The 56406-nt window shown below is 66.7% G+C and carries 50 protein-coding genes (2 of these 50 only partly in view); 35 read left to right on the plus strand and 15 right to left on the minus strand.

From position 1 onward, the window contains the following. Positions 1-527, minus strand: partial view of a deoxyribose-phosphate aldolase gene (deoC, locus tag ACFOHJ_RS10075; protein WP_378220370.1) — the 5' portion only. The gene continues 472 nt to the left of window position 1, outside the view; the window shows 527 of its 999 coding nt (coding positions 1-527); its start codon is at positions 525-527; the stop codon falls past the left edge of the window. Positions 528-926: 399 nt separating this feature from the next. On the opposite strand from deoC, the gene ACFOHJ_RS10080 reads away from it, so the two are divergent. After that, positions 927-1655, plus strand: a complete 729-nt coding sequence (locus tag ACFOHJ_RS10080) for a GntR family transcriptional regulator (RefSeq protein WP_378220371.1) — start codon at positions 927-929, stop codon at positions 1653-1655. Positions 1656-1711: 56 nt separating this feature from the next. Here ACFOHJ_RS10080 and ACFOHJ_RS10085 read toward each other — a convergent pair whose 3' ends face one another. After that, complete coding sequence (locus tag ACFOHJ_RS10085; RefSeq protein ID WP_378221522.1) at positions 1712-2689, minus strand: sugar ABC transporter substrate-binding protein; 978 nt, start codon at positions 2687-2689, stop codon at positions 1712-1714. Between the two features lie 429 nt (positions 2690-3118). Between ACFOHJ_RS10085 and tkt the strand changes: the two genes are divergently transcribed. The 4 genes from tkt (at position 3119) to ACFOHJ_RS10105 (ending at position 9281) form a co-directional block, all read left to right on the plus strand. Continuing rightward, positions 3119-5122, plus strand: a complete 2004-nt coding sequence (gene tkt, locus ACFOHJ_RS10090; protein ID WP_378220372.1) for a transketolase — start codon at positions 3119-3121, stop codon at positions 5120-5122. Positions 5123-5150: 28 nt separating this feature from the next. Beyond that, complete coding sequence (locus ACFOHJ_RS10095; RefSeq protein WP_378220373.1) at positions 5151-6590, plus strand: xylulokinase; 1440 nt, start codon at positions 5151-5153, stop codon at positions 6588-6590. Between the two features lie 167 nt (positions 6591-6757). Then, positions 6758-7972, plus strand: coding sequence for a GNAT family N-acetyltransferase (locus ACFOHJ_RS10100; protein WP_378220374.1), 1215 nt, complete (start codon positions 6758-6760; stop codon positions 7970-7972). 10 nt (positions 7973-7982) lie between these two features. After that, positions 7983-9281 carry a glycosyltransferase family 4 protein gene (locus ACFOHJ_RS10105; RefSeq protein ID WP_378220375.1) on the plus strand — a complete coding sequence of 433 codons (1299 nt, stop codon included), beginning with the start codon at positions 7983-7985 and terminating at the stop codon, positions 9279-9281. Here the strand turns inward: ACFOHJ_RS10105 and ACFOHJ_RS10110 are convergent. Next, positions 9278-10549: a glycoside hydrolase family 5 protein gene (locus ACFOHJ_RS10110; RefSeq protein ID WP_378220376.1), complete on the minus strand. Its 1272-nt coding sequence runs from the start codon at positions 10547-10549 to the stop codon at positions 9278-9280. The two genes, ACFOHJ_RS10105 and ACFOHJ_RS10110, sit on opposite strands and share 4 nt — an antisense overlap. Before the next feature lie 369 nt (positions 10550-10918). Here ACFOHJ_RS10110 and ACFOHJ_RS10115 point away from each other — a divergent pair, with 369 nt between their 5' ends. From ACFOHJ_RS10115 to asnB, 3 genes are read left to right on the plus strand one after another with little or no spacing between them, the layout of a single operon-like run. Then, positions 10919-12232, plus strand: coding sequence for a UDP-glucose dehydrogenase family protein (locus tag ACFOHJ_RS10115; RefSeq protein ID WP_378220377.1), 1314 nt, complete (start codon positions 10919-10921; stop codon positions 12230-12232). Then, positions 12213-13475 carry a glycosyltransferase family 4 protein gene (locus tag ACFOHJ_RS10120; RefSeq protein WP_378220378.1) on the plus strand — a complete coding sequence of 421 codons (1263 nt, stop codon included), beginning with the start codon at positions 12213-12215 and terminating at the stop codon, positions 13473-13475. The genes ACFOHJ_RS10115 and ACFOHJ_RS10120 overlap by 20 nt, the downstream gene beginning before the upstream one ends. A gap of 4 nt (positions 13476-13479) precedes the next feature. Continuing rightward, complete coding sequence (gene asnB, locus ACFOHJ_RS10125) at positions 13480-15414, plus strand: asparagine synthase (glutamine-hydrolyzing) (protein ID WP_378220379.1); 1935 nt, start codon at positions 13480-13482, stop codon at positions 15412-15414. Here asnB and ACFOHJ_RS10130 read toward each other — a convergent pair. The 3 genes from ACFOHJ_RS10130 to ACFOHJ_RS10140 form a co-directional block, all read right to left on the minus strand. Next, the gene (locus tag ACFOHJ_RS10130) at positions 15390-16532 is read right to left on the minus strand and encodes a glycosyltransferase family 4 protein (RefSeq protein ID WP_378220380.1); all 1143 of its coding nucleotides are present in this window, start codon (positions 16530-16532) and stop codon (positions 15390-15392) included. The genes asnB and ACFOHJ_RS10130 overlap by 25 nt on opposite strands. Further along, on the minus strand, positions 16487-17977 hold the full coding sequence (locus ACFOHJ_RS10135; RefSeq protein WP_378220381.1) for a glucosamine inositolphosphorylceramide transferase family protein: 1491 nt from the start codon (positions 17975-17977) through the stop codon (positions 16487-16489). The genes ACFOHJ_RS10130 and ACFOHJ_RS10135 overlap by 46 nt, the downstream gene beginning before the upstream one ends. Before the next feature lie 126 nt (positions 17978-18103). Next, positions 18104-19459 (minus strand): VpsF family polysaccharide biosynthesis protein, encoded by a 1356-nt coding sequence (locus ACFOHJ_RS10140; protein ID WP_378220382.1) that lies wholly within the window; start codon positions 19457-19459, stop codon positions 18104-18106. 163 nt (positions 19460-19622) lie between these two features. Between ACFOHJ_RS10140 and ACFOHJ_RS10145 the strand changes: the two genes are divergently transcribed. After that, the gene (locus ACFOHJ_RS10145; protein ID WP_378220383.1) at positions 19623-20948 is read left to right on the plus strand and encodes an oligosaccharide flippase family protein; all 1326 of its coding nucleotides are present in this window, start codon (positions 19623-19625) and stop codon (positions 20946-20948) included. Between the two features lie 125 nt (positions 20949-21073). After that, positions 21074-23056 carry an acyltransferase family protein gene (locus ACFOHJ_RS10150; protein WP_378220384.1) on the plus strand — a complete coding sequence of 661 codons (1983 nt, stop codon included), beginning with the start codon at positions 21074-21076 and terminating at the stop codon, positions 23054-23056. A 16-nt stretch (positions 23057-23072) separates the two neighbouring features. On the opposite strand, the gene ACFOHJ_RS10155 is transcribed toward ACFOHJ_RS10150, so the two are convergent. Both ACFOHJ_RS10155 and ACFOHJ_RS10160 read right to left on the minus strand, forming a co-directional pair. Continuing rightward, on the minus strand, positions 23073-25016 hold the full coding sequence (locus ACFOHJ_RS10155; protein WP_378220385.1) for a GumC family protein: 1944 nt from the start codon (positions 25014-25016) through the stop codon (positions 23073-23075). 146 nt (positions 25017-25162) lie between these two features. After that, a complete protein-coding gene (locus ACFOHJ_RS10160; RefSeq protein WP_378220386.1) occupies positions 25163-25507 on the minus strand; it encodes a VanZ family protein in 345 nt (114 codons plus the stop codon). 222 nt (positions 25508-25729) lie between these two features. Here ACFOHJ_RS10160 and ACFOHJ_RS10165 point away from each other — a divergent pair, with 222 nt between their 5' ends. The 6 genes from ACFOHJ_RS10165 to ACFOHJ_RS10190 are packed head-to-tail and all read left to right on the plus strand — an operon-like array spanning position 25730 to position 33349. Beyond that, complete coding sequence (locus ACFOHJ_RS10165) at positions 25730-25975, plus strand: acyl carrier protein (protein WP_378220387.1); 246 nt, start codon at positions 25730-25732, stop codon at positions 25973-25975. A 4-nt stretch (positions 25976-25979) separates the two neighbouring features. Then, positions 25980-27185 (plus strand): acyl-CoA dehydrogenase family protein, encoded by a 1206-nt coding sequence (locus tag ACFOHJ_RS10170; protein ID WP_378220388.1) that lies wholly within the window; start codon positions 25980-25982, stop codon positions 27183-27185. Positions 27186-27188: 3 nt separating this feature from the next. After that, positions 27189-28112 carry an amino acid--[acyl-carrier-protein] ligase gene (locus ACFOHJ_RS10175; protein ID WP_378220389.1) on the plus strand — a complete coding sequence of 308 codons (924 nt, stop codon included), beginning with the start codon at positions 27189-27191 and terminating at the stop codon, positions 28110-28112. Position 28113: 1 nt separating this feature from the next. Beyond that, on the plus strand, positions 28114-29109 hold the full coding sequence (locus ACFOHJ_RS10180; protein WP_378220390.1) for a DUF1839 family protein: 996 nt from the start codon (positions 28114-28116) through the stop codon (positions 29107-29109). 32 nt (positions 29110-29141) lie between these two features. Continuing rightward, on the plus strand, positions 29142-31607 hold the full coding sequence (locus tag ACFOHJ_RS10185) for a glycoside hydrolase family 2 protein (protein WP_378220391.1): 2466 nt from the start codon (positions 29142-29144) through the stop codon (positions 31605-31607). Further along, positions 31604-33349: an alpha/beta fold hydrolase gene (locus ACFOHJ_RS10190; RefSeq protein ID WP_378220392.1), complete on the plus strand. Its 1746-nt coding sequence runs from the start codon at positions 31604-31606 to the stop codon at positions 33347-33349. The genes ACFOHJ_RS10185 and ACFOHJ_RS10190 overlap by 4 nt, the downstream gene beginning before the upstream one ends. Before the next feature lie 90 nt (positions 33350-33439). Here ACFOHJ_RS10190 and ACFOHJ_RS10195 read toward each other — a convergent pair whose 3' ends face one another. Then, a complete protein-coding gene (locus ACFOHJ_RS10195; RefSeq protein WP_378220393.1) occupies positions 33440-34333 on the minus strand; it encodes an outer membrane protein in 894 nt (297 codons plus the stop codon). A 307-nt stretch (positions 34334-34640) separates the two neighbouring features. Here ACFOHJ_RS10195 and ACFOHJ_RS10200 point away from each other — a divergent pair, with 307 nt between their 5' ends. From ACFOHJ_RS10200 to ACFOHJ_RS10230, 7 genes are all read left to right on the plus strand, one after another. After that, a complete protein-coding gene (locus ACFOHJ_RS10200; protein ID WP_378220394.1) occupies positions 34641-35021 on the plus strand; it encodes a c-type cytochrome in 381 nt (126 codons plus the stop codon). A 311-nt stretch (positions 35022-35332) separates the two neighbouring features. Continuing rightward, positions 35333-35542, plus strand: coding sequence for a hypothetical protein (locus ACFOHJ_RS10205; RefSeq protein ID WP_378220395.1), 210 nt, complete (start codon positions 35333-35335; stop codon positions 35540-35542). Next, positions 35509-36543, plus strand: coding sequence for an ABC transporter substrate-binding protein (locus ACFOHJ_RS10210; protein WP_378220396.1), 1035 nt, complete (start codon positions 35509-35511; stop codon positions 36541-36543). Before ACFOHJ_RS10205 ends, ACFOHJ_RS10210 begins: the two co-directional genes overlap by 34 nt. Further along, positions 36540-37355, plus strand: a complete 816-nt coding sequence (locus ACFOHJ_RS10215) for an ABC transporter permease (protein WP_378220397.1) — start codon at positions 36540-36542, stop codon at positions 37353-37355. Before ACFOHJ_RS10210 ends, ACFOHJ_RS10215 begins: the two co-directional genes overlap by 4 nt. Beyond that, positions 37324-38070, plus strand: coding sequence for an ABC transporter ATP-binding protein (locus tag ACFOHJ_RS10220; protein WP_378221524.1), 747 nt, complete (start codon positions 37324-37326; stop codon positions 38068-38070). Before ACFOHJ_RS10215 ends, ACFOHJ_RS10220 begins: the two co-directional genes overlap by 32 nt. Then, entirely contained in the window at positions 38067-39047 is a 981-nt protein-coding gene (locus tag ACFOHJ_RS10225) for a quinoprotein relay system zinc metallohydrolase 2 (RefSeq protein WP_378220398.1), read from the plus strand. Before ACFOHJ_RS10220 ends, ACFOHJ_RS10225 begins: the two co-directional genes overlap by 4 nt. A 94-nt stretch (positions 39048-39141) precedes the next feature. After that, complete coding sequence (locus tag ACFOHJ_RS10230; protein WP_378220399.1) at positions 39142-39993, plus strand: quinoprotein dehydrogenase-associated SoxYZ-like carrier; 852 nt, start codon at positions 39142-39144, stop codon at positions 39991-39993. Positions 39994-40029: 36 nt separating this feature from the next. Here the strand turns inward: ACFOHJ_RS10230 and ACFOHJ_RS10235 are convergent, their stop codons facing one another. Next, positions 40030-40383 carry a hypothetical protein gene (locus ACFOHJ_RS10235; protein WP_378220400.1) on the minus strand — a complete coding sequence of 118 codons (354 nt, stop codon included), beginning with the start codon at positions 40381-40383 and terminating at the stop codon, positions 40030-40032. Positions 40384-41076: 693 nt separating this feature from the next. Between ACFOHJ_RS10235 and ACFOHJ_RS10240 the strand changes: the two genes are divergently transcribed. From ACFOHJ_RS10240 to pqqE, 9 genes are all read left to right on the plus strand, one after another. After that, positions 41077-42996, plus strand: coding sequence for a methanol/ethanol family PQQ-dependent dehydrogenase (locus ACFOHJ_RS10240; protein ID WP_378220401.1), 1920 nt, complete (start codon positions 41077-41079; stop codon positions 42994-42996). Between the two features lie 176 nt (positions 42997-43172). Continuing rightward, positions 43173-43697: a c-type cytochrome, methanol metabolism-related gene (locus ACFOHJ_RS10245; protein WP_378220402.1), complete on the plus strand. Its 525-nt coding sequence runs from the start codon at positions 43173-43175 to the stop codon at positions 43695-43697. A 4-nt stretch (positions 43698-43701) separates the two neighbouring features. Then, positions 43702-44595 carry a substrate-binding domain-containing protein gene (locus ACFOHJ_RS10250; RefSeq protein ID WP_378221525.1) on the plus strand — a complete coding sequence of 298 codons (894 nt, stop codon included), beginning with the start codon at positions 43702-43704 and terminating at the stop codon, positions 44593-44595. A 35-nt stretch (positions 44596-44630) separates the two neighbouring features. Next, positions 44631-45221, plus strand: a complete 591-nt coding sequence (locus ACFOHJ_RS10255) for a PQQ-dependent catabolism-associated CXXCW motif protein (RefSeq protein WP_378220403.1) — start codon at positions 44631-44633, stop codon at positions 45219-45221. A gap of 182 nt (positions 45222-45403) precedes the next feature. Then, the gene (locus ACFOHJ_RS10260) at positions 45404-45499 is read left to right on the plus strand and encodes a pyrroloquinoline quinone precursor peptide PqqA (protein ID WP_378220404.1); all 96 of its coding nucleotides are present in this window, start codon (positions 45404-45406) and stop codon (positions 45497-45499) included. A 111-nt stretch (positions 45500-45610) separates the two neighbouring features. Continuing rightward, the gene (gene pqqB, locus ACFOHJ_RS10265; RefSeq protein ID WP_378220405.1) at positions 45611-46552 is read left to right on the plus strand and encodes a pyrroloquinoline quinone biosynthesis protein PqqB; all 942 of its coding nucleotides are present in this window, start codon (positions 45611-45613) and stop codon (positions 46550-46552) included. After that, positions 46549-47310, plus strand: a complete 762-nt coding sequence (gene pqqC, locus ACFOHJ_RS10270; protein WP_378220406.1) for a pyrroloquinoline-quinone synthase PqqC — start codon at positions 46549-46551, stop codon at positions 47308-47310. Before pqqB ends, pqqC begins: the two co-directional genes overlap by 4 nt. Further along, a complete protein-coding gene (gene pqqD / locus ACFOHJ_RS10275) occupies positions 47307-47603 on the plus strand; it encodes a pyrroloquinoline quinone biosynthesis peptide chaperone PqqD (protein ID WP_378220407.1) in 297 nt (98 codons plus the stop codon). The genes pqqC and pqqD overlap by 4 nt, the downstream gene beginning before the upstream one ends. Further along, complete coding sequence (gene pqqE, locus ACFOHJ_RS10280) at positions 47573-48730, plus strand: pyrroloquinoline quinone biosynthesis protein PqqE (protein WP_378220408.1); 1158 nt, start codon at positions 47573-47575, stop codon at positions 48728-48730. Before pqqD ends, pqqE begins: the two co-directional genes overlap by 31 nt. Positions 48731-48845: 115 nt before the next feature. On the opposite strand, the gene ACFOHJ_RS10285 is transcribed toward pqqE, so the two are convergent. From ACFOHJ_RS10285 to ACFOHJ_RS10305, 5 genes are all read right to left on the minus strand, one after another. Next, entirely contained in the window at positions 48846-49658 is an 813-nt protein-coding gene (locus ACFOHJ_RS10285) for a formylmethanofuran dehydrogenase subunit C (protein WP_378220409.1), read from the minus strand. Continuing rightward, on the minus strand, positions 49655-50566 hold the full coding sequence (fhcD, locus tag ACFOHJ_RS10290) for a formylmethanofuran--tetrahydromethanopterin N-formyltransferase (protein ID WP_378220410.1): 912 nt from the start codon (positions 50564-50566) through the stop codon (positions 49655-49657). Before fhcD ends, ACFOHJ_RS10285 begins: the two co-directional genes overlap by 4 nt. Further along, entirely contained in the window at positions 50554-52185 is a 1632-nt protein-coding gene (locus ACFOHJ_RS10295) for a formylmethanofuran dehydrogenase subunit A (RefSeq protein WP_378220411.1), read from the minus strand. Before ACFOHJ_RS10295 ends, fhcD begins: the two co-directional genes overlap by 13 nt. Next, positions 52179-53249, minus strand: coding sequence for a tungsten formylmethanofuran dehydrogenase (locus ACFOHJ_RS10300; protein WP_378220412.1), 1071 nt, complete (start codon positions 53247-53249; stop codon positions 52179-52181). Before ACFOHJ_RS10300 ends, ACFOHJ_RS10295 begins: the two co-directional genes overlap by 7 nt. 91 nt (positions 53250-53340) lie before the next feature. After that, positions 53341-53721, minus strand: a complete 381-nt coding sequence (locus ACFOHJ_RS10305; RefSeq protein WP_378220413.1) for a 4a-hydroxytetrahydrobiopterin dehydratase — start codon at positions 53719-53721, stop codon at positions 53341-53343. A gap of 98 nt (positions 53722-53819) precedes the next feature. On the opposite strand from ACFOHJ_RS10305, the gene ACFOHJ_RS10310 reads away from it, so the two are divergent. The 3 genes in view from ACFOHJ_RS10310 to ACFOHJ_RS10320 are tightly spaced (at most 39 nt apart) and all read left to right on the plus strand, a layout consistent with a single transcriptional unit that may run on beyond the window. Beyond that, the gene (locus tag ACFOHJ_RS10310; RefSeq protein WP_378220414.1) at positions 53820-54788 is read left to right on the plus strand and encodes a beta-ribofuranosylaminobenzene 5'-phosphate synthase family protein; all 969 of its coding nucleotides are present in this window, start codon (positions 53820-53822) and stop codon (positions 54786-54788) included. A 39-nt stretch (positions 54789-54827) separates the two neighbouring features. Further along, positions 54828-55721, plus strand: coding sequence for an NAD(P)-dependent methylenetetrahydromethanopterin dehydrogenase (locus ACFOHJ_RS10315; RefSeq protein WP_378220415.1), 894 nt, complete (start codon positions 54828-54830; stop codon positions 55719-55721). After that, on the plus strand, positions 55699-56406 hold the 5' portion of the coding sequence (locus tag ACFOHJ_RS10320) for an ATP-grasp domain-containing protein (RefSeq protein WP_378220416.1). 450 nt of this gene lie beyond the right edge of the window; only the first 708 of its 1158 coding nucleotides appear in the window; the start codon lies at positions 55699-55701; the stop codon falls past the right edge of the window. Before ACFOHJ_RS10315 ends, ACFOHJ_RS10320 begins: the two co-directional genes overlap by 23 nt.

Genomic DNA, 56406 nt, shown 5'->3' on the forward strand with positions numbered 1-56406 from the left:
TGCTCGCGGGTAATGACGATGTCGATCTCGCCGGCACCTTCGCCGACGGCGTAGCGGATTTCCGCCAGCCGCTGCGGCAGCGGCGTCAGGCCGGTGGGGAAGCCGGTGGCGACGGAGGCGACCGGGATGCCCGAGCCTTCGAGCGCCTTCACGGCATGGCCGACAATGGTCGGATAGACGCAGACGGCGCCGGTGGTGATGTTGGCGTCGGAGAGGCCGAGCGCCTCGAGGATGTCGTCGCGAATGGGCTTGCGCGCTTTGGCGCAGAGCCGACGGACGCGGCCGGCGGTATCGTCGCCGGCAAGCGTGGTCAAGTCGATGCAGGTGATGGCCTTGACCAGCCAGGCCGCCTGATAGGCCTTCTTGACGGTGCGGCGGGTGGTCAGCGTCGAGGCGCGCCGCTCGGTCGCCGAACGGTTGACCGCAATGTCCTCGAACCAGTCCGGCAGGAGCTTTGTGCCGGCGTTGCGGGGCCGGTGGGAAGCCGAGCCGCTCTCCGAACCGGTGGCCGCAGTCGTGATATCCATGCCCGTCACCTTCCGTTCAGGACCAGACGCGGCCGGACGCGGCCGCGATCATGCCATCTTACCCGCTTGCCCGCGCCTTGTATGCCTGCCCGCGACGATTGTCATGGACGGGCGCCCTGCCTCACCACGGGCGAAGGCCGGCAACGCGCGCTCCTTGTTTCATACCGCCAATCGGCCTGCGACGCCTATCAAGCGATACGGTTGTACGTACAGCATATCAAGACGAGGTTTCAGGTCAAGCCGCGTTGGCCGCGCAGAGGAAAGATTCCGCTGAATTTCCCGGTGCGGGCCGATCTTGCCGCAGGTGCGGCCGGCGTCGCCCCCGACATGGCGTTGAACGGCCCGGGATGTTAAGCTTAGTATGACATACGTACATGATGCTTGCTTTAAGGAATCGATGTGATTGATCGATCGACCCCCATCCCGCTTTACTTCCAGCTTGCGGGCATCCTGAAGGAGCAGATCCGCTCGGGCCAGCGGGCGGTCGGCGCCAAGCTGCCTTCCGAGCATGAGTTGTGCGAGGAATACGACGTGTCACGCAGCGTGGTGCGTCAGGCGCTGCTGTCGCTCGCGCAGGACGGGCTGATCGAGACCGAGCGCGGTCGCGGCGCCTTCGTTCGCGAGCGCAAGGTGCCGATCACGCTCATCCAGCAGCTCGACCCGTTGCAGGAAGGCATGGCGAAGGCCGGTTTCAAGCTGACCACCCGGGTCCTGCAGCAGCGCCTGATCGACGCGCCGGCGCATGTCGCCGAGCGGATCGGCGAGCAGAAGGCGATCTTCCTGGAGCGGCTGCGCCTTGCCGACGGCGAGGTGCTGCTGCTGGTGCAGAACTACCTGCCCTACAGCCGGGTACCGGAACTGCTGCATTATGACGGGCTGGAGACGACGTCGCTCTACAACTACCTGAGCAGCGAACACGGCATCGTCGTCACGACCGGCAAGCGCTTCATCGAGATCGGCAAGGTCGACGCCCATGTCGCGGCGCTGCTGGAACTGGAAGCAGGCGCGCAGGCGCTGTTCAACCGCGAGATAACGTTCGACGCGGACGGGGCCGCCGTCGAGTATTACGAATCCTGGCACCACCCCGACCGCACGCGCCTGACGATCGACCTCTACCGCAACATCTGAAGCAGCCATGAAAAAGGGCGCCCCGCGGCGCCCTTTTGCCTTCCGTCAGATGCCGGTCAGCCCCAGCACTTGGCCGCGCCTTCCTTGGTGTCGATGGACTTGACGCCGGGGACGGGCTTGTCGGTCACCAGCGAAACGCCGGTGTCGAAGAAGTTCTTGCCCTCGGTCGGCTTGGGCTTCTCGCCGCTGTCGGCAAACTTCTTGATCGCCTCGATGCCGAGCGAGGCCATCAGCATCGGATACTGCTGTGACGTGGCGCCGATGATGCCTTCGGCGACGTTCTTGACGCCGGGGCAGCCGCCGTCGACGGAGACGATCAGTACGTCCTTGTCACGGCCGACCGCCTTCAGCGACTGATAGGCGCCCGCCGCCGCCGGTTCGTTGATGGTGTAGACGAGGTTGATGCCCGGGTCCTTCTGGAGAAGGTTCTCCATCGCCGTGCGGCCGCCCTCTTCGGTGCCGGCCGTCACGTCATGGCCGACGATGCGCGGATCGTCCTCGTCGCCGATCACGTTGACGTTCTTCGTATCGATGCCGAAGCCGGTCATGAAGCCCTGGTCGCGCAGGACGCCGACGGTCGGCTCCTGGGGCGCGATGTCCAGAAAGGCGATCCTGGCGTCCTTGGCGTTGTCGCCGAGGGTTCCCTTCGCCCATTCACCGATGAGCGTGCCGGCGACGAAATTGTCAGTGGCGAAGGTGGCGTCCGCCGCGTCGATCGGATCGAGCGGGGTGTCGAGCGCAATGACGACGATGCCGGCGTCCTGGGCCTTCTTTACCGTGGGAACGATGCCGGCCGTATCGGACGGGGTGAGCAGGATGCCCTTGGCGCCGTCGGCGATGCAGGATTCGATGGCCGCTACCTGGCTTTCGCTGTCGCCGTCGATCTTGCCGGCATAGGCCTTGAGCGTGATGCCGAGTTCCTTGGCCTTCGCCTGCGCGCCTTCCTTCATCTTGACGTAGAACGGGTTGGTGTCCGTCTTGGTGATGAGGCAGGCGGTGATGTCGGCCGCCGAAGCCTGGCCGGCGCTCACCATGCCCAGCGCCAAAGCCGCCGAACCGAGCAGAACCGCCCGAGCGGCCTTGGACGTGATGAGATTCAGACTGGAATTCATGTACCCCGCCTCCTTCAGAGTGATGTTATCCTGTAATTACAGGATAACGCGACTTCGCCCCCAGTCAACATACTTTATCCGCCGGCCGACGATAAAATCGACGGCCCGTCGGCTAGGCCGCCGAGCGCTGTTTTGGTTCGGAAAGGCCATGGCCCGCAGGTCACATCGCTCTCCTTCCCTCCGTGAAACTCTCCCGGCCTGAGCACCGACTTCAGGCCTTTTTGAGGGCCGACGCCCGCTCAAGCCTCACCCCCCGCGCTCGCCGAAACGGTTGACAATTCCCTCTCGAACGTATTGTACAGTTGTCAGTACAAGATGATAAGTAAAGCCATCGACCGACAGGAAGCGACCATGACCCGACCCAGCCGCCGCGATCTCGCCAACGCCATTCGCTTCCTCACCGCGGATGTCGTCCAGCAGGCCAATTCCGGCCACCCCGGCACGGCGATGGGCATGGCAGACATCGCGGAAGTGCTGTGGAACGATTTCCTCAAGCACAACCCGGCCAATCCGAAATGGAGCAACCGCGACCGCTTCGTACAGTCCAACGGCCATGGGTCGATGCTGACCTATTCGCTGCTTCACCTCGCCGGCTACGGCCTGACGGTGCAGGACCTCAAGGATCACCGCAAGCTGCACTCCAAGACGCCGGGCCATCCGGAATACGGTATCACCGCCGGCGTCGAGACGACCACCGGCCCGCTCGGCCAGGGCTTCGCCAACGCTGTCGGCATGGCGCTGGCCGAAAGGAAGCTCGCCGCCGAGTTCAACCGCGAGGGTTTTCCCGTCGTCGACCACTTCACCTATGTCTTCGTCGGCGACGGCTGCCTGATGGAAGGCGTGGCGCAGGAAGCGGCCTCGCTGGCCGGCGCGCTCGGGCTCGGCAAGCTCATCGCCGTCTATGACGACAACAACATCTCCATCGACGGCGAAGTCGGCGCGTGGTTCGCCGACGACACCGCTGCGCGTTTCCGCGCGCTCGGCTGGAACGTCATTGCGGGCGTCGACGGCCACGACAGCGACGCCGTCGCCAGGGCGTTCGCCGAGGCCCGGCAGCCCGGCGACAAGCCGACCATGATCTGCTGCAAGACGATCATCGGCTTCGGCTCCCCCAACAAGCAGGGCAAGGAAGAAGCGCACGGTGCGCCGCTCGGCGTGGAGGAAGTGGAGGCTACGCGGAAGAATCTCGGCTGGCCGCACCCCGCCTTCTTCGTGCCGGCGGAAATCATACAGGCGTGGGACGGCCGCGCGCGCGGCGCCGCCGCCGAGGCCGATTGGAACCGACTGTTTGCCGGCTATGCCGAGAGGCACCCCGCGCTGGCAGCCGAGTTCCGCCGCCGCATGGCAGGCGAATTGCCGAAAGGTTTCGATGCGGTGATCGCCGGTGAAGCCGACCGGATCCTTTCCGCCGGCGCGGTGAAGCAGCCGGTACGCAAGGGATCGAGCCGGCTCGCCGGCAAGCTGGTCGAGGCGCTGCCGGAAATCATCGGCGGCTCCGCCGACGTGTCGCTGTCCACCCTTGCCTGGACTTCGGCCTCGCGCTCGATCGACAGGGCCGATTTCAGCGGCAATTTCGTCCACTACGGCGTGCGCGAGTTCGGCATGTCGGCGATGATGAACGGCATGGCCGCCCATGGCGCGCTCATCCCCTACGGCGCCTGCTACCTGGTGTTCAGCGACTACAGCCGCAACGCCGTGCGCCTGTCCTCGCTGATGAAGCTGCGCAGCATCTTCCTCTATACGCATGATTCGATCGGCGTCGGCGAGGACGGCCCGACGCACCAGCCCTGCGAGCAGATGCTGGCGCTGCGCGCCATCCCTGGCATCTCGCTGTGGCGACCGGGCAGCGAACTGGAAGCGCTGTGCGCCTGGGAAGCCGCGCTCAGGCGCAAGGGGCCGACCGTCATCGTCGCCGCCCGCCAGGACGGCGCCGTGTTCGCGCATAAGCCCGAACACCTCGACGGCATCCGCAAGGGCGGCTACGTGCTCAGCCAGTCGGCGGCGGGCAAGCCCGACATCGTGCTGGCGGCAACCGGGACGGAGCTTGGCCAGATCATCGCCGCCGGCGAGAAGCTGGCGCAGGCGGGCAAGTCGGTGCGGCTGGTGTCGATCCCGAACGGCAACATTTTTGCCGCGCAGGACAAGGCCTACCAGGACGAGGTGCTGTCCTTCGGCACCCCCGCCGTCTTTGTCGAGGCCGCCTCGCCGCTCTACTGGTATCAGTTCCTGAAAGGTCCGGGTACGGTCGTCGGCGTGGAAAGCTTCGGTGAATCCGCACCGGGGACGGAAGTCTACCGGCACTTGAACGTCACCGCCGAGCGCGTCGTGGCCGAGGCCGAAAACCTGCTCGGCTGATCCCGCGCCAACCAACGGAACGCAGGCCATGTTTCTCGGCATCGATCTTGGGACGAGTTCGGTCAAGGCAGCGCTGATCGACGAGGCGGGCAAGACCCTTGCCGAAGCGAGCCGGCCTTATCCGGTTCGCTCGCCGCGTCCGGGCCATGCCGAGACAACCGTGGAAGAATGGTGGGAAAGCACCGTTGCGGCGGTGCGCGAATGCACGGCCGGACGCGGCGGTGCCGTCAGGGGCATCGGCTTTTCCGGGCAGGCGCACGGCGTCGTCGCCCTCGACCAGCACCATCGGCCGCTCAGGCCGGCGATCCTGTGGGCGGACCAGCGCACGACGGCGCAGGTGAGCGAAGTGCTTGCGCTGCCGGCCGCACTTCGGCTGCCGCTCGCCAATCCGGCCGCCACCGGCATGGCCGGCCTGTCGCTGATGTGGCTGCGCGACAACGAGCCCGCCACCTATGCCGCGACCCGCCGCGCGCTATCGCCCAAGGACTGGCTGCGCTTCGCCATGACCGGCGAGGTCGCGACCGAGCCCAGCGACGCCTCGATGACCCTGCTCTACGATGTCGTCGCCGACCGCTGGTCGACGGAACTGATCGAGGCGCTCGGGCTCGACGCGGCCATGCTGGCGCCGATCGTCGATTCCAGCGCCGTCGCCGGCCGGCTGACGCGCGCGGCGGCGCAGGCGCTCGGCCTGCCGCCCGGCATCCCGGTCGCCGCCGGGCTGGCCGACACCGCCGCCTGCCTGCTCGGCATGGGCCAGGTCCGGCCGCGCGCGACGGTCCTGCAGGTGGGCTCGGGCATCCAGACCATGACCGTGGTCGAACGCGTCGAGCCAAAACTCCAGCCCTTCTACAACACCTATCGCGGCGTCGGCGGCAGCCTCTACGTGATGGCCGCCGTGCAGAACGGCGGCACGGTGTTCGAATGGGCGCGCGGCGTGCTGGGAGCGTCGTGGCTGGAGATGTACGAGGGCGCGTTCGAGTCCGGCGAAGGCAATGGCGGCGTCGTGTTCCTGCCTTACGCCACCGGAGAACGGGCACCGCTGCTCGACCCCGACGCCACCGCGTCATGGACCAACATGCGGCTCGGCTGCAGCCGCAATCAGGTCATCCGCTCGGTCTTCGAGGGCGTGGCGCTGGCGGTCCGGGACAGTTGGGACGCGCTGCAGCGGGAAGGGGTCACGGCATCGCACATGCTGCTTACCGGCGGCGGCAGCGCCGACCCGCGCTGGCGCCAGCTTCTCGCCGACATCCTTCGCATGCCGCTGATGCCCGCGCTCGACATGGGCAACGCGACGCTGGGCGCGGCCTATCTCGGCGGCCTGGCGGCGGGCCACTGGGCAAGCCCCGACGACATCCCGTTCGCGAGCGCCACCGAAGCCACGATCGACCCCCGGCCGGTCGACGGGCTCGACGAATACCTGGCGCGCTTTCGCGCCACCTATCGCGGCCTGAAGCAGGCCAACGGCTGAAATCCGGCCAGCGAGAGACGGCTGTCTGCCGAACATGGATTCAATTTTAGCCGGATCGCTAGAACTTTCGTTAAACCCTGGACGCTATACCCTGAAGCAGCCAGACACGCCCGATGCGGCCTGTCGACTTGATCCGTTCCGGCCTACCGGTTCAGGGAGTTTTGCTGATGACGGCACAGGCCGGTAAGTTTTCCAGCGCAAGCGCACAACCCGTGCCGCTTGCCCGGGCAGGGGCATTCCCCTTCACGGTGGAAACCCACGCCGACCTGTCCTCCATCGAGGCGCTGTGGCGCCGCTTCGAATCGAGCGGCATCTCCACCATCTTCCAGCGCTACGACTGGGTCGACGCCTATGTCCGCCACGTGCTGCCGCACGAGAAGGCACGGCCCGCGATCGTGCTCGGCCGGCTTGAGGGCAAGCCTGCCTTCGTCCTGCCACTGGCTATCGCAAGAAAGGGGCCAGTGCGCGTCGCCTCCTGGATAGGCGGCAAGCATTCCAGCTACAATTTCGGCCTGTGGAGCCCGGAAGCGGCGGCGACCATCGCCCGCCTGCCGGTCGGTACGATCGACAAGATGCTCGGCGGGGCGCTCGACGCCGACTGCGCGGTGCTGGCCAGGACGCCGAAGTCGCATCAGGACGTGCCGCAGCCGTTTGCCGGCCTGCCGTCCAGCCCTTCGCCTACCGAAGGTTATTCGTTCGCCCTCGACGGCGGCTTCGAGGCGGTGCTGAAGCGGACCGACGGCGCGGGACGGCGGCGCCGGGTCCGGACCAAGGAGCGCCGGATGGCCGAAATCGGGCCGATGCATTACGGCAAGGCGCACGACCTCACGCAGGCGCTCGCGGCGCTCGATTTCTTCTTCGAGCAGAAGGCGTTGCGGCTTGCCGAGCAGGGCAAGCCCAACAGCTTTTCCGAGCCGGGGGTCAAGGATTTTTATCGCGACCTGCTCGCGCAATCCCAGGCCATGGACGAGCCACTATTGGAAATGACGCATCTGTGCGTCGACGGCAGGCTGCGTGCGGTGCGCGGCGCCGGCATTCATCAGGGCAGGCTGAACGGCTATTTCATGACTTTCGCCCGCGACGATGTCGTTACCCACAGTCCTGGCCATGTGCTCCTGTTCAGGCATATCGAGGAATGCTGCGAACGCGGGCTCAACGCCTACGACCTCGGCGTCGGCTACGAGGAATACAAGACACACTGGTGCGACGTCATCCATGAACTGGACGATGTCTACGCCGCCTTCACCCCGCTCGGTTCGGCCATGATCGCCGCGATCCAGGCCGGCAATGCGGTGAAGGCCCACATTCGCCGGCACAAGGCGCTATGGCAGCGCCTGAAGCTGGTGCAGGCCTATCTGTCGCGTCATGGCGCCTCCGAATGAGGATCGCATCGTGAACCTGGCTACCAAGGTCGCCGAGGCGGGCTCCCCGATCCCCTCCGCGCCGGAAAAATCGCTGGCGGGCGTACGCATGCTGTTCGTGGCGCCGGACGACTATCCGGCCTTCCGCGTCGATCTCGTCGAACTGTTTTCCAACCACCTCGTCTCGCGCGGGCTGGAGATCGACTGGAGCCTGCGCCCGAACGGGGACGGACCGGCACGGGTGGACGAGCGCGGCGCCGAGCGGTTTCACGTCGCGCGCCGGCAGATGTCGGAGAGATTCGGCGGACTGCGCTACCGGATGCGGGAAAACTGGCTGCGGCTGAAACTTGCCTGGCAGGCGGCGCGCGGCCACTACGACCTGATCCAGATCCGCGACCAGCCGCTATGGGCCATCACCTACGCGCTCGCCGGCAAGGTCTCCGGGACGCCCTGCCTGTTCTGGATGAGCTATCCGGTGCTCGAGGGGCGGCTGCGTGATGCCCTCAAAGGCCTGATCCCCATGAGCTGGCCGTCCCGGCTGCTCCGTATCGTCTATGCCATCACCGGCAGTTTCCTGTTCTACAGGCTGTCGCTGCCCCTGTGCGACCATGCCATCGTCCAGTCGAAGCGGATGCGCGAGCGCGTCGGCTTCCGCGGCATCGCCATGGAAAAGCTGACGCCGATCCCGATGGGGGTGACGACCGAGCGCTACAACGCCGCCTCGATCCGCCTGGCCGACGACCCGCGTCTGGCCGGCAAGAAGGCCATGACCTATCTGTGCGCGAACGTGCTCAGCAACCAGACGGACGTTCCGATCGACGCGCTGGCGAACCTGGTTGCCGAAGGATACGACGCCGTCCTGGTTCTGATCGGCGCGGTGTCTCCCCTGGAGCGTGAAAAACACACCGCCCGGTTGGCCGAACTCGGCCTGTCGGAGCGCGTGGTCTTTACCGGGCGGGTGCCGCTGCCCGAAGCGCTCGGCTGGGTAAAACGGGCGGACGTATGCCTTTCTCCTTTCATGATGGACCCGGCCCAGCAGGTCGCTACCCCGACGAAACTGGTCGAGTACCTCGCCATGGGCCGCCCGGTGGTCGCAACCGTCCATTACGACCAGAACGAGGTGATCGGCGAAAGCGGCACCGGCTTCATCACCGCCTTTTCCGGCAAGGCCATGGCCCAAGGGGTGGCGCGGCTGTTCGACGACCCGGAAAAGGCTGAAGCCATGGGCGCCAGAGGCCCGGCATGGGTCAAGGCCCACCGCGACTACGCCAGCCTGGCCGACCAGGTTGAAAAGGTCTATCACGACCTGCTGGGCGGTCGCGCCCGCTAGAGCGGGTCGGATATCGCCAGTGCTGCAATCAAGTCCTGATCGAGCCGATTCTCGTCGTCGCTTCGGCTGATGCCCATGTCAGCGCTGTTGATGTCCCACAGCGCCCAACGAAAGCCACCGGCCTGCGCCAGATGCGTCACGTCCGACATCCAGCGCCTGCGGTAAAAATCGTCGACCCCGGTTAATCTACCGAAGCTGCGCGTGGTGCCGAATTCGCCCAGAATGATCCTGTGGCGCGCCGCGCCGTTGCGGTCGGCCCATGACTCGACCTCGGCAAAGTCGCTCTCGATGCGTCCACGGTTCCAGGCATCGGAAAGGAACCCCTTGAGGATGCGCTGGGCATGTTCGCGCTCGGCGGTCTTGCGGGCCTCGTCCAACGCGGCGTCGCCAGCGATGCGCGCTTCTATCCCCGCCTCGATCTCCTGTGCCGGAACGGCGTCGTAGGGATAGGGCAGGCCGACAGCATAGGGCGAGGTCGGCGCGTCGGCCGTTTTGAAGTCGACGCCCTGATGGGTAAAGGTGATCGGCATGTAGTAATGGAATGAAAACAGCGTGTTGCTGTCGATGAACGGTGACGGGTCAAGGTCGCGCAGGCCGCCAAGGCCGCCGTAGTCGGCCCCAGTCAGCACGAGGAGGAGGTCGCCGGCCGCTCGCCGGGCGGTATCGTGCAGGACCAGTTGCGCCGCGTTCCAGACCATGACCTGCGTGCGGCGGCTGGCGTTGCGCATGACCGGTTCGTTCATGAGTTCCAGCGCCACGTGTCCGGAAGTGACGCCGGAGAGCAGGGTAGCAAGCCGGCCGATCATGGCCGTGTAGCCGGCAAAGAGCGGCCCTTCCAGATCCTCGAGGATCGCCTGGGGCGAATAGGCCGGCACCTGCTCCACCGGATGGCAGTCGACGATGACCGACAGCCCGCGATCATGAAACAGGCGGATGTTATGCATTAGACTGTCTTCCAGCGCCTCCTTGTCCGCACCCTGCAATTGCATGAACGGGCCGACATCCAGCGTCAGGCGGATGAAATCGAAGCCCGCGCGCGCGAAATCCTCCACCAGTCCGGCGGGAAAGGCATTGCGCGGCATGTCGAACGGGCGCGGCAGGTAGCGCGTGCGATCGTCCTCCCGCAGCGCGCCCCAGTTCATCATCGTGTGGATGGAACCGCCGCGATGGAAAAGGCGGCCGGGGCCGGCGGCGGCCCGCCCCCGCGCAGGCAGCGCCGCCAGCGCGGCGGTTGCAGTCGACAGGAATTCACGGCGCGTCAGCGGCATTTTGCAAGCCCAGCCCTTCCGATGCGGACAAATTCGTACCGCCGAGCATAAGGCGTGCGCGAGGTCGCCGCGAGACGACCGGGGCAAAGATTCCGATTAAGGTTAGCGTCGGTACCCGCATGGCGACCGGGGCCGAACAGATGGAGAGGCATCTCGCATGAAGGCTATTTCGAGCGCTTCGGCGTCCTCGAAGCGGCCGCCACCGTCGTCTTCAGCGCTCCTGCCTCCGCGGAGGAATGGCGAACTTCAATACTAATCAATCCGCTAACCTGAACTTTACCTGTAGCGGCTAGACCCTTGTCTCAAGGGAGACGCCGGGAGCTATCAATTACCTGGCGCGAAAAAGACAAAGAAAGCGTCAGGTAAGCAATGAAAGTTTCCGTATTCGGGCTGGGCTATGTCGGCACGGTCTGCGCGGCCTGTCTGGCCGAGCGAGGCCATGAGGTGATCGGCTGCGACGTCAGCGAAGCGAAGGTCGACCTCGTCAATGCGGGCCAGAGCCCGATCATCGAAAAGGATATCGGCGAGCTCGTCTCGTCGAACGTGAAGTCGGGCCGGCTGAAGGCCACCGTCTCCACCGACGAGGCGGTGATGGGTTCCGACCTGTCGCTGTTGTGCGTGGGCACGCCCTCGCGCGCCAACGGCTCGCTCGACCTGTCGGCTGTGCAGGCGGTGTCGCGCCAGATCGGATCCTCGCTGGCCGGCAAGAACAGCTACCATTCGGTCGTCATCCGCTCCACCGTGCTGCCCGGCACGCTGTCGGACATCGTTGTGCCGTCGCTCCAGGAAACATCGTCCAAGAAGCTGGGCGAAGCCTTCGGCGTCGCCTCCAACCCGGAATTCATGCGCGAAGGCTCGGCGGTCTCGGACTTCAACAATCCAGCCAAGACGGTGATCGGCACGAAAGACGAGACGACGCGCGAGCGGCTGCTCGAACTCTATCGCGGCCTACCCGGCCGGCTGATCGTCACCGAGCCGCGGCTCGCCGAGCTGGTGAAGTACACCGACAACACCTGGCATGCGCTGAAGGTCGCCTTCGGCAACGAGATCGGCAACATCTGCAAGGCCGCCGGCGTCGACAGCCATGAACTGATGCAGGTGTTCTTCGCCGACACAAAGCTCAACATCTCCAACGCCTACCTCTTGCCGGGCTTCGCCTTCGGCGGCTCCTGCCTGCCCAAGGACGTGCGCGCCATCAACGCCTATGCCGTGCAGCATGACGTGGAAGCGCCGCTGCTGAAGTCGCTGATGCCGTCCAACAAGCAGCAGATCGAGCGCGCGCTGCAATGGATCCTCGACCACGGCAAGCGCAACGTCGGCTTCCTCGGCTTCTCCTTCAAGGCCGGCACCGACGACCTGCGCGAAAGCCCCTACCTGGAACTGATCGAACGCCTGATCGGCAAGGGATGCGACATCCGCATCTTCGACCAGAACGTCTCGCTGGCGAAGCTGGTCGGCGCCAACAAGGCGTATCTGATGAACGCGATCCCGCACGTCACCCAGTTGATGGTGCCGTCGATCGAGGACGCGGTGGAACATTCGGACGTGGTCGTGACCACCAGCCGCTCGCCCGAATACGAAGCGGTGGTGGAGAAGCTGCGGCCGGACCAGATCCTGCTCGACATGGCCCGGCTGCCGAACACGGATCGGATTGCGGGGACCTATGACGGCATCAACTGGTAAGCGCGTTCTCATCATCGTCGAAAACCTGCCCGTCCCCTTCGACCGCCGCGTGTGGTCGGAGGCGACCACGCTGGTCAAGGCCGGCTACCAGGTCTCGGTGATCTGCCCGAAGGGCAAGGACGCCACCGCCTCCTACGAGGTGATCGACGGCGTCCACATCTACCGCCATCCGCTGCCCACGGACGCGGAAGGGGCCTTCGGCTACGCGCTCGAATACAGCGCGGCCCTGTTCTGGGAATTCCTGCTGTCGCTGAAGGTCGCCTGGCAGCGCGGCTTCGACGCCATCCACGCCTGCAACCCGCCGGACACGATCTTCCTGATCGGCGGCTTCTACCGGCTGTTCGGCAAGAAGTTCCTGTTCGACCACCACGACATAAACCCGGAACTCTACGAGGCCAAGTTCGGCCGCCGCGACTTCGGCTGGAAGCTGATGGTGTGGCTGGAACGGCTGTCGTTCCGCACCGCCAACATCTCGATCGCCACCAATGAAAGCTACCGCGACATCGCCGTTTCGCGCGGCGGCATGCCGGTGGGCAAGGTGCATATCGTGCGCTCCGGCCCCAATCTCGACCGCGTGCGCGAGGTGGCGCCGGACCCGAAATGGCGCAACGGCCGCCGCTTCGTCGTCGGCTATGTCGGCGTCATCGGCAAGCAGGAAGGCCTCGACCTCTTGCTCGACTCCGTCGACCACCTGGTGAACCAGAGACAGCGCAAGGACATACAGTTCGTCATCTGCGGCGGCGGTTCGGAGCTCGACGCCATCCGCGCCGAGACGGCGGCGCGCGGGCTCGGCGACTATGTCACCTATACCGGCCGCTGCCCGGACGAGACGCTGTTCTCGGTGCTTTCGACCGCCGATGTCTGCGTCAATCCCGACCGGCCGACGGCGATGAACGACAAGTCGACCATGAACAAGATCATGGAATACATGGCGCTCGGCAAGCCGATCGTGCAATACGACCTGCGCGAGGGCCGGTTCTCGGCGCGCGAAGCCTCGCTCTACGCCGCCTGCACCGACCCGGCCGATTTCGGCGACAAGATCGCCGAACTCATGGACGATCCCGAGCGTCGTGCGGCGATGGGCGCGGGCGGGCGCGAGCGCGTCCGCGACAAGCTCGCCTGGAGCCACGAGGCGCCGAAGCTGCTCAAGGCCTACGAAGCCCTGTTCTCGCCGCCCGGCAAGGCGCGCGAAGCGGCGGTACCGGCGGCCGAAGCCAGCCCGGCGGCGCAAGGGCGGGACTAGGGAAATGTGCGGCCTGTTCGGGTTCCATGCGCGGTCAAGCCTGGCGCTGGCAGGCCGGCTGGACGCCGCCACCGACCTGCTGGCGCATCGCGGCCCGGACGGGCGCGGAACCTTCCTTGCCCATGGGCGGGGCGGCAACTGGCAGGTCGGGCTCGGACACCGCCGCCTGTCGATGATCGACCTCGCCGGCAGCGCGCAGCCGATGCGCTCGCACGACGGCCGCTATACGATCGTCTACAACGGCGAAATCTACAACTACCTCGAACTACGGGACGAACTGGCCGCGATGGGCCATCGCTTCGTCACCAATGGCGACACCGAAGTGCTGATCGAGGCCTGGCGCGCCTGGGGCGAGGCCTGCCTGTCGCGGTTCAACGGCATGTTCGCCTTTCTCTTGTGGGACAGCGAGACGGACCGCCTGTTCGCCGCGCGCGACCCGTTCGGCAAGAAGCCGCTTTTCGTCGCCAAGGGCGAAGGCTTCCACGCCTTCGCCTCCGAGATCGAGCCGCTGCGCAAATTCCCCGGCATCGACGACCGGCTGGACACCGACTCGCTGCGCGAATTCCTGAGCTACCGCTACGTGCCCGGTCCGGCCACCTTCTTTCGCGGCATCGCCAAGGTGCCGCCCGGCACCTTCATGGTCATGGAAGGCGCAAAGGTCCGCACCGGCCGCTACTTCACCACGCCGTTCTCCCGGACCTCGCCCGACATCGACGATTTCGACGAGGCGGTGCGGCTGTTCGGCGACAAGCTCGACGAGGCCGTGCGGCTGCGATTGCGCTCGGACGCGCCGTTCGGCGCCTTTCTTTCCGGCGGGCTCGATTCCTCTACCATCGTGGCGCTGATGAGCCGCCACATGAGCAAGCCGGTCGCCACCTATTCAGTCGGCTTCGACGTCCCCGGCTCCTCGGAACTGCCCTATGCGCGGCAGGTCGCCGAGGCCTTCGGCACCGACCACCACGAACTCGCCGTCGGCCTGGGGGATTTTACCTCGGTCTGGCAGGAGGCGGTGCTGCGGCGCGGCGCGCCGGTCTCCGAGCCGTCGGACCTGCCGGTGCTGCTGCTTTCAAAAATGGCGTACCGGTCCGTCAAGATGGTGCTGACCGGCGAAGGCGCCGACGAACTTCTGGGCGGCTACCCGAAGCATCGCGCCGAGCCATGGGTGGCGCGCTACCAGCGCCTGGTGCCGGGCGGCCTGCACGATCTTCTCGTGGCTCCCGCCGCGCGCGCCCTGCCCTACGCGGCGCGGCGCCTGAAGACGGTGGCCGGCGTCGCCGGCATCCGCGACAGGCAGGCGCGCATGGTCGCGTGGTTCGGCGGCGCCAACAGCGATCAGGCCGCCGCCCTTTATGCCGGCCCGCGACAGGCGCGCGCGCTCGACCCGCTGCCCTTCGCCGCCGACGGAGCCGCCAGCGCGCTGAAGCGGATGCTGCATTTCGACCAGACCTCATGGCTGCCGGACAATCTGCTCGAGCGCGGCGACCGCATGATGATGGCCGGCTCGATCGAGGGCCGCATGCCGTTCATGGATGTCGGCCTCGCGGAACTTGCCGCACGCTTTCCCGACGCCTTCCTCACCGGCGCGCCGAAGGGCAAGCGGGTGCTGCGGACGCTGGCCGCCAAGCTGTTGCCCCGCGACATCATCGAGCGCCGTAAGGTCGGCTTCCGCGTGCCGGTCGAGCAATGGTTTCGCACCGGCCTGTCGGCCGAGCTTCGCGACCTGTTGCAGAGCGGCGACGCCACCGTGCGCCGGGTCTGCAACGGCGCCGAGATCGACCGCCTGCTGGGAGAACACCTGGAAAGCCGGCACAACCATGAAAAGGTGCTGTGGGCGCTGGCCAATCTCGAACAGTTCTTCCGCATCTTCCGCCCCAGCCTCGGCGAAGCGGCGCCCGCCCAAGACCGCGAAGCGGATTATCTGCTCGCCAGCACCTTCTGATAGACCTCTCGCAAGGCGCCTATCATGGCTTCAAGCTGGAAACGTGAAACGTAAATAGAGCGCGAGGCGGTGCGGAACGCCTCGCGGCGAGCGGCATCGCCGATCAGTTGCGCCAGCGCATGCGCAAGCGCGTCGGGATCGTCCGGCATTACCATCAGCCCGTTCTCGCCGTCATGCAGCACATCGGCTATGGAGCCGACGGGGGTCGAGACCAGCGCCGCACCGGCGCACGCACCCTCCAGCAGGCAAACCGGCAGGCCCTCGCTGCGCGACGGAAGGACGACGATATCGGTCTGCCGGTAGAGCGGCAGGATGGTGTCGCGCACCATCCAACCGGTAAATTCCACTTCGCCGGCGATTCCCAATTCCGTTGCTCGGTCGCGGAACGCGGCAACGTCGCCGGCGCCGGCAAGGACGGCGTGCCACTTCGGCAACTCGGGCGGCAACAGCGCCAGCGATTGCAGCAGGACGCCCGCTCCCTTCGCATCCGTCAGATTGCCGGCAAAGAGCAACCGGACGGGAGCGCCCTCTTCCCGCGCCTGCGGTGCGGCGGGCGCGAAATCCACGACGCCGTTGGCTACGACCTGAAAGCGCTCTGCAGGCATGTCATAGAAGCGGGCCACAAAGGTGCGCCAATATTCACCGAGCACGACAACCGCGCCGGCACGCTCGAAAACACGACGCAAAACGGAAACCCAGACTCCGCGCGGTTCGCCCGGCTTGGGAAGAAACGAACTATGAAAATGAACGACCGTCTTGACGCCGGCCAGGCCCGCAATGCTCTGCAGGAGCCATTTGCGCCAGGCCGAGGCATTTGTCGTGGTATTGAGATGGACGATATCGTAGCGGCGGCTCGCCAGCAGCCAAACATAATGTGCCAGGGCGAAGGGGAAATAAAATATCCAACCGGCCCTCGAGGCGCCGCCACGCGAGTCCATGAACACCATCTCGAGGCCCGTGTCCGGGCCCGAGCGCAGTTGCTCGTCGACATGCGCAAACAACGTCTCGATGCCGCCGCGCCCGGTTATGCCGCGCGGTACGACGCACAGAACGCGAATCGGCCTGGGCGACATCATCCGGCCCGGCGCAGCCCGCCGCGCAACATCGGCGCGATGCAATCGACGGTTTCGAGGTGCTCGCTGCTGTTGAGCGTGTGTATCTTCGGATAGGTCGAGCGGATCGGCGACAGGATCGGCACCGGCTCGGTCAGGCGTACTTTCGTTTCATTCAACTCGATCAGATCGGCCAGGCCGAGCGCGCCGCCATATTCGAGCGTACCGTCCTGCACAGGCAGGACGAGGCGGTCGCCGACGCGCACAAAACGGCCGCCCGGCCGGGCCGCGGCGCGGTCGATGCGCACCGGGTTGGCCTGATGCGGCGTCCACGGCCCTTCCAGCGCCGGCGCATGGTAGACGACCAGCATGTCCGAAGCGCTGCCATACCCGTCACGCTCGGTGGCGAACAGCCACAGGCGCCCGTCATGCTCCAGCAGGGTCGAATCGAAAAGCTGGCGACCGGGAACGAGGACGGAGTGCCTCACCCAGCGATCCGGGAAAGACTCGGCCCGGTACAGCACGAGGTTTCCGCCCGCACCGCCTTCCGGCAGCATCCATATCTGCCCGCCATGGGCGAACACCTGCGGATAGGAGAGGTGATACGGCTCTTCCAGTATCACGCGCGGCACGGTCGGTGCGCCGTCGCGAAAGACCTCCGCCACCGAAAGCACACCCTTGCCGCCGCCATGGCGGAATTCCTCGACGAAGATGAAATAGCGGCCGTTCCACTCGAACGGAAACGGGTCGGCGTAGAAGCGGTCGCCGTCATCCGGCAGGGTCAGCCAGGGCTCGCCTGCCATCAACCCGGTATCTGCCACCCGCCGGCCCTTGTGAAAACGGTATTGGACGTTCCAGCGGTGCAGCTTGAAGGCAAGCCGCCGCGCCGCGCCGCCAATCTGGCGCGGCACGGTCGACAGCATATAGGTCCCGACCATCTGGCCGGAGGTGGGAGTTTTGGGCGGCGCAGCCGTTTCGGCCGGCCTCGCATCCATAGCGCCGCCATCGAGATAACGGTGCGTCTCGATCACCAGCAGCGTCAGCACGCGCGCCAGAATGTCGTCGAGGCCGCGGGCGACCGACAGCCGGCTGTCGGCCATCGGCGACGCCTCGGCAACGGGCCTGCCGCCGTCCAGCACGACGGCGATGTCAGGCAGGCGGCCAAGCATCAGCAGGCGGGCGGCCTCGGCAAGCGACGGGCTGCCGGCAAAGCGCGGGGCGAGCGCCGGCGAGGCGACGGGACGGCCGCTCCCGGTCAGGTCCACGCGCAACGCGGCGCCGGACCGGGCCAGCGACAGAAGCGGTTGCGGCACGGCGTCGAGCAGGCTGTCCAGGCGGATACGTAGCGCCGCGCGCTCGAAATGCAGGATGTTGTCCAGCGTCCGCGCGATCCCCGGCGCATCGGTCCCCACCAGCGCGACGTCATGGCCTTTCCCGGCAAGCCGCTCCGCCACCAGGAGATGCATGCGCCGAACGTCGCCGGCCGGCACCAGGATATCGATCACGCTCACGGGCTTTCCGCTTTTCGGTTGGCTTCGGGCTGTAGCAAAAGCCATAGACGGCAGATGCTAAGTTTCGGTTATGCAGCCGTGGGCCCGCCTGGCCACCGCTTCGTCGGCGGCTCAAGCTGATCCGCATCAAGCCCGGAATCGCGACCCGATCCTGGAAAGCAGGGCGTTGTCGACCCTGGCGGCCTCCTCTTGCGGGACCCTGGCGACCAGCGACAGGATCAGCACCGCCGGAATGGTCAGCATCGAGCTCTTGGCGCTGATGCCGGTGGTGGTCGAAATCACCAGAAAGACGAAGACGAGCGGCAGGATTCCCGCCCGCCCGGCTGCGCGCAGCACGTCGCCAAACCAGGCGGCGACGCCGCACCACAAAACGACCGACATGACGACACCGTAGCGCAGCAGGTGGCCGGCCCAGGAGTTCTCGATGCCTTCGCTCAAGCCGTTCAGGCGTACATTGGTATCGAGTACGACGAACGATTGCCCCACGAACAGGTCGTACATATTGAGATTGTCGAAAAGGTCGTACAGCCGGAAGCGGGTCTGGGCGCTGTTGTTGTCATTCAGGAAGCGGCCGATGAAATTGTCGAACAGCCCTTGCTGAAACAGGATCGCGAGCACGACGACGCCAAGCGGGGCGAGCACCAGCAGCGCCAGCAGCTTACGCGTATCGATGGGCTCGCCGCGCAGGAAGCGCAGCACCCGCAACCCGGCCACCGCTGCTGCCGTCACGACGACGATCACGAAGGCGGTGCGCGAACCGATGAACGGCATGGCCGCCATGCAAAGCAGAAGGATCGGCCAACGCCAACGCTCGCCCAATCCGCGCACCTCGTGCACGGTGAGCAGGATGACGGCATAGACGCCGGTGACGAGCCCGCCGATCAGCGGGTGGCCGAGCAGGGCGGTGGCACGGTACTCCCAGGTCTGCTCATGCCCTCCGAGCACGAACGGAAACAGCCGCCATCCCGTCAGCCCTTCGACGATGGACAGCATGCAATTGACGACCATGATGCAGTGAACTAGGCGGGCAACGATCAGGCGCGCCTTGTTGCCAGCGTCCGCAAACAGCATGACGATCAGCGAAGCGGCTATCAGGGTATCGATGAGGAAGGAAGCCGAATAGCCGGGCTTATTGCGGGCGATGAACACCCACATCAGGATACTGGCCACCAACAACAGGGCAGAGCCCAGGCAGCGGCCCAGCAGACCAAGGACGTAGACGACCGGGTTCGGGTTGCCGATCACCGCCAGCCCCAGGGCGACCGCCAGAAGATAGGTGGCCGGATGGATCTTGGAGATGATCGAGCCGCCAAGCGAATTATAGGGGATGCCGAAGAATTCGAGCGCATAGTCCGACAGAGACATGAGCGCGACCACGGCAAGAACGAGCAGCAGATCGACAACGCCGCGCCACGGATAGCGCAAAGCGCGCGGCCCGACGTAGACGGGAGACTGCCCGTCGATGGTCCACCTTGCGGTCATCCCCACTCCGAACCCGAAACGGCAAAGGCGCAAGCTAATGCCGTTAACCTTTCCAATCGATGAAGAGCGCGGCCATCACTTGTCGAGATGTGGTAATCGCGGACTCATACATTGCTGCTAGAAGGGGCGTGAAAGCGGCCTTGCCGGCAGGAACACGAAGTCAATGCGATCCCTCAAGTCCTTGATCAGCCAGTCGGCGGACCTGAGGGTCTTCAGCCTCGGGCTGATCTGGTCGGTCCTCGGCACCGTCGCCGTGCGGCTGACGCCGATGATCACCACCATCCTCATCTCGCACTGGTTCGGCATCGCGGCGGTCGGCACGTTCGGAATAACCTACGGCACCATGCTGTCGGCGAGTTTCCTCGCTTCCAGCGGCGTCAATCTCATGGCGACACGCAACGTGGCCGCCTACGCGGCGAAAGATCCGGTCACCGCCGGGCGGCTGGCGGGCATGGCGCTACTTCTGGCCGGCGGTTGCGCCGTCACTCTCGGCCTGCTGATCTTCCTGTTTTCCGAAGCCATCGCGGTTCGCCTCCTGAGGCAGCCCGAGCTTGCCTTCTACCTCAGGGTGATTTCGCCGATCATCGTCGTCACTGCGCTCAACAATACCCAGATCGCCATCCTGAGCGGACTCCAGCAGTTCAAGACCATCGCCCGGCTCAACACGATCATGGGCTGCCTGATGATCGCCGCCGTGCCGGTCGGCCTTTATTTCTACGGACTGACAGGCGCCTTTGCCGGCCTCGGTACGGCCTATCTCGCGGGCGGCCTCATCGCGGCTCCGGCCACGACCGGCGCGCTTCGGCAAAAGGGCATCCCGCTGGCGTTCCGCGGGGCACTGTCGCAATGGCCGATGATTACCGGCTATGCCATCCCCGCCCTTCTGGCGAGCCTGCTGTTCGAGCCGGTGAACTGGATCTGTACGACGATCGTCGTCGGCAACCCCGACGGCCTGCAGCAGGTCGGCCTCTATTTCATCGCCATGCAGCTTGAAACCCTGCTTCTGTTCGCGCCGCAGATCGTGGTGCAGGTGGTCATCCCAATGTTGTCCACCGGCTTCGGCGAGGCCGATCGCCGCCGCGTGCTCAACATACTGGGCATGAGCATCGGCACCAACATCGCCATCGCCATCGGCTTCGTGGCGGTGATGATGCTGTTCGGCGACTGGTTCCTCATCCTGTTCAAGCTCGACCCGGCACAGCATTGGCCGATCTTCATGGTGGTGGTGTTCTCTTCCGCCGTGATCGCGGGCGCCCTGCCTCTCGGCCAGATACCGGTGTCCTCGGGCTATATGTGGACCGGGCTTTGCATCACCGGCGGCTGGGCCAGCACGTTCATCATCGGTACCTGGCTGTTGCAGGAGCACGGGGCGCTGGGCCTGGTCATCGCCCGCGCCATCGCCTGGAGCCTGCAAACGCTGGTCTATATCGGCTTTACCCGCTTTGCTATCGGCCGCACATGCGGGGCGCTGACAGCCCAACCGGCATGAGCGGACCTCGCGAGTCGCAAACCTGAAAGCGGCGGCCAGCACCGGCACCCACCGCACCGCCCCCTGCAATGGCACGCTTCTTGCGGCGCCTCCGTCGATGGCGACCGGCACGTATCAGGTGAGACATGAAATTCCGTGAAGACATCAACGGCATGCGCGCGCTCGCCGTCGTTCTGGTACTGCTGTTCCATTTCGGGGCACCCGGATTCGATGCCGGCTTCGCCGGGGTCGACGTGTTCTTCGTCATCTCCGGTTTCCTGATGACCGGCATCATCGTCGCCGGGCTGGAGCAGCACCGCTTTTCGATCCTCGGTTTCTACCGGGCCCGCATCGCGCGGCTCTATCCCGCCCTTCTCGCCGTGGTCGCCGCGACGCTTGCTTTCGGCTTCGTCTTCGTCGAACCCGGCGCGCTCGAGGGCATCGCGCGCGACGGCCTCGCGTCACTGCTGTTCGTCTCGAACTTCGTCTTCCTCAAGCAGGCCGGCTATTTCGGCGCGCAGGCCGATACGATGTGGCTGCTGCACACATGGTCGCTTTCGGTGGAATGGCAGTTCTACCTGATCTATCCGATCGTGCTCGCGCTCGCCTTTCCGTTTCTGCCCAGCCGCCTCGGCCGCTTCGGCCTGCTCCTGGCGGGCTTCGTCCTGTCGCTGGCACTTTCCGCCGTGCTCGGGACCTTTTTCGACAATGATCGCATCATCTCGGCGGATTTCTACATGCTGCCGCCCCGGGCCTGGGAGATGCTCGCCGGCGGACTGGTCGTGCTGTGGCCGTGGCGTGCGCCCGCATGGGCGCCGCGCCGCGCCCGCACGCTGGAGATTGTTGGCATCCTCGCCGTCCTCTCCAGCCTGCTGCTGTTTTCCCGCGAGACCCCGTGGCCGTCCTTCGCCGCGCTGCTGCCGGTCGGCGGAACCCTGCTGGTGCTGGCCGCCAACGCGCCTCGCTCGACGCTGGCTGCCGTGCCGTTCCAGCGGATCGGGGCGTGGTCCTACTCGATCTATCTCTGGCACTGGCCGCTGGTCGCCGCCATCGCCTATTTCGGCGTCACCGGACCACTGGTCGCGCCCCTCGCCTGCGCCGCCTCGCTGCTGGCCGGCTGGGCCTCCTACCGCTTCATCGAGCAGCCCTGCCGCATCCTGCTGAAGGAAAAGGCAGGCGCACCCCGCCATACGCGTACCGCCTTGATGGCCGGCCTCGGCCTGTCGACGCTGGCGGTGAGCGCGGCGGGCGCGGTCACGATGTTCGATCGGGGCATGCCGCAACGCAACGCGGCCGTGGCGGCCATCTATCAGCAAAGCCTCGACGCCAGCGCCGACTATCGCTTCCCGCTCTCGCGCTGCGGCGGCACCACGACTTTCGGAACCGCGCTGCGGCCATGCGTGCTGGGCACGCCATCGCAACGCGACGACATTTTGGTGATCGGCGATTCCTTTGCCCAGATGTGGTACCCGCGCATCGCCGAGTCCGAGACCGAACTCGCCGGCCATGCCGTGGTCTTCATCACCAAGGGCGGCTGCCCGCCGATCGCCGGGCTGGAGCGTACGGGCCCTGGTTTCGGCTGTGCCTCGTTCCACCGCATGGAGATGGAACAGGCGTTGAGCGACCGCTACCGTACGGTCATCCTGGCCGGCATGTGGGCCTCCTATTTCGACAAGACGAACCCCAATTCCGTTCTGTGCGACAGGGCCGGGGCCTGCGGCCTCTCGGCCAGCACCGAAGCCGGCCTTGACGCCGCGATCGACAACCTCGCCCACGACGTCGACACGCTGCGCGCGCTCGGCAAGACCGTGGTGGTGCTCACGACCAGTCCCTATCCGGCCTACAACGTCCCAGCGGAACTGCGCCGGCGTATCTTCGCCGGCGATACCCCGCCCGCCGACTGGACATTCGATTTCGGCGCGATCGTGGCCCGGTCGCAGCCCATCGACACGGCGCTGAAAACCCTGTCCGCACACGGCGCCAACGTCATCGATGTCGCCAGGCTGCTGTGCCGTGAAATGATCTGTCCGGCGGCACGCGACACCGTTCCGCTCTACATCGATGCCTCGCACCTGCGTTCGAACTATGCGGCGGTGGTCGGCGCTTTTCTCGACCCGTTCATCCGCTAAGCGGCGGACGTAAAGCCTAGGCTACCTTGCCGAGCTCGGCTTCCATGCGCGCCTTGACGAGGGACACGGACACCTCGCCGTTGTGGGAAAGGGCTTCCACGACCCGCTTCTCGCTCGGATCGGCGCGCTGGCCGTTGACGACCAGCACCGCGTGCCGGGTCATGTCGGCCGCCACCAGCGCCGGCAGGCTGTGCTCGACATCGAGTTCGCCGACATTGACCACCACGTCGTCATATTCCGCGCAGATCACGTCGAGCACGGCCTTGAACATCGTGCGCGACACTTTCTCGACCGCCGACGGCCGGCCGGCTCCCAATATATGCACCTCGCCGTCGGGGCTGATGCGTACCGCGTCATAGGCCGAGCTTTCCCCCAGCGCTATTTCGGCGAGGCCGGGGCTGTCTGCCGAAACGTCCTGCGCGAGGTCGAGTACGATCACGCTGCGCCCGCGCGACACCGCACCCGTGGCGAGTTCCAGCGCTGCCTGGCGGGCGGCACCCGCCGGCCCGAGCGTCGTCACCAGCGCAAGACCGCCCGCTTCGGTATCCGCACCGGCGCCGGCATCGGCAACGGCATCGGCAACGGCGGTGTGCGCCAGGACAACGGGCGCCGTCTTTCGCCGCGCGGTCAAGAGGCCCTTGGCAAAGTCCTGCAGGATCGCCAGCAGAAGGCCGACGAACAGTCCGAACACCGCACCGGCCGCCAGCATGGGCTTGCGCGGCGGGAACGACGGCAAGGTCGGCGCCGACGCCTCGGCGATGACGCGGGCGGTGTTGGCGGTGATGCTTTCCTGCTGCGCGGTTTCCTTCGCGCGCAACAGGAAAGACTCGTAGACCACCTTCACGGACTGCGCCTCGCGTTCGAGCTGGCGCAGGCGGATCATGTCCTGGTTGGTGGAAAAGGAAGCCTCGGTGGCCTGCTTGAGGTCGGCATTGACCTTGTCGAGCGCGCCTGCGGCGGTTTCGTAGTCGTCCTGGGCTGCCGCCACCAGCCGCTCGCCCTCGGCGCGGATCGCCCGCTCGGCCTGCGTCACCTCTTCCTGGGTGGCGACGATGCGCGGGTGGCGCGGACCCAGCGACTGCTGCAACTCGGCAAGCCGCTGCCTGGCCTCCGCCAGGCGGATGCGCAGCGCGCCTAAAGAGCTGTCGGTGTCGGAGACCGCCGACCCGACGGAGCCGCGCGCCTTCATCGCTTCCTGCATGACCTGCAGGCGGGCCCTTGTTTCGTTGACCCGCGCCGCCGCCTGCGCCTGGCGGTTCGCCAGATCGGTCAGCGTACGGTCGCCGAGCAACTGCCCTTCCGCCTGCGTAATGTTGTGCTCGCGCTTGAAGGTTTCGACCTTTTCCTCCGCGTCGTGCAGTTGCTTCTGCAATTCGGCCAGCTGGCCGTGGATGGCCGAGCTGATGTCGCGGGTGACGTTGGTGGCCGATGCCGCCCGGTCGGCGACATAGGCGGCGACGATGGCGTTTGCCAGCCGCGCCGACTTGGCGGCTTCCTTGGTGGTCACGTCGATTTCCAGCACATAGGTGTTTTCGGCGCGGGCGACCGTCGTTGCCTTGGCGAGTCCCGCCAGCGCCATTTCCGACGCGCCGCGACTGTCCTCTGGCTCGGTCACGAATTCGGGATCGGCGGCAAGGTCGTTGTCCTTGACGACGCGGCCGAGAACCGCTTCGGACTGGATGAGCTCGATCTGGCTGTCAATGAGCGCCATGTCCGCGTTGGTGCCCTGCTGGACCACTTCGTTGTCGACGGTGCGCTGCGGACGCGGATCGATGAAGATGCGGGCCGTCGCGCTGTAGCGCGGGGAGACCACGGAAAGCGCCGCATAGGCCAGCGCCGTGAACACGACCACGCTGGCGAGGATGGTCCAGCGGCGGCGCACGATCGTGTCCATCAGGCCGTGCAGGTCGACCGAGGAATCTATCTGTCGGCCGGCCTCGGTGCCGGAAAGGGTGGCCATGCTGGCAATGCTCCGCAAGAATAAGGCGACAGGCTCCGCCGGATCGTTAACAAACAATGCCCAGACAGCCTTAAGGACGGGTTAACCATCCCGTCCGATCGCAGAAAACTCGCGATGCCAGGGATGAACGAGCGGCCTTCGCCGCCCTATTCGGTTTTCCAGCGGCGGTATTGCCTGACAAGCAGCCAGGACAGCAGGACACCGACGACGCCGGCAGCCGCCTTTATCAGCATGTCGCCGAGGCGGCCGTGGCGGCCGGGATCGACGAGCTGGAGCAATTCAAGCACGCCGGCCACGCCGACGACGAACACCGCGGCGTGCTGGACCCACCTCGAGAAGCCGAGGCCGACGCTTATACCGAAGAGAAGGTAGGCCGCCGCCCGCTCCATTCCCGGATGCCCCGTTTCCGGCCTGAGGCCGATCGGCGACAGCGTGACGAAGACGATGACGATCAGCAGTACGGCGCTGGCAATGCGGGACAGGGTTGTCATGCGCCGGTCATAGATCACGGCCACCCGCCTTGCAATCGCCCGAGGTTTCGGCAACCGCAAGCTGCGGCGATTTGCTGGCGAACGGCATGCCTCCAATTGTAACCATCCCGGAAACCAACGATTCACCGCACTGGAACGCACGCCCCGTCCCGTTAACGGTGCCGTTGCAATTGCGGGCCTAGGAGTTGCCCTCATAGGTCACAGCACCAGGGCAACACTCAAATGATCGACCAGATTCGCTCGCTTCTCTCGCGCAATGGAACCCTCCCCTTTCCGATCGAGACCCTTTCCGATCAGGACAATCTCTACGATGCGGGGATGACTTCCTTTGCATCCGTCCAGGTCATGCTGGCGATCGAAGACGAATTCGACATCGAATTCCCGGAAGACAAGCTGACGCGGCGAACCTTTGCTTCTCTCGCGAACATCGCCGACGCGGTTTCCGAACTGACAGAGCAGGCGGCGTAAGATCATGAACATGGCCGAAAACATCGGCACCTCGCAGGCGGGCTCCCGCGGCGAGAGCGCCTCGGCGCGCATGGCGCGCGTCGCCGAAATCGCCGCGAAGGCCGCCGAGGCGGTGGACCGCGAGGGGCGGTTCCCGCAGGAAACCGTCCATGCGTTGCGGCTCGAACGCCTGCTCGGCATCGCCGTTCCTGTCGAACTGGGCGGCGAGGGCATGACCACCGCCGAAATCGCCGACCTGATCGTACGGCTGGGCCAGGCCTGCGGCTCCAGCGCCATGATCTACGGCATGCACCAGATCCAGGTTTCGAGCCTCATCAGCCACGGCGTCGGCAGCGAATGGCACCGCGCCTATATGCGCCGGATCGCCGGCGAGCAGCTGCTCCTGGCATCGGCCACCTCGGAAGCCGGCATCGGCGGCAACCTGCGCAATTCCATCTGCGCGGTCGAGGTCGCCGGCGACCGCTTCTCGCTCACCAAGGAAGCGACAGTGATCTCCTACGGCGCCCATGCCGACGCCATCCTGGCGACGGCGCGGCGCGCGCCCGACGCGGCGAGCACCGACCAGGTGATGGTGGTGGTGCCGACCGATGACAGCCGCACCCTGGAGCGGAAATCGGTGTGGGACACGCTCGGCATGCGCGGCACCTGTTCCGACGGCTTTCTCCTGAGCGCAAGCGGGGCGGCCGAGCAGATCTTCCCGAAGCCGTTTTCCGAAATCGCGGCGCAGTCGATGTTGGCCAGTTCGCACATCTACTGGGCCGCGACCTGGTTCGGCATCGCCGCCGACGCCTTCGCCCGGGCCCAGGCCTTCGTCAAGCAGACGGCGCGCAAGCAGCCGGGCGTGACGCCGCCGGGCGCGCTGCGGCTGTCGGAAGCCGCCGCCAAGCTGCATGAGATGAAGGGGCATCTGGTCGCCGCCATCCGCCGCTTCGAGGCCGCCGGCAACGACGACGACGACCTTTCCTCGATCGGCTTTGCCGCCGAGATCAACGCGCTCAAGGTCGCCGCGAGCGAGAAGGCGGCCGAGGTCGTGCAACTGGCGATGCTGATCACCGGCATCCTCGGCTACAAGAACGGCACCCCGTTCAGCGTCGGCCGCCACCTGCGCGACGTCACCTCGGCGGCCGTGATGATTTCCAACGACCGCATTCATGCCAATACCTCGACGCTGCTCCTGATGAGCCGCTTCGACACCAGCCTGGGGGGCTGAAAAATGGACGCCAAGACCTTCTCATCGAAAGACCTGCTCGACACGCTCTTCGAGAACGGAATCCTGTTCGAATCCGGCGTCGACGGGCTTTACGGACGCTCCGGCGTGTTCGAGGAGGTGATCGAGCGCTTCGAGCGCCTGGTCACCCGCATCGGCGCGCCCGACAAGGCGACGCGCATCCATTTTCCGCCGGGCATGGGCCGCGCCACGCTGGAAAAGAGCGGCTACATGAAGAGCTTCCCCCAGCTTGCGGGCTGCGTGCATTCCTTCATGGGCGGCGAGCGCGAGCATGCGAACCTGCTCGGCATGATGGCCAGGGGCGAGGACTGGACCGAATTGCAGGAAGCGACCGACATCACGCTGACGCCGGCGGCTTGCTATCCGCTTTACCCGACGGTGGCCGCGCGCGGGCCGGTTCCCGCCGACGGGCTCCTGTTTGAACTCTCGTCCTACTGTTTCCGCCACGAGCCGTCGCGCGACCCCGCCCGCATGCAGCTTTTCCGCATGCGCGAGTTCGTGCATATCGGCACGGGCGAGCAGGTGCGCTCGTTCCGCGAAAGCTGGCTGACGCGCGGCAAGGCGATGATCGAACAGCTCGGGCTGCCCTGCGAGGTCGACCTTGCCAACGACCCCTTCTTCGGCCGGGGCGGCAAGATGATGGCCAACAACCAGCGCGACCAGGGGCTGAAGTTCGAACTGCTGATCCCGGTGACGAGCGCCGAGAAGCCGACGGCCTGCCTCAGCTTCAACTACCATCAGGACCATTTCGGCCAGACCTGGGGCCTGCACTTCGCCGATGGCGAACCGTGCCATTCCGCCTGCGTCGGCTTCGGACTGGAGCGCGTGGCGCTGGCGCTGTTCAGCCATCACGGCGCCGATGTGGCGGCGTGGCCGGCAAGCGTGCGCGCCGTCTTGTGGAATGACTGACATGCGGACGGTCATCGCCGGCCTCGATCCGGCCAGCTACCGGCCGCATCGGCTGCACGACGCGCAGCGTCACTGGCCGCAGAGCAACTGCTATGTCGACCTGCTGATCGAGGTGATGCACGCCTCCGGCCACGACCCGGTGACGGCGCTCGGCTTCACGGTCGGGCAGGACTTCGAGGGCGACCAGTTCACCTTCTTCAAGTTTCCGACCGCCGACCTCAACCGGCTCGCCGGTCTCGACATCCAGGAACTGGCGATCTTCGACCGGCTGGAAACGCACGCGCTGACGCAGATCGAGCGCGGACGCCTGCCGCTGGTGGAGGTCGACGCCTTCCACCTGCCGGACACCGGGGGCATCAGCTACCGCAGCCATCATTCCAAGACGACCGTCGGCATCAATTCGCTCGACCCGGCGGCTCGGCGCATGACCTATTTCCACAATGACGGCTACTTCGCTCTCGAGGGCGAGGACTACGACGGGATTTTCGGCCAGTGGGAAGGCCTGCCCGCCGGCGCGCTGCCGCTGTTTCCCTATGCCGAATTCGTGAAGTTCGACGCCGCGCCGCCGGCCCGGGATGCGGCAGGGACGGCGGCCCGGCTGCTCGCAAAGCATCTGGCGCGGCGGCCGAAGCGCAACCCGCTTGCCGCCTATGCGGCCGCCTTCGGCCGACATGCCGAGGCGCTGGCCGGGCGCGCCCCGGACTATTTCCACACCTACGCCTTCAACACGCTGCGGCAGGTCGGCGCCAATTTCGAACTACTCGCCAGCCATCTCGAATGGCTGGGCGGGAACGGAACCGATGGCCTCGCGCCGGCCGTCGAGACGGCCGGCCGCATCGCCCAGGGCGCCAAGACCATGCAGTTCAAGCTGGCGCGCGCCATGGCGCGCGGACGCTTCGACGGGCTGGACGCGATGATCGTTCCGATGGCCGATGCCTATGACGTAGTCATGAGCGTGCTCGATGCGCGCATGGCCACGCTGGCAAAGGCGGCCTGACCATTGCCGCAGGCAGGAACCGGGGCGGCGCAATGACGGCAGCGGTCGAACGGCTGGACGACGGCTGGCAATTCGCGCTGTCGCCGGCCGGCGCATGGGCCGGGCCGGGCAGCATCGACCCCGCCGCCCGCTGGCTGGAGGTATCGTGCCCGGGCACCGCCGCAGCGGCGCTCGAAGCGCATGGGCTGTGGCGGCGCAGCGCGCCCGAACCCCTGCACGACAAGGACATCTGGTATCGTCGCCGGCTCGACGCGACAGGTCCGGTCCGGCTCGTGTTCGAAGGCCTCGCGACCGTCGCCGAAATCTATCTCGACGACCGCCTGATCCTCACCTCCACCTCGATGTTTTCCCCGCTCGAGGCCGCCGCCATCCTCACCGGCGGCGAAATGCTCGCCATCGCCTTTCGCAGCCTGGATGCCCATCTCGACACGCTGAAGGGGCCGCGCGCTCGCTGGAAGCCGCGCATGATCGACGACCAGCGCCTGCGGCTGGTACGCACCACGCTGATCGGCCACATGCCCGGCTGGTGTCCCGCCATCGACATGGTCGGTCCGTGGCGGCCGGTACTGCTGGCGAAGGACGGCAGCGCGCCGCGCATCGCCCACATCGACATGCGCGCCGATCTCGACGGCACGACCGGCCTCCTCGACGTGGAACTTTCCCTCGCCGAACCGCTCGGCGCGGGCGAGGCGTCGATCACCTGCGCCGGGCGGACGGCCCGGCTCGGCGGTAACGGCCGCGCGCTGACGGCGCGCATCGAGGTGCCCGACGTGGCCGCCTGGTGGCCGCACAGCCACGGGGCGCCGACGCTGCATGCGGTGACCGCCAGGCTGGGCGAGACGGAGATCGCGCTCGGGCGCGTCGGTTTCCGGAGCATCGAACTCGACCGTGGGGCGGATGGCCGCGCCTTCCGGCTCACCGTCAACGGCGTGCCGGTGTTCTGCCGCGGATCGGTATGGACGCCGGCCGACATCGCCAGCCCCGGCGCGGCTTCGGTGGCGGCCGACCTGCAGCTTGCCCGCGAGGCGGGCGTCAACATGCTGCGCGTCGCCGGCACCTTCGTCTACGAATCCGAAGCCTTCCACGAGTTGTGCGACGAACTCGGCATCCTCGTCTGGCAGGACCTGATGCTGGCCAACTTCGACTACCCCGCGCGCGACGCCGACTGGTGCACGGCGCTGGCGGACGAGGTCGAAGCCCTGCTGCGGCGGCTGCGGCATTCGCCGTCGCTGGCGGTGCTGTGCGGCGGCAGCGAGATCGCCCAGCAGGCGGCGATGATGGGCCTGCCCGTGACCACCGACCCGACGCCGTGGTTCGACACGGTGGTGCGACCGCTCGCTCAAACCATCCGTCCCGGCCTTGTCCTCGTCGCCTCGTCGCCGCATGGCGGCACCCTGCCGTTCACCGCCGAGGCGGGGCCGGTGCATTACTATGGCGTCGGCGCCTATTGCCGGCCGCTGGAGGATGCGCGCCGCGCCGAGGTGCGCTTCGCCAGCGAATGCCTCGCCTTTGCCAACGTGCCCGACCAGGAAACGCTCGACGCCCACCTGCCGGTGCCGCCCGTCCACGACCCGCGCTGGAAGGCAGCCGTCCCGAGGGACGCCGCCGCATCGTGGGATTTCGAGGACGTGCGCGAGCACTATCTGGAAACGATCTTCGACGTCGATGCGCGCCGGCTGCGCACCCAGGATCCCGGCCGCTATCTCGCCTTGTCGCGGGCGGTGACGGCCGAGGTCGTGGAACGCACGATCGACGAATGGCGGCGGCCGGCCTCGCCTACGGCCGGGGCGCTGAGGCTGTTCTGGAAGGACCTCGCCATCGGCGCCGGTTGGGGCGCGGTCGATGCGACCGGGCGGCCCAAATCGGTCTGGCACGCGATGAAGCGCGCCTTCCAGCCGTTGCGCCTGATGCTCACCGACGAAGGCGTCAACGGGCTCGACGTGCACCTCGTCAACGACGGGCCGCAGCCGGTCGAAGGATTGCTCAGCCTCACCTGCCTGCGCGACGGCGCGACGCCGGTTGCGGTGGGCAAGCGCGCGGTCGCGGTGCCGGCGCATGGCGCGCTGACGCTGCCGGCCTTCGCGTTGCTCGGCGCCTTCTTCGACATTTCCTATGCCTATCGCTTCGGTCCCGCCGCCCACGAACTCACCGTCGTCCGGTTGGAAGACGGGCAGGGGACCGTGCTCGCCGAGGCCTTCCACGTCCTGCCGGGGGCGATGACGGCGCGCCGCGACGTCGGCCTCCAGACCTATGTGGAAGCCAATGGCGATGGCTGGCAGTTGCGGCTTTCCTGCAAGCGGACCGCCTATTACGTCCATGTCGGCGCATCGGCCTTCCGCGCCGAAGACGACTATTTCCACCTGGTTCCCGGCCGGGAAAGGACGGTGCGGCTGATCGCGACGGCGGCAAGGCCGCCGCCCGCCGGGATCGTCACCGCGCTCAACGCCGAGCGGGCAGTCAGCTTCGATGGCGGGTCGCCGTCGGGAGGCACAGCATGAAGCCGGTCGTCTTCGACAAAACGGTCGGCTGGCTGCACCCGGCGGCCGGCGGGCGCGGCGTGGTGATCGCGGGCGCGCACGGCTTCGAGGATCTGTGCAGCCGCCGCTTCCTGACGCTGATGGCGCGGCAGATGGCGGAAGCCGGCCTGCCGGTCCTGCAATTCGACTATCCCGGCTGCGGCGACGCCGCCGGCGATCATACCGATCCGGGCCGTGTCGCCGCCTGGACCCGCAGCATCGCCGCCGCCATCGACCGGCTGAAGGCGGAGACCGGCGTCGACGACGTGCTGGTGATCGGCTTCCGGCTGGGCGCCCTGCTCGCGCCCGCCGCCATTGCCGGCCGAACCGACGTAGCCGGGCTGGCGCTGCTGGCGCCGCCGCTGTCGGGTAAGGCCTATATGCGCGAGATGACCGGGCTTTCGCGCATGATCGACGCCGCCCTGCCGGCCCAGCCCGCAGGCACGCCGGAGCCGTTCGACGGTATCGAGGCCGCCGGCTTCCGGCTAAGCGCGGAAACGGTCGCGGAACTGCGCGCGCTCGAATGGCGGGATCGGCTCACCGCTTTGCCGGCAAAGGAATTGCTGGTGATGCCGTCGCAAATCACGCCCGCCCATGCGGAACTGGCGGAGCAGGCCATGGCAACGGGTGTTGCCGTCCGGCTAAAACCGTTCGACGGCTTCAGCCGCCTGATGAGCAACCCGACCGCCAACGACATCCCGCATTCGACGCTGGCCGAGATCGTGGAATGGGCGGCCCAAGCGGGCAAGCCGGGCAAGGCGGAGTCGAGCCCAGTCGCCGCAAAGCCACCTCCCATGCTGGAAGGCGACGGATATGTCGAACAGCCGGTGGTGCTCGGCCCCTCGCCGGAGATCTGCGGGGTCCTGTGCCTGCCCGTCGGCGCTCCGGCACTGACCGAGATCGTGCTCATCCTCAACGCCGGGGCGATCCCGCATGTCGGCTGGGCCCGTGGCGGCGTGGAAATGGCGCGGTCGCTCGCCCGCCGCGGAATAGGCTCGATGCGCGTCGACCTGCCCGGCCTCGGCCAGAGCGAAACGCCGAAGGAAAAGCGGCTGTTCCTCTACGACGCGCGGGTTGGCGGCGACGTGACCCGCATCCTGGACTGGCTCGAGCAGGCCGGGTTCGCGCAGGTCTGCGCCGCCGGCATCTGCGCCGGCGGCTACCAATCCTTTCACGCCGCGCGCCACGACGCCCGCATCGCCCATCTGGCGATGGTCAACCCGCTCTGCTTTTCCTGGAACAGTTCCTATGCGCTCGACATGGGACTGTCGAAAATCCGGGACAATGCCCGCGACCCGCTGGTCGGCGAACCCAGGGAAGCGGACGCGCCGGGCGGAAAGCTGAAAACCTCGGCCTCCAGGCTCGGCAAGCGCATCCTGCGGCGCTCCATGGAACTGTCCAAATCCGGGCTGACACGCGCCCAGCGCCTAGCCGGCGGGTCCGTCGAGCGCTGGATGCAGGATCTTGCCGCAAGCGGCACGCGCGTCCTCGTCATCAATAGCGAAGGCGACCTCAGCCTCGAGGAGATCGCCCGGCATTTCGGGCCGGACGGGACGCGACTGAAGCGGATAGGCGGCGTGACAACCGCGCTTATCGCCGCCGCCGACCATACGCTGACACCGGCACGCGCCCGCGCCGAAGTCATCGACCATCTCGTAAGGCTGCTTGGGGTAGCCGACACGAAGCGCGGGAAACCCGCCGTGATTGCCTCCAGCGTCTCCTGACAACGGGCGGACGGTCCGGCCTTCCAAAACGGGAAAGGCCGCGCGGCTCGTGCCGGCGGCCTTTCTCCAGTCGTGATCGCGGATGTGCTTCTACTTGGTGTAGATCGGCTCCGACGGTACCTCGTAGGCGACGGCCTGCGGTTCGCTGCAGCCGTTGGCGCTGCCGCCCAGGCTGTAGCGCAGGCCGGCGCGGACCTCATGTGTGTTGAAGCCCTTGTCGAAGCCGGGGCCGGCGCCGTTGCGCTCGAACATCCGTCCGCCCTCGATGCGGGTGAAGCGATAGCCGGCATCGAGCGCGACCCGGTCGGTCAGGCAGTAGGATGCACCGGCCATCAGGGCATAGGCGAAGCGCCAACTCTTGGAGCCCTTGTGACGCTGCTCGAACCCGTCGATGTCGTTGATCAGGTCGCCCCAGCGCACGTGGGCGCCGCCGATGCCGGCACCGATATACGGCGTAACGCGGTTCCAGGTGCCGAGGTCGACATAGGCGTTGGCCAGCAGCAGAAGCGCCGACATCTTCGAGCGATCGACGGACTGGCAGGGGACGGTGGGGCTGCCGCAACCGAAGTTGCCGTCATCCGACGTGCTGCCCTTGAACTTGCTCTTCAGCCAGTAGTCGACCGTCAGATCCGTCCTGAAATACCGGTTGATCTGGTAGCCGAGGCCGGCGCCGATCGAGAAGGCGCTCCTGAGTTCGGTCGTGTCGAAGCTCTTGCTGCCGCCGACGCCCTGCCAGGCATCCGGATCGCCGCAATCGGTGGGGCAGGGCTCGGCGCCGTAGGTGATGTAGTTGGTGCCCCGCATCTTCGACTTGTGGTAGTCGATGTCGCCGCGGATGTACCAGCCGCCATATTCGACAGGCGCCGCTTCGTAGACCGGCGGCGGTTCCACGACGGTCGGCTCAGGCATGTCGGCCGCAAAAGCCGGCGCGGCACAACCGGCCACCATGGCCGCGACAAGCATCTTCCTGACAGAATCGAACATGACCACCCCTATCCCGCAGAACTGCAGGCGCGCATTGCTTACTTCGCGTGCATAATGAAATATAAAATTTAACGGCGGCTTAACGCTGTTGATTAACCAAGAATCGATTCGATCTTATGTATTGGGACACTTCCGCCGCCCGCCCGGCCGCCGGCCAGGAAGCCCGTTGACTTTGGCCGCCCGGCCACTAGCTTGGAGCGTGTCGGCCCACTGGTAAGGGATAGGGGCCGATCGCGCATGCCGGCCAACCCAAGCGGAAGGCATGCGCCGTCGAACAGGGCACCCTGTCGATCCCCAAGGAGCTGCCATGCGTGCAATCACCATTCTAACCGCTTTATCCGTCATCGGCCTGATGGCCAGCCAGGCGCAGGCCCAGGATGCCGCCGCCGGCGAGAAGGTCTTCGCCAAGTGCAAGGCCTGCCATGTCGCGGACGAGGACAAGAACAAGGTCGGGCCATCGCTGCACGGGGTCATCGGCCGCACGGCCGGAACGCATCCCGGCTTCAAATATTCCCCCGCCATGACCGAAGCCGGCAAGAACGGCCTCGTCTGGAACGAGGAAGAACTCACCAAGTACCTGCACGACCCCCGAGGCATGGTGAAGGGCACCAAGATGGCCTTCGCCGGCCTCAAGGATGACGCCGATATCGCCAACGTCATCGCCTACCTGGAGCAGGAATCCAAGTAAGCCGGAAAGCACCGCCGGCCGGTAGGGCCGCCGGTCGACCTTCCGTCATCCCATGCCCGGCTGCCGACGCGGCCAGGCATGGCTTGCCTATTGTAGGCCTCCGCCCGGCACGCGCGGTCGCGCCGTTTCCCACCGGGCGACGCCCGTCGGCGCGAGCATGCCTTGGTTGACGGTCGGGCCAAGAATGCTTAGCCTCTCATCCGGCTCCCCATTGGCACCTGAGGAAGCCGTAGCGGCGGCGGCCGCCTGCGCAGGACGCGGGCGCTTTCCTTGCGGCGGGCAGGCTCGGCATCGGACGGCAGGGTGCGGATATGAACATGGTCGACCTTATTCTGACGGTCTGTCTGGTTGCCAACCCGGGCGCGTGCCGCGACGAGCACCTCTATTTCGAAAGCAACGGCCAGTTGACGAACTGCATGTTCCTGGCTCCCAGCGAGATCGCGAAATGGTCGCAGCAGCATCCCAAACTGAAGGTCAAGCGCTGGCGATGCGCCTTCCCGGGCCGGCAGCAGGACATCTGACGCCGAAGGGGCGCGGCACGGGCGTTTCCCGCCGGACCCTGCTCGGCCTTGCCCTGGCCGGCGCCGGCGCCGCGATCCTGCCGACGCCCGGCCGGGCGGTGCCGAAAGTGCGCATCGGCATCCTCAAATTCGGCACGGTAAGCTGGGAGCTCGAGACCATCCGGCGGCACGGTTTCGACGCCGCCAACGGCGTCGCCCTCGACATCGTGCCCTTCGCCGGCGAGGACGCCAGCAATGTCGCCTTTCTGGCCGGCGATCTCGATATGATCGTGTCGGACTGGCTGTGGGTCTCGCGCCTGCGCGCCGATGGCGACGACGTCACGCTCCTGCCCTACTCGACCGCCGTCGGCGCAATCATGGTGCGCGAGGGCTCGCCCATTCGCGCGCTCGGCGACCTCGCCGGCAGGAAACTCGCGGTCGCCGGCGGCCCGCTCGACAAGAGCTGGCTGCTGATCCGGGCGATGGCCGAGCGCGATCACGGCCTCGACCTGACCCGGCAGGCCGAGGTCGCCTTCGGCGCGCCGCCTTTGCTGCAGCAGAAGACGATCGAGGGCGAGTTCGACGCGGTGCTGAATTTCTGGCACTTCTGCGCCCGGCTGGAGGCGAACGGCTTTCGCCGGCTGATCGGCGCCGACGACGCCGCGAAGGCGCTCGGCGCTTCCGGCCCCGTATCGGCACTGGGCTACGTCTTTCGCGAACGTTGGGCGAGGGACAACCAGCCCGCGCTGGCCGGTTTCATGAAGGCATCGGCCGCCGCCAAGGACGTGCTGGCGAAATCCGACGAGGAATGGCGCACGCTGGCGCCGATCGTGCGCGCCGAAGGCGCGGAGCTGGAGAAGCTGCGCGACCGCTACCGCCAGGGCATCCCGGCGCGGCCCGTCGCGCAGGATGCCGAGGACGCCGCCCGGCTCTACCGGGTGCTGGCCGGGATCGGCGGCGAAAAGCTGGTCGGCAACGCCCCGGACATGGCGCCCGGAACCTTCTGGCAGGGCAGCGGATGACGCCGCGCGAGCCTGGCCCGACCACCACCACAGCCGCAAGGACCGGCACCGCCGCCAGCACCCTCATGCCGGCGCTTACCGTGGCGGTGTCGCTGCTGGGGCTCGGCCTCGTCTGGTGGGTGGCGGCGAACGGCTGGCACAGCCGGGCGCTGCCGACCCCCGCCGCCGTCTGGCAGACCCTGGTTTCGGAAGCCGCGAACGGCGACCTCTTCTACCATCTCGGCGCGACGCTTGCCCGGGTCGCCGCCGCCTATGTCGTCGCCATGAGCATCGGCACGGCCATCGGCGTCTTCCTCGGCGTCTCGCGCCGCGCCGACCGATTCTTCAACCCGTGGCTGATCCTGTTCCTCAACATCCCGGCGCTCGTCTTCATCGTGCTCGCCTATATCTGGTTCGGCCTCAACGAGGCGGCCGCCATCGGCGCGGTGGCGGTGAACAAGATCCCCAATGTGGTGGTGACGCTGCGCGAGGGCGCCCGCGCCTTCGACCCCGCCTATTCCGACATGGCCCGCGTCTACCGGCTGAGCCGGATGGAACGGATCCGCCATATCCTGTTGCCGCAGTTGCAGCCCTACCTGGCGGCGGCCTCGCGTTCCGGCCTCGCGCTGATCTGGAAGATCGTGCTGGTGGTGGAACTGCTCGGCCGCTCCAACGGCGTCGGCTTCCAGATCAGCCTCTATTTCCAACTTTTCGACGTCGCCGGCATACTGGCCTATACGCTTGCCTTCGTGGCAGTGATGCTGGCGGTCGAATTTGCGATGGTGCAGCCTCTTGAACGATATGCCACCCGCTGGCGTCGCCGCACCGCTTGAGGTCGGCGTCACCGAAAAGATCTTCCTGTCGGCGACCGGCCAGCCGGTCGTCGCGTTGCGCGACCTTTCCTTCAGCGTGGCGCAGGGCGAGTTCGCCTGCCTGTTCGGGCCTTCGGGCTGCGGCAAGACCACGACGCTGCGCATCCTGCTTGGCCTCGACCGGGATTTTTCCGGCTCCTACCGGCTGCCGGGCGGCGAGGACGCCCGCATCGCCGCCGTGTTCCAGGAGCCGACGCTGCTGCCCTGGCGCACGGTGGAACAGAACGTGCGGCTGGTACTGCCCAAGGCCCGCCGCGACGCCGATCTCGACGGGCTGTTCGAGGCGCTCGGCCTTGCCGGCATGCGCGCGCTCTATCCGGGCGAGCTCTCGCTGGGACTGGCGCGGCGCGTCGCCCTGGCCCGGGCCTTCGCGGTCGAGCCGACCGTCCTGTTCCTGGACGAGCCGTTCGTGTCGCTCGACGAGCGGACGGCGCAGCGGCTGCGAACACTACTCATGTCGGTGTGGTCGGCACGCCCGACCACGGCGTTGATGGTGACGCACAACCTGCACGAGGCGATGGTGCTGTCGGACCGGATCGTGGTGCTGTCGCCGCGCCCGGGACACGTGGCCGGCCTTTTCGACATCAGGCTGCCGCGCGAAAACCGCAGCCCGCGGGTGATCAGCGACCTGATGCGCTCCTTCCATGAGAAATTTCCCGGCCACGGTACGCCATGAAGCCTCGTCCGCCCGCCCGCGCCACGGCGCATCCGACCCGGCGCGGCGTCCTGGCCGGCCTTGGCGCGGCGGCCATGCTGGCTCCCGTCGCACCGAAGCTGTCGCTGGCGGCCGGGGACAATGCGCTGCCGCTGAAGCAGATCGGCGACGGCGTCTTCGCCTATGAGGGGGCGATCGAGCTCGAAACCCCGGAGAACCAGGGGGCTACGGCCAATCTCGGCGTCGTGGTCGGCGAACAGACCGTGGCCGTCATCGACAGCGGCGGCAGTCTCGTCGAGGCGCAAAGGCTGATCGCCGCGATCTCCGAGGTGACGGACAAGCCGGTGCGCTATCTGGTCAACACCCACATGCATCCCGACCATGTGTTCGGCAACGCCGCCTTCCGCGACCTCGGGGCGACCGTCGTCGGCCATGCCAACCTGCCGCGCGCGCTGGAGGCGCGTGGAGCCTATTATCTGCAAAGCTTCCGCGAGCAACTGGGGCCAGCCCTGATCAAGGATATCGCCATCGTGCCGCCCACCCTTCTGGTGGAGGACAGCCTGGAGCTCGACCTCGGCGGCCGCAGGCTCGACCTGAAGGCCTGGCAGGCCGCGCATACCGACAACGACCTCACCGTGCTCGACCCGGCGACGGGCACGCTGTTTGCCGGCGACCTGGTGTTCGTAAAGCACCTGCCGTCGCTGGACGGCTCGCTGCTCGGCTGGATGCGCCAGATGGACGGGCTCGCCGCCCTCCCCGCAAGGCAGGTGGTGCCCGGCCACGGGCCGGTGCCCTCGCCCTGGCCGGAGGCGCTGGCGGCCGAGCGCCGCTACTTCGAGGCGCTGGCGGCCGACCTGCGCAAGGCGATCGCGGCCGGAACGCCGATGGCGGAGGCCGCAGCCGTTGCCGGCAGCGGCGAGGCCGGCAACTGGGCGCTGTTCGATGCCTATAACGGCCGCAACGCCACCGCCGCCTATGCCGAACTGGAGTGGGAATGAAGCCGGCACGCGCCGGCGAATTGTCATCCGCCGCCCGAGCCGCTATCATCGGCCCATGCCGGGCACCACCTTCTTCCATCGGTGGAGGCATCCAATGCGGTTGAACGCTTTCCGGAACGGACCGGCGATCCTGCCGGCCATGGCTTTTTGCGGCGCGCTGGCAATGGCGGCGCTGGCGCCGCAACCCGCCGTCGCGCAAGAGACCCCGGCTTCGTCAGACCAGATATGGCAAAGCTTCAAGGGCGATGTCTTCGGCGACAAGGCGTTGGCCGAGGACGACGGCCTCGTCGCCATCGAGGCGCCCAAGCGGGCCGAGGACGCCGCGCTGGTGCCGATCACCGTCAGCATCGACGCGGCGCGGGCGCCGCAAGGCATCAAGGCGCTGACGCTGATCGTCGACGTCAATCCTTCGCCGGTGGCTGCGACCTTCACGATCGGCAAGGATGCCGGCATCACCCGGCTGGCGACGCGGCTGCGCGTCAACGACTATTCCTACCTGCGCGCCATCGCCGAGACGCCGGACGGCAAGCTGCACATGAGCAAGGTCTTCATCAAGGCTTCGGGCGGCTGCTCGGCGCCGGCCGTGAAGAACATGACCGAGGCGATGAAGACGATGGGGCAGATGAAGCTGCGCCAGTTCGCGGCCACCGACACGGGCGGCGCTGAGCCGGAGCTGCAGCTCATGATCCGCCACCCCAACAATTCCGGCCTGCAACGCGATCCGCTGACGCAGTACTACATCCCCGCGCATTTCATCGACACGCTGAAGATATCGCAGGGCGAGCGCCTGCTGCTGACCATGGAAGGCGGCATCTCCATTTCGGAAGACCCCAACCTGCGCTTCGACTACACGCCGAAGGGTGCGGGCGTGATCAAGGCCGAGGCGAGCGACACAAAGGGCAAGAATTTCGAGGAATCCTGGCCGCTGGAAACCACCGGCATGTAGCCGGGACGGCCTACGCCAAAGCGGAAAGCGCCCCGGTCAGAAGCAGCGGACGTCGGCTTCGGCCTGGGCCTGCTTGAGTTCGGTGCGCGACTGCTTGGCGGGCGTGCTTTCCCGAAACAGCCCCGCGCCCTCGCCCGTCATCAGCGACATGCTCTTGAACGTCGAAGCCCGCTCGTAGCGGTCGTAGGGCAGGATCGAGGCGATGACGTCGATCGAGCAGGAGCAGGCCTCCAGCGCCTGCCGCGTCTGGCCGTTCGCACGCATGCAGCCGAGCACGTAGTCGACCACGGCGACGGTAGGATAGCCGGGCGCGGTGTCGGCGGGACCGGCCGCCGCCGGCGCAAGCATCGCCAGCCCGGCGAGGGCCGAAAGTGCAGCATGTCTGATCATCGGAAATCTCCGTGTCGCTGGAACATGGTGCCGCCATGAATTCGCCGCCGTGCATGTGCCGCCATCGCAGCCGCGGGGTCAAGCATAGACGGATCGGGCCTAGGACTAAAGTACCAGGGCGCCCTCTGCGGCGCGCTTGCGGGCTGCCGCAACCGGCTCGCCCCGCCCATGACTAAATCTTCAAGTCGCCGGGACGCCGCGGATCATGCGCGTGGCCGGCCGCAGGCCCGCAAGACAACGCCGCATGCCGCAACCGAATGTCCCGGAGTATTCAAGATACGCGCAGATACGCTTTTACGCACCAATCCATGGTGGTCATGAAAACGGGTACCCGCAATAATCGTGAATACTATAACGTCTATATAAATTAGCCGGACAATAGTGTATATTGCGCTGCACAATTTTATATATTGCAGTGCAAATCCGGCGGGAACCCGAATTCCATTATTGTGCTTGCCTATCCGTTTTGAATGGCCTAGGCTTTTCTTGTTTCCGGCTTCAATGGGTCCGCTGTTATAGGGAGCAGCGGAAGTCCTTCGAAGGCCAAGCGAGGCGGGTGGTAAAGGTGCCCGCTGCTCGCCTGGCATGGTCGTGACACGCTGCCGGAAATACTTCCCCTCACACCTGGATCGGCGGGGCATGCCCTGGTGGGCTGAACGACGATTTGACTTTGTGACCATCGGGAGGACTCGAATGCGTGTACTATCCAAAACCACCCAAGTCCTGGCAGCCGCCACGATTCTGTCGTTCGGCATGACAGGCCTTACCTTCGCCAACGAGGAACTGGCGAAGATGAGCGAAAACACGAGCGATTGGGTCATGCAGACCGGCGACTACGCGAACCATCGCTATTCGCCGCTTGACCAGATCAACAAGGACAATGTGAAGAACCTGCAGGTCAAGTGGACCTTCTCCACCGGCGTGCTGCGCGGCCATGAAGGCGGCCCGCTGATCATCGGCGACGTGATGTATCTGCACACGCCGTTCCCGAACATCGTCTACGCGCTCGACCTGAAGAACGACGGCAAGATTCTCTGGAAATACGAGCCCAAGCAGGATCCGAACGTCATTCCGATCATGTGCTGCGACACCGTCAACCGTGGCGTCGCCTATGCGCCCAAAAGCGACGACCATCCGGCACTGATCCTGCTTAACCAGGCGGACACCAACGTCGTGGCGATCGATGCCACCACCGGCAAGGAAGTCTGGAAGGTCAAGAACGGCGAGAACACCGACGGCGGCAAGGGCGAATCCGGCACGGCAGCGCCCGTCGTGGTCAAGGACAAGGTCCTGATCGGCATTTCCGGCGCCGAATTCGGCGTGCAGGGCTCGCTCGCGGCCTTCAACCTGAAGGACGGGTCGCTGGCCTGGAGGGCCTATTCCACGGGCTCCGACAAGGACATACTGGTCGATCCGGAAAAGACGACGGAACTGGGCAAGCCGGTTGGCGCCGATTCCAGCCTCAAGTCCTGGGAAGGCGAACAGTGGAAGACCGGCGGCGGCACGACGTGGGGATGGTATTCCTACGACCCGAAGCTCAACCTGATCTATTACGGTACCGGCAACCCCTCGACCTGGAATCCGGTCCAGCGGCCCGGCGACAACAAGTATGCCATGACCATTTTCGCACGTGACGCCGACACCGGTATGGCCAAATGGCTCTACCAGATGACGCCGCACGACGAATGGGACTATGACGGCATCAACGAGATGATCCTTGTCGACGGCATGGACATCGACGGCAAGAAACGCGACGTTCTGGTCCATTTCGACCGTAACGGCTTTGCCTACACCATGGACCGCGCGACCGGCGAGCTTCTCGTCGCCGAGAAGTACGATCCGGCGGTGAACTGGGCGTCCAAGGTCGACATGGATCCGAAAAGCAAGACCTACGGGCGGCCGCTCGTCGATCCGAAATATTCGCCCCAGAACAACGGCGAGGACACCAACACGGCGGGCATCTGCCCGGCCGCACTCGGAACCAAGGACCAGCAGCCCGCGGCCTACTCACCAAAAACCGGCTTGTTCTACGTGCCGACCAACCATGTCTGCATGGACTACGAGCCCTATAAGGTGAGCTACACCGCCGGCCAGCCCTATGTCGGTTCCACCGTGTCGATGTACCCCGGCCCCAATGAAAACGGCGCCATGGGCAACTTCATCGCCTGGGATGCCGCCAAGGGCAAGATCGTCTGGTCCAAGCCCGAGCAGTTCTCGGTGTGGTCCGGCGCATTGGCGACGGCCGGCGACGTGGTCTTCTACGGCACGCTCGAAGGCTACATCAAGGCGGTCGATCTCGACGGCAACGAACTCTACAAGTTCAAGACGCCGTCCGGCATCATCGGCAACGTCACGCCCTTCGAGCGCGACGGCAAGCAGTACATCGCCGTTCTGTCCGGCGTCGGCGGCTGGGCCGGCATCGGCCTCGCCGGCGGCCTGCTCTCGCCCGACAACGCCGCCGCCTGGCATGGCGCGGTGGACCAGGGCCGCGCGCAAGGCGACGAAGCGCAGGTGGTTGGCACGGCGGGCCTTGGCGCCGTGGGCGGCTATGCCGCGCTCGCCGACTACACCACGCTCGGTGGCCAGCTGACCGTCTTCGGCCTCCCTGACTGACCGAACAGGCTTCGGCCTGAAACGTCTCCCGTCGCAAGCTGGCGGCGGGAGACCGAAACAAAGCAGGGGCTCGGGCCTTTTCGAGCCCTTGCGTTCGCCAAACCGAACAACACGGCCGCCCGCGCTTGCGTATGCGAGTTGCCGCCATGCCGGCCAGATCGAGGAAAATCACCTGAATGTCGATCCGTGCATTAATCCCGGCCTTCATCCTGAGTCTTTCGGCGCTGAGCGTATGCGCACCCGCCTTCGCGCAGGATAGCCCCGAGAAAGCGAAGGCCGTCCGGGACGAAGACGGCAAATATTTCGATGCCGACGGTAACCCGACCTACAAGATCGAGAACGGCACGGTCGACTGGTACACCTTCAGCGGCTACCGCCGCTACCATTCCGACTGCCATGTCTGCCACGGGCAGGACGGCACCGGATCGAGCTATGCGCCGGCGCTGGTCAACAGCCTCAAGACCATGGACTACGGCACGTTCCTGTCCATCGTCGCCGAGGGCCGCAAGAATGTCGGCGGCGGCAAGGAAAACGTGATGCCGGCCTTCGGCGACAACAAGAACGTCTATTGCTACATGGACGACATCTATATCTACCTGCGCGCCCGTGCCGACGGCGCTGCCCCGCGCGGCAGGCCGCCGAAGCACGAGGACAAGTCGCAGGCAGCGAAGGATGCCGAAGCCTCCTGCATGGGTAGCTGACGCCATGACGCCGACCCACCCCAACGCAGCGCAGACAAGGCGCGCCCCGCACGCAGCTTCCGGCCTGATAGCCGGGCTGCTGGCCGCGGCGCTGCTTTTGCCGGTGCAGGCGCTGGCGCAGGGAACCGGGCTCGGCGCCGCCGGCGAGCTGGTGGATCCGGACGTGCTGCGGGTCTGTGCCGATCCCTCCAACATGCCCTTTACCGACAAGAGCGGCGAGGGCTTCGAGAACAAGTTGGCGGAACTGGTGGCGGCGGAGACCGGCCGCAAGTCCGTCGCCTACACCTGGTTCCCCTCCGTGACCGGCTTCGTGCGCAATACGCTCGGCGCGCACCGTTGCGACATCATCATGGGCTATGCCCAGGGCGGCGACGCGGTGCAGAGCACCAACGCCTACTACAGGTCCTCCTACGTGCTGGTCTACCCGAAGGGCAGCGATATCGCGGGGGCGGAAACGATCGAGGATCCGAAGCTCACCGGCAAGCGGATCGGCGTGGTGGAGAGCACGCCGCCGACGGCCGCGATGGCGGCCAACCACCTGATGCGCACGGCCAAGGTCTACCCGCTGGCAGTGGATACCCGCGTTACCGAATCCATGGCCAAGCGCATGCTGCGCGACATGAAGGCCGGCATCATCGACGCCGCGATCCTGTGGGGGCCGATGGCGGGCTATTATGCCAGGCAGATGAAGGCCGACGTGGTGCTGGTGCCGCTGGTCAAGGAAAAGGCCGGCCAGCGCGTGGCCTATCGCATCACCATGGGCGTGCGGCATACGGACCAGGAATGGAAGCGCACGCTGAACAAGGTCATCCGCAAGAAGCAGGCGGAGATCAACAGGATCCTGCTCGACTACAACGTGCCGCTGATTGACGAACATGACAATCCGATCACCCAATAGCGGCTTGGCGCACCGAAAGGAGCGGACGACGGGCGATGAAGACAGGGGCGGCGGCGTTACTGCTTTCGGCGGGACTGCTTGCGGGCGGGTTGCCTGCGGTCGGGATCGCGGGCCTGTCGCCGACGCCGGCCTGGGCGGCGCCCGTCGAGGAGCCGTCCGGCTACCGGATGGACAACTACCGCGGGCCGGTGCCGCCGACCCTGCAGGGCGCGCGCGTCGTCACCACGGCCGAACTGGAAGCGTTGTGGCGCAGCGGCGAGGCGGTGCTGCTCGACGTGATGCCGCAGCAGCAGAAGCCGGCCGACCTGCCGGCCGGCACGGTCTGGCGCGACCCGACGCGCAAGGACATTCCCGGCAGCCTGTGGCTGGCCAATGTCGGCTATGGCGCGCTGACGCCGGAAGCCACCGCCTATTTCCGCCAGTCACTGGAAAAGATTTCGCAGGGCGCGAAGGACAAGCCGCTGGTGTTCTACTGCATGACCGATTGCTGGATGTCGTGGAACGCCGCCAAGCGGGCGATCGAATGGGGATACGGCGCGGTGCTCTGGTATCCGCCGGGTGCGGACGGGTGGGAAAAGGCGAAGCTGCCGCTCGCCGAGAACCGGCCCTATGGGATGGAGAATTGACGGATTTTCGAGTTCGGCAGCGGGACGGCCTGGTTTTTTAATGACTTGTTTTCTGGATTTGATGACCAAGTAATACATTTGTCCATTTGAGACGGTGGACGAGCCGTTGCCGATCATCGGTGCCCCGGCAACGGCAGAATGAAGCAATCGCTCCCGCGGGGGCATTGGAAAGGAGAAAGTCAATGAAGAAAAGCTGGAAGAAGCCGGCCATGTGCCAGGTGGCCGCCGGGTTTGAGATTTCCCGGTATCTGCCGGCCGAAATCGCGCCGAAGAAATAGGCTCTTTCCGACGCGTGCCTCCTGCGAGGCACGCGTCACCGATCCTTGAATGGCTTGCCGGCCTCGCGGCCGGGCGAGATTTTGTGCCGAACATTTTCCGGGCAGGTTGTGTTGCGCTTGAAAATCATCGGTTCGGCGGCCGGGGGCGGCTTTCCGCAATGGAACTGCAACTACCGCCTGAGTCGTGCTGCCCGCGCCGGAGCAGATGGCGTGCGGCCGCGAACGCAGTCGAGCCTGATCGCGTCCGCTGACGGCGACGGCTGGGTTCTGTTCAACGCATCGCCGGATATCCGCCAGCAGATCGCCGTCACGCCCGAACTCCAGCCGCGCGCGGACGGGCCCTTGCGCGCCACGCCGATCCGGGCCGTGGTGCTGACCAACGGCGACGTCGACCATGTCGCCGGCCTGCTCAGCCTGCGCGAGCGGCAGCCCTTCGCCCTTTACGCGGCAGCGGACGTTCTCGACGTGCTGGCTCAAAACTCCATCTTCAACGTGCTCGACCCGGAACTGGTGCCGCGCCGGCCGCTGCCGCTTGGGCAAGCGATCGCCTTGCGAGACGCGGAAGGCGATGAAACCGGCCTCGTCGTCGAGGCCTTCGCGGTGCCCGGCAAGGTCGCGCTCTACCTGGAAGACAGCAGCGATCCGCAGGCCGATTTCGGCTCCGACAGCGGCGATACGATCGGCATCCGCATCGCCCAACGGGACCGGACCGATGCCGCGGCCTTCTACATTCCCGGCTGCGCGCGCGTCGATGAAGCGCTCGGACAGCGCCTTGCCGATGCCGCCTGCCTTTTGTTCGACGGCACGCTCTACACGGACGACGAAATGATCGTCGCCGGCGTCGGCCAGAAGACCGGCCGGCGCATGGGCCACATCTCGATGGAGGGAGAGAACGGCGCGGTCGCCTCTCTTGCCGGCATCGCGCTCGGCCGGCGCATCTTCGTCCACATCAACAACACCAACCCCGTGCTCGACGAGAACTCGCCCGAGCATGCCCGCATTCGGGCGGCCGGTTGGGAAATCGGCCATGACGGCATGGAGTTGGAGCTATGAGCGACTTTCACGACGCCGCCCGCAACGGCTTGTCGGCCGGCGAACTGGAAGCCGTGCTGCGCGCGGTCGGCGCCGAGCGCTATCACAACCGCCATCCCTATCACCACCGCATGACGAGCGGCGACCTGTCGAAGGGCGAATTGCAGGCCTGGGCGCTCAACCGCTATTGCTACCAGGCGGTCATTCCGCGCAAGGACGCCACCATCCTGGCGCGCGCTGCAGACCCGGCCTTCCGCGCCGAGTGGCGCAAGCGCATCGAGGACCATGACGGCGACGACGGCTGGAGCGGCGGCATCGCCCGCTGGCTGCATCTGGCCACCTCGCTCGGACTGGACGCCGAGGCGGTGAAGAGCGAGCGGCTGGCCCTGCCGGCGACGCGCTTTGCCGTCGGCGCCTATCTTTCCTTCTGTGCGGAACGCTCGCTTCTGGAGGCCGTCGCCTCCTCGCTCACCGAACTGTTCTCGCCGGTCATCATCAACGAGCGGGTGCCGGCGATGCTGGCGAAATACGACTATGTCACCGCCGACACGCTTTCCTATTTCACCCGCCGGCCGGAGCAGGCCGCGCGCGATTCCGACTTCGCGCTCGCCTATGTGCGCAAGCACGCCGACACGCCCGAGCGCCAGCAGCAGGTGATCGACGCGCTGGTGTTCAAGTGCGACATCCTGTGGGCGATGCTCGACGCCCTCCAGCATGCCTATGGCGAGGCCGGCGCGGCCATTCCGCCCGGCGCCTTCCGCCCGGAAAGCGTGTCATGAACGGGGGGCGCGAGCGGGCGATCGTCTCGACGGCGTCGGTTCCGCGCCTGCCTTCCCATGTGCGCATCCAGTTCGACCCGGTGCGGCAGGCGCATGCGGTGCTCTCGCCGGAAAAAGTGTTCTGGCCGAACGAGGTCAGTCTCGATATCCTGCGTCGCTGCGACGGAAAGACGAGCGTGGACGCGATCGTCTCGGACCTGGTGCGCGTCTACGATGCCCCGCAGGAAGAACTCGCCGGCGACGTCTTCGCCTTCCTGCAGGAATGGTCCGACAAGCTTCTGGTACGGCTATGAGCGCACTTCTACCCCCGATCGGCATGCTGGCGGAACTGACGCATCGCTGCCCGCTGCAATGCCCCTATTGTTCCAACCCGGTGGAACTGCTGAAGGCCAACCGCGAACTCGACACCGCCGCCTGGCTCGACCTGTTCGAGCAGGCCGCCGATCTCGGCGTGCTGCAGGTGCATCTTTCCGGCGGAGAGCCGACGCTCAGGCGCGACCTGGAACAGATGATCGCGCGACTTTCGGCGCGCGGCGTCTACACCAATCTGATCACCGCCGGGGTCGGCATCGCCGAGGGGCGCATCGAAGCCTTCGCCGAAGCCGGGCTCGACCATCTGCAACTGAGTTTCCAGGGGGCGAGGCCCGAGACCACCGACCGCATCGGCAACCAGCGCGGCGCGCATGAGCGGAAACTGGAGACGGCGCGGCGCGCCGTCGCCGCCGGCCTGCCGCTCACCATCAACGCGCCCGTCCATCGCCACAATATCGAGCAGGTGCCCGAATTCATCGAACTGGCGCTGTCGCTCGGCGCGGAGCGGCTGGAAATCGCCAATGTGCAATATGGCGGCTGGGCGCTGATCAACCGGCAGGCGCTGATGCCCGACCGCGAGGCGGTCATGCGCCAGGCGGAAATCGTCGAGGCGGCGGCCAAGCGGCTCGCCGGCATCCTCAACATCGATTTTGTCACGCCGGACTATTTCGCCATCTACCCGAAGCCCTGCATGGGCGGCTGGGCGCGCGATGCCTTCATGGTCGCGCCCGACGGCACGGTGCTGCCCTGCCATGCCGCGCATACCATTCCGACGCTTACCTTCGAACGCTTCGGCGAAAGGACGCTGGCCGATATCTGGGAGGATTCTCCGGCCTTCAACGCCTTTCGCGGCACCGACTGGATGCAGGAGCCCTGCCGAAGCTGCGAGCGGCGCGAAATCGACTGGGGTGGCTGCCGCTGCCAGGCGATGGCGATCGCCGGCAACGCGGCGGCGACCGACCCGGCCTGCATCAAGTCGCCGCTGCATGCGCGCATGGCAACCGCGGTGGCCGAGGCGCAGGCGGCCGCAGCCGCGCATGACAGGAACGCCGAGTTCGTCTATCGCCGCATCGGCGGCGCGGTGCAGGCGGAACCTGAGAAAGCGTAACGCTTTCCGCCTCGGCCTGTAGTCAGAGCGGTTCCGCCTGGACGGAAACGCCCCATCTTTTTGATTTGTGCATGTCTTTGTCCCAAAACCGGTTCCCATTTTTGGGAGACATGCATCAGTCCTGCCTGAACAGGATCTCGCCGGTGCCGGCGACGGCGTTGTCGCCGCCGAACTTGCCGGGCCTTAGCCCCAGCAGCGGCCGCTTCAGGATGCCCTCGGCCACCAGGTAGCGGTCGAAGACGGCGGCGAAGGTGCTGTCGGGCGAGCCGCATTCGACGAAACTCGGCGACACGTCTTCCGGCAGGCGGTCGAGCAGGATGGAGCCGCGCCGCATCATGTAACCGGGCAGGAGGCCAACCGTGCCGGTGACCACAAGCGTGCCGGCAATCATGCGCGACCCCGCATAGTCGCCGCAGCCCTTCAGCACCGCCGCCACGCCGCGGCGCATGCGGTCGCCCGCACAGGCGCCGGCGCTGCCGCGTACGACCAGCACGCCGCCGTTCATGCCGGCAAGCTCGCCCGCCAGCGGCCCTCCGAGATGGTCGCCGGCATCGCCGAGGATTTCCAGCCAGCCGCCGCGCATGCCGGAGCCCGCATGCGGCCCGGCGCTGCCCTCGATCAGAAGCCGGCCGCCGCTCATCGCGCGTCCCGCCTGCGCGCCGACATCGCCGGTGACGACGAGGGTGCCCGCCGTCATGCCGGTGCCGACGCCATCGAAGCGGCTGCTGCCGCCTTCCAGAACGACGCTGTCGGCTTCCTTGCCGGAAACGCGGAAGACATCGCCCACCGTAAGCGCGCGCCGCGAGCGGCCGAGCCGGATCTCGCCGATCTCGCGCGGCGACAGGCCGGCCAGCCGTTCCGGCGTCAGCGGCGACAGGTCGAGCCGTTCCGGCGGCGTTTCGCGCAGGGTGAAGGTGAGCGGCTTCACGGCAGCAGGTCCTTCAGGTGGTAATGGAATTTGCCGAGCTTGCCGCCATAGTTGCCGGCGCTGATGCGCGAGGCGCCCTCCTGCGGCCCGAGCGCGGTCACCGCGCCGATGCCGGCCTTCATCGCCGCCGCCACCGCGTCGCTGGTTTCGCCGTCGATGACGATTTCCAGGACGGCGTTGTCGGCCGGCCCGAGCGCGCTTTTCACCACGCCGCGCAGCGTCGGCGCGAAGGCGTCGTTGGTGGAAGCCATCATGCCCTTGTATTTGCCCCCTACCTTCGACCCCGAGCGGACGATGCCGCCCGGAAACGGCATGATCGCGCCCGGCACCTGCTCGATGGCGGCCACCGCCGCTTCCGCCGCCGCCAGCGCCTGGGCATTGGAGGCAGCGACCAGCAGCAGGTTGCCGCCGCCCACCGCGCTCTTGGTCATCCCGGCCGTGGCCTCGCACAGGAACTCGCCGTCCATCACCGGCACGCGCCAGAAATGGCGGCCGCCGAACTTCTTCGACACCTGCCAGCCGTCGCCGAAATAGCGCAGCGCGGAGCCCAGCTTGAGGTCGGCCACGCCGCCGTTCAGGTCGGCGAAGCAGGCGCTGCCGGGCGAGGTCAGCACGCACTGGCCGAGCCGGTTCTGCAATTGCTTCTGCAACTCGTCGGTGGAAACCGCGAACAGCATCACCCGGCAGCCGGGCCGCCCGTCTGGCGTCTGCGAGGGCGACAGTTCCACGTCGATCGCCGCCTCGCAGCCGCATCCGATCACCGAAGTCGCGAAGCCGGTCATGGTGACCGCTGCCTGGCGCGCCCATTTGCGATTCGGCCCGGTGATGAGGATGGCGGTGGCGCGCATGCCGAAGGCCTCGGCGAACGTATCGTCGATGGCGACGCCGTTGACCGTCAGCTGTTGCATGGCACCTCACCGAAAGGCTGTTCGCGCTCGATGGCCGCGTCGGGGAAGACGAAGCTGTCGAGCGACAGGCCATAGCGCTGCTGGTGGTAGGCATCGAGCCGCTTCACCATCGCCCTGTCCGGCTCGGGCTTCAGCCTGAGCGCCTTGCCCCAGCGCCAGTTGGTGACGTTGCCGTCCTCGACGACCCGCTCGCCGTTCTTCAGCACGAAGGCGGCGCGGCGGAACATGGCGGCGATGTCGTCGCCCTTGCGGTAGACCGCGACGTCGGCCAGCGCGCCCGCGCCCAGATGGCCGCGATCCTTCAGGCCGAGCAGTTTGGCCGGTGCCGCCCGCGTCATGATGGCGATGTCGTCCAGCGTGTATTCGCGCGTCAGGCCAGGCAGCGTCGACAGCGCCAGCGCCCGTTTCGACAGGCCTTCCATCGCCTTCTCGCGGGCCTGCCGGCTCATCAGCAGCGCGAAGATTTCGGGATAGGTGGTGAACGGCGCGCCGTTCGGGTGGTCGGTAGTGAAGAATACCCGCCAGGGGTCGTCGATCAGCAGGAAGAGTTCCAGCCCGATCGCCCATTGCAGCGAGCCGAAGAAATCGGCGCGGTAGTCGAACGGCACGACCCCGCCGCCATCGGCGACACCGTCGAAGATCACCGACTTTTTCGGCCGCGCCGAGCCGCGCGCGGAAAACTGGCGCATCACGTCGGAGGAGACGGTCACCGTCTGGCCGAACATCACCTGCCCGACATCGATGGTGATCTCCGGCGTCGAGTTGACCAATTCGGCCATCCGCGCTCCGGCGGAGGAAAAGCCGCGCTTTCCCTCGGCGCCGTAGCTGTAGAACTGCAGATGCGCCAGATGCAGCGGCAGCCCCTCGGCGGCGGCCATGGTCTCGGCGGCGGTGTCGGGCGCGCCCGGTATGCCGAGGTTGTTGCAGTGGACGTGCAGCGGATGCGGAATGCCGAGCGCGCTCACCGCCGCCTGCAGCGTCTTGACGATGCGGCGGGAACTGGCGCCATAGAAGGGCACCTCGTCGTCGAAGGAGAAACTGCGCACGTTTTCCTTGAAGGAGGCGGCGGCACCGGCATTGATGACCTTGACGCCGAGCGCGCGGCTGGAAGCCACGATCCAGGCGACATAATCCTCGACCATGCCGGCGGAGGCCTTGTCGCGGATCATCGACAACAGGAAGTCGTCGTTGCCGAGGATCGCCAGCGTCGCCTTGTCGATGATCGGGATGTCGGCGAGTTCGAGGTGGGTGTGCAGGGCCGCCGCCGGCGACATCGCCGGCTCGACCACGGTGGTGAAGCCCATCTGCGCATAAAGACGGCCGGTCTCGTGCGTGGTCCAGCCCAGGCGCGCGAGCGGCGTGGCGGCCGGGCGCGGCGCATGCGCCTTGTGGAACTCGGGCAGCAGAAGCCGCGCCGTGTTCACATTGCCGCCACCGATATGGGAATGGATGTCTATGGCGCCGGCCATCACCACGCAGCCGCTGGCGTCAAGCGTCAGGTCCGGCGCACGGTCGGCAGGGGCCGTGACGATCGTCTCGTCCTCGATCCACAGGTCGCCCTTGCCGCTGCGGCCGTTGACGGGATCGACGATGTCGCCGCCGGCGATGCGCGTCAGCATGGCAGCACCCCGCTTTGCGGCAGGCGCCCGGCGATCATGCGCAACACGGCAGCAGCGGAGGGCATTTCGGCGGGGGCCTGCGCCTTCACGGAAGCGATCGTGCCGACCCCAGCGGAATAGACCACGGCATCGTGGTCGATGCCCGGCCTGCCAATGGCGATGCTGACGGCCGCGCCGGTCACCGGCCTTGCGCTGCCGGTGAGCGCGATCAGCGGCAGGTTCACGGAAGCGACGGACTTCGCATCTGCGGCGACGACCAGGTGCAGGTCGGCCTCGCCTTCGGCGATCATCCTCGCCACGTCGAAGCGCCACGGGTCGAAGTCGGCCGTGCCGTCGCCAAAGCCGCTGCGCAGCGGAAAGCCGGTCGTCCAGGTCGAGGCGAGCGTGCTGCCCCAGCCGTTGTCGCTCGCCGGCAGGTGCAGCGCCGAAGCACGCTGCTTGCGGTTGAGGTCGGCGATCAGCCCTTGCAGCATCGCCAGCCCGAGCGTGCCGACCGACTGGCCGCAAAAGGTGAAGACCGGGAAGCGCGCGCCGGCCAGCGCGGCGGCGAAAGCATCGAAGTTGCGCAAGGGCTTCGCCGTCTGCCGCCCGCTGCAGCGGGCGCGAAGGGCGGCCAGCGTGGCCTCCAGCCCGCTTTCGCCGGAAAGCCTTGCCGCCTTCACGCCCTCCGGTGCCTTCGCCTCGTTGCCGACCAGGAAGACATGGCGCTCGCTCGCCCCGCCGAGATCGGGAGCGGTCGTCGCCAGTTCGGCGATCAGGTCGCGATGCGCCGCTGGCAGCGCCCCGACGATGACGAGCATGTCGGCGCGCCGGCGCACTTCGCCGGGCGCGATGAACATGCCGCCCTTGTCGGTCACCTGCGCGGCCTCGCGCGCGGTCGCCGCGCCGTCCAGCTGGTCGTAGGCGGCGCCGACAAGGCGCGCCAGCGCGATCGCGGCGCGCGTGCCATGCACGTCCGTATCAAGACTGAATACCGGATGGAAACTGGCGCTCAGAAGCTCGGCGGCCTTGTCTGCCGCATCCGCAACGGGCACGCTCCGGCTGTCGATCCACGCAACCGCCATACCTGCCTTTTAAACTTTCTGGTGCCAAGGCAAACCCTAGCCGAAAGCAGGCCGGTCGTGAACCCCGCTTTCGCGCCTGCGTCCTTTGCGCTCAGTCGTACTTGATATAGGCGAAGCGCTGGTCCGTCTGCGGCGTCCCGGTGAGCGCCCCGCCCTCCTTGCCCGGCTGCCAGCCGACGACGTCCTCGATCTTGCGGGCCAGCTCGAAGTCCTTGTCGGTCACGCCTTTTGCCGCATGATTGGTCAACTTGACCTCGACCCAGGCATAGGACGCGGCTATGTCGGGATGGTGCCAGGCGGCTTCGGCCAGATGGCCGACCGTGTTGATCACCATCAGCGTCGATTTCCAGCTATGCGTCTTGTATTTGCGCCTGATCCAGCCGTTCTCGTAGCGCCATTTCGGCAGTTCCTTGTGCAGCCGCTCGGTGATCTCGGCCTCCGAATAGGTTCGTTCGCTGCTCGTTTCACTCATCGTTTCCTCCACAGCTTGCCCGCTCCGCGAAAACCGGTATCATGGGCGCGGGCACCTGAATTTCTGTCTCCGTGCATGATGCACATAACGGAGCATCAATGTCTAACAGCGTGACCGTCAGGGTGCCCGCCCGCCTGCATCTGGGTTTTCTCGATCTGAACGGGGGCTTCGGCCGCCGCTTCGGCAGCATCGGCCTGCCGCTTTCCGGACCGGAAACCGTGCTCAGCCTGTCGCGGGCGAGCGAGATGCGCGTCGACGGCCCCGACAGCGAGCGGGCCGGCCGCTACCTGGCGACGCTCACCCGGCACCTCGGCCTCAACGGCCCGTACCGCCTCACCGTCGAAGACGCCATCCCGCCGCATGCCGGCCTCGGTTCCGGCACGCAGATGGCGCTGGCGGTCTCGGCGGCGCTGCGCACCCTGCACGGCCTGCCGCTCGAGCCGCAGGCCGATGCGACGCTGCTCGACCGCGGCGCGCGCTCGGGCATCGGCATCGCCAGCTTCCGGCAGGGCGGCGTCATCGTCGACGGCGGCAAGCTTGCCGCCGACGAGCCGCCGCCGGTGGTGGCGCAACTGCCGTTCCCGGATGAATGGCGGGCGATCCTGATCCTCGACCACCGGCAAAGCGGCATTCACGGCAGCGCCGAGATCGAGGCGTTCCGCGACCTGCCGGTGTTCCCGGCAGGACTTGCGGCCGAAATCTGCCGGCATGTGCTGATGGGTGCGATGCCGGCCCTGGTCGAGCACGACCTCGGCCGCTTCGGCGCCGCCGTCACCGCCATCCAGCGGATGGTCGGCACGCATTTCGCGCCGGTGCAGGGCGGGGTGTTCACCTCAAAGCCTGTCGAGGAACTGGCAATGAGGCTCGCCGAAGCCGGGGCCGTCGGCATCGGACAAAGCTCGTGGGGGCCGACCGGCTTTGCCTTCGCGCCTTCGCAGGCGGCCGCTTCGGCGATGGTCGAGACCGTGCGCGCCGATGCGCCGGCAGGCATCGAAATCCGTATCGCTTCCGGCCGCAACCATGGCGCCAGCATCGTCTCGACGGAACTCGGCCTCGTCGGCAGCTAGGCTCCTTCGACCCAACGCTATTCGATCAAAGAGGGAAAAATGGCCCGCAAGAACATCCTGCATATGCTGACCCCGCTGAAACAGATGAGCCCGTTCGACGTGAACATGGCGCTCGACGCGGGGTTCGATGCCGTCGTGCCCTATGTCGGGGTGGAAGCAAGCGAGATCACCGGGCTGGTTCAGGACGCCATCTTCTCGCGCCCGCCGGATGCGGGGCCGAGCACCGGCGTCTTCCTGGCCGGCAAGGACGCGCTGCTGGCGCTCGACATGCTGGAGACGGCGAAGAAAGCGATGGTGCCGCCGTTCCAGCTTTCGGTGTTCGCCGACCCGGCCGGCTCCTTCACCACGGCGGCGGCAATGGTGGCGAAGGTGGAGAAGGCGCTGCAGAAACATTTCCAGCGCGGCCTGAAGGACACCCGCGTCGCCGTTTTCGGCGGTACCGGCGTGGTCGGCTTCTGCACGGCCGTCATCGCCGCCCGCGAGGGGGCGGCGGTGACGCTTGCCGGCCATGACGGCAAGGAGCGGGTGGCGCGCATCGCCGTCGGCATCGAGCAGCGCTTCAAGGTCAAGGTGGCGGCGGCCGACGGCTCCGGCGATGCCGAGAAACGCGGGATCGTCGAGGCGAGCGACGTGGTGCTCGCCTGCGCCAAGGCGGGCGTGCAGGTGCTGTCGGCAAAGCAGCTGGCCGGCAGCGGCCTGCTCGTGGCCGCCGACGTCAACGCCGTGCCGCCGGCCGGCATCGAGGGGCTTGCCGTCAATGCCGACGCCACGCCGCTCGACGCGACAAAAGGCGTCGGTATCGGCGCCCTTGCCATCGGCAACGTGAAATATAAGGTTCAGGCTGGCCTCTTCCGGAAGATGATCGAATCCGAAAAGACGGTCACGTTCGATTTTCAGGACGCGTTTTCCCTTGCTCGCGAGATCGCCAAATAGCGCCGACACGCTGCTGATCGCGGCGATTTCCGGCCGTGCGCTGGCGGCAGCGGCGCGGCGCGCCGGCTATCGCCCGCTGGTGGCCGACCTGTTCCGCGACATCGACACCGTGGCGCTGGCCGAGCGGGCGGTAAAGCTGCCCGGCAGCCTGCATGACGGCATCGCCGGCGAGGCGCTGATCCCGGCCCTGCATGAACTGGCCGGGAACGAGCAACCGGCGGCACTGGTGCTGGGTTCGGGCTTCGAGCGCCATCCGGACATGGTGGAAAGGCTCGCCGATCATTTCTCGCCGGTCGCCGGTTGCGGCGGCGAGGCGATCCGCGCGGCCAAGGATCCCGACCGGCTGGCGGCCGCCTGCGCCGAACTCGGCATCCCGCACCCGGCGCTGTCGTGGACGCCGCCCGCGGACCCGCACAACTGGGTGGTGAAGACCAGCGGCGGCGCCGGCGGAAGCCATATCGGCCGCGCCAACGCCGCTCCCTTGCCGACGGGCCGCTATTTCCAGCGCTTCATCGCTGGCGAAAGCGTGTCGGCGCTGTTCATCGGCGCCGGACGCGATACGCGCATCGTCGGCTTCAGCCGGCAATGGGCATCGCGCGCGCCGGACGCCCCCTATCGCTACGGCGGCGCGGTGCGGCTCAGGCGTTTCCGGCGCGATACGGGGGCAAGGATCGCCGAATGGCTG

It is taken from the genome of Aquamicrobium soli (assembly GCF_042646345.1).
In the GTDB taxonomy this organism is placed as follows: Bacteria; Pseudomonadota; Alphaproteobacteria; order Rhizobiales; family Rhizobiaceae; genus Mesorhizobium; species Mesorhizobium soli_A.

Coding starts and splice junctions, on each gene's coding strand:
- ACFOHJ_RS10085 (WP_378221522.1), bottom strand. CDS start 2,689: ATGGTGAGCGCCGGCCAGGCTTCGGCGGCCGACATCACCGCCTGCCTC.
- ACFOHJ_RS10235 (WP_378220400.1), bottom strand. CDS start 40,383: ATGATCAGACATGCTGCACTTTCGGCCCTCGCCGGGCTGGCGATGCTT.
- ACFOHJ_RS10175 (WP_378220389.1), top strand. CDS start 27,189: ATGGACGCCAAGACCTTCTCATCGAAAGACCTGCTCGACACGCTCTTC.
- ACFOHJ_RS10100 (WP_378220374.1), top strand. CDS start 6,758: ATGACGGCACAGGCCGGTAAGTTTTCCAGCGCAAGCGCACAACCCGTG.
- ACFOHJ_RS10240 (WP_378220401.1), top strand. CDS start 41,077: ATGCGTGTACTATCCAAAACCACCCAAGTCCTGGCAGCCGCCACGATT.
- ACFOHJ_RS10245 (WP_378220402.1), top strand. CDS start 43,173: ATGTCGATCCGTGCATTAATCCCGGCCTTCATCCTGAGTCTTTCGGCG.
- ACFOHJ_RS10140 (WP_378220382.1), bottom strand. CDS start 19,459: ATGACCGCAAGGTGGACCATCGACGGGCAGTCTCCCGTCTACGTCGGG.
- asnB (WP_378220379.1), top strand. CDS start 13,480: ATGTGCGGCCTGTTCGGGTTCCATGCGCGGTCAAGCCTGGCGCTGGCA.
- ACFOHJ_RS10145 (WP_378220383.1), top strand. CDS start 19,623: ATGCGATCCCTCAAGTCCTTGATCAGCCAGTCGGCGGACCTGAGGGTC.
- ACFOHJ_RS10225 (WP_378220398.1), top strand. CDS start 38,067: ATGAAGCCTCGTCCGCCCGCCCGCGCCACGGCGCATCCGACCCGGCGC.
- ACFOHJ_RS10215 (WP_378220397.1), top strand. CDS start 36,540: ATGACGCCGCGCGAGCCTGGCCCGACCACCACCACAGCCGCAAGGACC.
- pqqC (WP_378220406.1), top strand. CDS start 46,549: ATGAGCGACTTTCACGACGCCGCCCGCAACGGCTTGTCGGCCGGCGAA.
- ACFOHJ_RS10300 (WP_378220412.1), bottom strand. CDS start 53,249: ATGGCGGTTGCGTGGATCGACAGCCGGAGCGTGCCCGTTGCGGATGCG.
- tkt (WP_378220372.1), top strand. CDS start 3,119: ATGACCCGACCCAGCCGCCGCGATCTCGCCAACGCCATTCGCTTCCTC.
- ACFOHJ_RS10260 (WP_378220404.1), top strand. CDS start 45,404: ATGAAGAAAAGCTGGAAGAAGCCGGCCATGTGCCAGGTGGCCGCCGGG.
- ACFOHJ_RS10295 (WP_378220411.1), bottom strand. CDS start 52,185: ATGCTGACGCGCATCGCCGGCGGCGACATCGTCGATCCCGTCAACGGC.
- pqqE (WP_378220408.1), top strand. CDS start 47,573: ATGGTCCGACAAGCTTCTGGTACGGCTATGAGCGCACTTCTACCCCCG.
- ACFOHJ_RS10220 (WP_378221524.1), top strand. CDS start 37,324: ATGCCACCCGCTGGCGTCGCCGCACCGCTTGAGGTCGGCGTCACCGAA.
- ACFOHJ_RS10185 (WP_378220391.1), top strand. CDS start 29,142: ATGACGGCAGCGGTCGAACGGCTGGACGACGGCTGGCAATTCGCGCTG.
- ACFOHJ_RS10315 (WP_378220415.1), top strand. CDS start 54,828: ATGGCCCGCAAGAACATCCTGCATATGCTGACCCCGCTGAAACAGATG.
- ACFOHJ_RS10310 (WP_378220414.1), top strand. CDS start 53,820: ATGTCTAACAGCGTGACCGTCAGGGTGCCCGCCCGCCTGCATCTGGGT.
- ACFOHJ_RS10120 (WP_378220378.1), top strand. CDS start 12,213: ATGACGGCATCAACTGGTAAGCGCGTTCTCATCATCGTCGAAAACCTG.
- ACFOHJ_RS10210 (WP_378220396.1), top strand. CDS start 35,509: ATGCGCCTTCCCGGGCCGGCAGCAGGACATCTGACGCCGAAGGGGCGC.
- ACFOHJ_RS10230 (WP_378220399.1), top strand. CDS start 39,142: ATGCGGTTGAACGCTTTCCGGAACGGACCGGCGATCCTGCCGGCCATG.
- ACFOHJ_RS10170 (WP_378220388.1), top strand. CDS start 25,980: ATGAACATGGCCGAAAACATCGGCACCTCGCAGGCGGGCTCCCGCGGC.
- ACFOHJ_RS10180 (WP_378220390.1), top strand. CDS start 28,114: ATGCGGACGGTCATCGCCGGCCTCGATCCGGCCAGCTACCGGCCGCAT.
- ACFOHJ_RS10305 (WP_378220413.1), bottom strand. CDS start 53,721: ATGAGTGAAACGAGCAGCGAACGAACCTATTCGGAGGCCGAGATCACC.
- ACFOHJ_RS10250 (WP_378221525.1), top strand. CDS start 43,702: ATGACGCCGACCCACCCCAACGCAGCGCAGACAAGGCGCGCCCCGCAC.
- ACFOHJ_RS10095 (WP_378220373.1), top strand. CDS start 5,151: ATGTTTCTCGGCATCGATCTTGGGACGAGTTCGGTCAAGGCAGCGCTG.
- ACFOHJ_RS10190 (WP_378220392.1), top strand. CDS start 31,604: ATGAAGCCGGTCGTCTTCGACAAAACGGTCGGCTGGCTGCACCCGGCG.
- ACFOHJ_RS10155 (WP_378220385.1), bottom strand. CDS start 25,016: ATGGCCACCCTTTCCGGCACCGAGGCCGGCCGACAGATAGATTCCTCG.
- ACFOHJ_RS10150 (WP_378220384.1), top strand. CDS start 21,074: ATGAAATTCCGTGAAGACATCAACGGCATGCGCGCGCTCGCCGTCGTT.
- ACFOHJ_RS10165 (WP_378220387.1), top strand. CDS start 25,730: ATGATCGACCAGATTCGCTCGCTTCTCTCGCGCAATGGAACCCTCCCC.
- fhcD (WP_378220410.1), bottom strand. CDS start 50,566: ATGCAACAGCTGACGGTCAACGGCGTCGCCATCGACGATACGTTCGCC.
- ACFOHJ_RS10255 (WP_378220403.1), top strand. CDS start 44,631: ATGAAGACAGGGGCGGCGGCGTTACTGCTTTCGGCGGGACTGCTTGCG.
- ACFOHJ_RS10195 (WP_378220393.1), bottom strand. CDS start 34,333: ATGTTCGATTCTGTCAGGAAGATGCTTGTCGCGGCCATGGTGGCCGGT.
- pqqD (WP_378220407.1), top strand. CDS start 47,307: ATGAACGGGGGGCGCGAGCGGGCGATCGTCTCGACGGCGTCGGTTCCG.
- ACFOHJ_RS10200 (WP_378220394.1), top strand. CDS start 34,641: ATGCGTGCAATCACCATTCTAACCGCTTTATCCGTCATCGGCCTGATG.
- ACFOHJ_RS10110 (WP_378220376.1), bottom strand. CDS start 10,549: ATGCCGCTGACGCGCCGTGAATTCCTGTCGACTGCAACCGCCGCGCTG.
- ACFOHJ_RS10160 (WP_378220386.1), bottom strand. CDS start 25,507: ATGACAACCCTGTCCCGCATTGCCAGCGCCGTACTGCTGATCGTCATC.
- ACFOHJ_RS10205 (WP_378220395.1), top strand. CDS start 35,333: ATGAACATGGTCGACCTTATTCTGACGGTCTGTCTGGTTGCCAACCCG.
- ACFOHJ_RS10115 (WP_378220377.1), top strand. CDS start 10,919: ATGAAAGTTTCCGTATTCGGGCTGGGCTATGTCGGCACGGTCTGCGCG.